The sequence below is a fragment of the Pseudomonas sp. H26/SER47-MNA-CIBAN-0231 genome (assembly GCF_040310465.1).
Classification (GTDB): domain Bacteria; phylum Pseudomonadota; class Gammaproteobacteria; order Pseudomonadales; family Pseudomonadaceae; genus Aquipseudomonas; species Aquipseudomonas atacamensis.
Window position 1 is genome coordinate 171422 of record NZ_JBEOPW010000006.1, and the last position, 57322, is coordinate 228743.

The window sequence follows — 57322 nt, forward strand, 5'->3', positions numbered from 1 at the left end:
GAGCGAGTCCTTGTCGGTTTTGAAGTCGACGTTTTTCGGCGCGATGAACTGCAATTTGTTCGAGTAGTACGGGTCGGTAAAGTCCACCGCGGCTTTGCGCTCTTCGGTGATCGACAGCGAGGAAATCAGGAAGTCGAACTTCTTCGCGTTCAGCGCCGGAATGATGCCGTCCCAGTCGGAAGTGACGACGGAACATTCGGCTTTCATCTTCGCGCACAGGGCGTCGCCGATTTCCTTGTCGAAGCCGACCACCTGGCCGCTCGCGTCTTTATTGTTGAACGGCGGGTAGGCCGCTTCGATGCCCATCTTCAGGGTTTCAGCCATGGCGCCGGCGCTGAACGCGAGGGTGACGGCGGCGGCCAGGAAGACCTTTTTGAAATTCTGCATGCATGTTGCTCCGTTAGCGGTTGCTGGACATGAATTGTTTGCAGCGCGCCGAAAGCGGGTTGTCGAACACCTGCTGTGGCGATCCTTGCTCTTCTATAAGGCCCTGATGAAGGAACACCACTTCGCTGGAGACCTGGCGGGCGAAGCCCATTTCGTGGGTCACGAGCAGCATGGTACGGCCTTCTTCGGCCAATGCGCGGATGACACTAAGTACTTCCTGAACCATTTCCGGGTCAAGCGCGGAGGTGGGTTCGTCGAACAGGATCACCTTCGGCTGCATTGCCAGCGTGCGGGCGATGGCGGCGCGTTGTTGCTGACCACCGGACAATTGCGCCGGGTAGGCGTGGCGCTTGTCAGCGATGCCGACCTTGGCGAGCAACGCTTCGGCGACTTCGATGGCCTCGGCCTTGCTCTGGCCGAGCACGCGGCGCGGGGCCTCGATGACGTTGTCGAGCACGCTCATGTGCGGCCACAGATTAAAGTTTTGAAATACAAAACCAATCTCCGAGCGCAGGCGATTGATCTGTTTGCCGTCGGCGGCGACCAGTTCGCCGTTCTTCGCGGCCTTGAGCTTGAGTTCTTCACCGGCCACCAGGATCTGGCCCTGATGCGGGTTTTCCAACAGGTTGATGCAACGCAGGAACGTGGACTTGCCGGAACCGGAAGAGCCGAGGATCGAGATCACGTCGCCGTCGCGGGCGGTCAGCGAGATGCCTTTGAGCACCTCCAGCTGTCCGTAGCGTTTGTGCAAGTTGCGGATTTCAAGCGCGGGCGTGGCCTCAGCCATGTGCGTTCCTCATATATGTTGCGCTCCTGCTGTTGGCGGGCCTTTCTGGCGAGGCGGCCAAGCTAGCATAGCGTTTCAATGGCAGCCAACAGCGCTACGAGCGGTAAACGGGTGGCATGTGGCGGGTTGTCGCATCGGCGCAGCAGACTGTCGCCCCATCAACAACCCAACGGGTGTCTGATCGTGCAAACCCGTGGGTGCCGCGTAAAAAAAGGCGCGATGTTGCCAGCTTTGGCGGGGTGTTGGAAGCGCTATCCGGCCGAACGTTCCTTATTCGCCCTTTTTCTGTGCGCCGCACACTTTTTCTGTGTGTTTCTGGTGCGCGGATTCGTCTTGAATGTGAGTCGCCGGGTAACGTTCTGGCGAATAGCCATTAAACTCAATGACTTGCATCGGATGCCGGAGCCCCCGGCACTCAAGGACTTGAAACATTTTGGCGCAAATATTGCGTGCAGAATAAGGAACAGGCCGTTGGATTCTTTTTACGAGAAAGAATTTTCAGACGCGCCGGACGCACTCGCTTTCCTTGCAAAGGTAGTCTCTATGAGCAGTACCCCAAGCTCCACAGGCCTCGAACAGGGGCTCAAACCGCGTCATGTGACCATGTTGTCGATCGCCGGTGTGATCGGCGCCGGTCTGTTCGTCGGCTCCGGCCACGCCATTGCTGCCGCCGGCCCGGCCGTGCTGCTGGCTTACGCCGCCGCCGGTACGTTAGTGGTGTTGGTGATGCGCATGCTCGGCGAAATGGCCGTGGCTTCGCCGGACACCGGTTCGTTCTCGACTTACGCTGACCGCGCGATCGGTCACTGGGCCGGTTTCACCATCGGCTGGTTGTACTGGTGGTTCTGGGTGCTGGTGATTCCGCTGGAAGCCAACGCCGCCGCAACCATCCTGCACGCGTGGTTTCCGGGCGTGGACATCTGGGCTTTCGCTCTGGTCATCACCATGCTGCTGACCGTGACCAACCTGTTCAGCGTGAAGAACTACGGCGAGTTCGAGTTCTGGTTCGCCCTGATCAAGGTGCTGGCGATCATCGGCTTCATCGGCCTCGGTCTGGCGGCGATTTTCGGTTTCCTGCCGACCAGTCAGGTCAGCGGTGTGTCGCATCTGTTCGACAGCGGCGGCTTCCTGCCCAACGGCATGGGCGCTGTGCTGGGCGCGATACTGACCACCATGTTCTCGTTCATGGGCACCGAGATCGTCACCATCGCGGCGGCGGAATCGAAGGACCCAGGCAAGCAGATCTCCAAGGCGACCAACTCGGTGATCTGGCGGATCGGCCTGTTCTATCTGGTTTCGATTTTCATCGTGGTGGCGCTGGTGCCGTGGAACGATCCTACCCTGGCCAACCTCGGTTCCTACCAGACCGTACTTGAGCGCATGGGCATTCCCAACGCCAAGATGATCGTCGACATCGTTGTGCTGGTGGCAGTGACCAGTTGCCTGAACTCGGCGCTGTACACCTCCTCGCGCATGCTGTTTTCCCTCGGCAAGCGCGGCGATGCCCCGGCCATGTCGACCCGCACCAACAAGAGCGGCACGCCTTACTGGGCGGTGATGTTGTCGACCGGCGCAGCGTTCCTCTGCACCTTCGCCAACTATGTGGCTCCGGCCGCGGTGTTCGAATTCCTCCTGGCCAGCTCCGGCGCCATCGCGCTGCTGGTGTATCTGGTGATCGCCTTCTCGCAACTGCGCATGCGTAAACAGCGCATGGCGCGCGGCGAGAAAATCGTCTTCAGCATGTGGCTGTTCCCCGGGCTGACCTGGGCGGTGATCATCTTCATCGTCGCCGCGCTGACCATCATGCTGTTCCAGGAAGCCCACCGCGTGGAAATCCTCGCCACCGGTCTGCTGAGCCTGATGGTGGTAGCCGCTGGTCTGCTGGTGTCGCGCCGTCGCAAGCTGGAGAAGCGTGGTGCGGTGGTGTTGAACTGAGTCGTAACGCGTGATGTAAAAACGGCCGCTGTCAGGGATGACTAGCGGCCGTTTTTGTTTCTGAGCTTTCCAGTCAGGTTAAACCCAGTCCTCGATTCGCAAACCGGAAACGCGTTGAAACTCCCGTACGTTGTTCGTCACTACAATGAGTCCAAGTGAGCGTGCGTGGCCAGCGATCATTTGGTCGTATGGTCCGATCGGCGTTCCAGCCTTCGCGAGTTCAGATCGAACCATCCCGGCCTGTGCGGCTGCGTCGTTATCGAAAGGCAAGACATCCAGTCGCGCGACAAATCCTTCAACAATTGCCAGATTTTTCTCCGGGGCCGCCGACTTTTCAGCACCGTAAATAAGCTCCATAAGCGTGATAGCGCTGATGCACAACTGCCCGGAATGTCGATTGAAGGCTTCCCGGACAATTTGTGGTTTGTTCTTGATGGTGAAGATGCAGATATTTGTATCCAGCATGTACTTGATCATCAGAACGACTCGCGCTCCTGTTCAGTGGGTTGCTCACGGTTAGCCATGAAATCAGGGCTGACGCTGTCGCCATCAAACCAGCTATCCCAGCTTTCTCCAGCAGGCGTAATGACGCGTGTTCTGCCAATCGCGATGACTTCCACTCGTTTAACGTCGCCGGGCATCGCAACTGCCTTTGGCAGTCGGACTGCCTGACTTCTGTTGCTCATGAAAATTGTGGTCTGCTCCATATTCGGGCTCCCGGGTCTGTTCCTGTGATTAGCTCAGGATAGATCGTGCTGGGGATATGTCAATGGGATATACATCGTCACCGGACAAAGAGTAGCTAGGCCATCCAAACAAAAACGGCCGCTGTCAGGGATGACAAGCGGCCGTTTTTTGTTTCTGAGAAGGGCTTATTCGCTCTTGTCTTCCTGGGTCTCTACCGACTTCCCATAAGCATCCAGCGCCACCCCGAAATCCGTAATGAACTGCGGCTCGCTAAGCCAGGCCTGGGCCTGTTCGATGGTCATGCCGTCGGCCCACATGCGGTAGTCGATGAGCATGTCGGCAGCCAGGTGGGTGGCGGCCATGCCTTCGTTGTCGGCGTTTTCCATGTCGAGCAGTTCAGGATGGTCGACGATGATGAAGGCCAGTTCGCGCAGCAGGGTCAGCAGCATTTCGTTGCGGCTGACGGCTTCGGCGTCGCGCATTTTGCTGAACATCGCCAGGGTGTATTCCGGGATCGGCTCGGCGAGGTGGCCGAGGTCTTCGTCCTGATCCAGCGGTTTGCGCCCGACCATGCGGATCTGCTTGGCTTTGGCCTTGGCGCGTTTGGCGCGTTTCTGTTGCTTGTTCAGGGATGCCATGGGAGCTCAGTTCTTCTGTTGGGTTTGTGCGGCGATCGTGTCGGATGCCGCTACATAGTCAGCCTGGAAGGCCGGAGATTCGATCCACGCCAGCGCGCCGGCCTCGTCGGTTTCCTGCGACCACTGGCGGTACTCGATCAGCGCGGCGAGGATGAAATCCATCGCACCTTCCTCACCTTCCTGCTCATAGACCAGTTCCAGCAGCGGATCTTCAAGGAACGCGGTGCACATGGCCTGTTGGCTGATCTTCTCGGCGTCGATCATTTTCTTGAACAGCTCGGTCAGGTCCACCGATTCGAAATCGATGCGGTCGTCGTTCGGGTCGAGCTCGACCGGCGCTTCGGCACGCTTGGTGCGGTTCTGCTTGGCCTTGGCTTTGGCCCGGGTGGCGCGTTTGTGCTGCTTGTTGGCGGAGGCCATGATGTGTTCCGTCGTGCGTTGAGAGGGGCTCAGCTGCGTGGCACTTGTCGGCCGGGTGTATCGGCGGCCAGTGCGCCGGTCTGCAGCCAGGTCAGAGCAATGGGCCATAGTGTGGCTTGGTATGCGCTGCGAAAAAAGCCGAAATGTCCGACTTGTCGTTCGCCGATGTCCTGCGGCGCAATGCGCAGATGGGTTTTTGCCGCGTTGCTGAAGTAGCCGAGCAGGCGTTCGATCGCCGGGATCGTGCCGTAAGGATCATCGCTGAGGCTGATGGCCAGAGTCTGCGCGCGGACCTTGGCGAACGGCGGGGCGCCCGCCTTTTTCATCAGTGCGCGACCGCTTGGGCGTTGCTCGTAACGCGCGGTGGGTGTGCTCCAGTCGCAAACTACGCCGGTTGGCGTGTCCTCCAGCCAACCCAGCCGTTTGCCGGGGAAATAGCCGCAGAGCAGCGTCATCAAAGGCATGACCACATGCCACTTGCCGAACATCCGCCAGCGATGTTGAGGCGCGTAATCGCGCCAGTAAGCGAACTGCGCACCGACACTTACCAATCGTCGGATCACGTTGCCCGACTCGGCCAGGCCCGCCGCGCATCCGCCGAAACTATGGGCGACCACATCGATTGGCTGACCGGGAAACTCCCGCTGCGCCCGTTTGAGCATCGCTTCGAAATCCAGCGCGCCCCAGTCAGTCCACGAAGCACGCAGCCCTTTGATCGATTCGCTGCGTGATTCGCCAATGCCCCGGTAGTCGTAGGTCATCACGTCGAAGCCGTGACTGAACAGATAGGCTGCGAACCTTGAGTAATGGCGACAGCGCACCGAGGTGGCGGCGTTGATGATGACCACCGGGCGCTGTGGATCGGGCGAACTGTGGCGCCAGGTGAAGCCGCCGAGTGCGTAGCCGTCGTCGGCAGTTTCCTTGAAGGACGTGCCTTCAGCTGCAGTCAAAACTGGTTGGCTCAACTCTGCGTCTTCCAACTCGAATGGGGGCTTGCTGCCTATGGCGCTTGACCTCGGCGGTTAGGTGCCAACCATAGTCGCCGCGCTGATCAAGAACAATCCGGCCGGTTCATTCACTGGATTGAATGAGCATGCGTTCTTCGATCAACGCCTGTTCGCGGTTGAGTTCAGCACGTAACTCTTCTTCGCTCGGCAGTATCGTCTTGTAGCTGCTGGCGAACAGTTGCTCATTGCCTTTGAGCATGGAATAGCGCGCCACCGAGTCATTGCTTTCCGCGCTCAGAATGATACCGACGGTTGGCTTGTCACCTTCGCTGCGCTTGAGCTCGTCGTACATGCGCACATACATGTCCATCTGCCCGACATCGCGGGCGCTGAGCTTGCCGCGTTTCAGGTCGATGATGACGAAGCACTTGAGCAGGTAGTTGTAGAACACCAGATCGATATAGAGGTCGACGCCGTCAGTGCTGATGCGTTGTTGGCGGGCGACAAAGGAAAAGCCTTTACCAAGTTCAAGCAGGAAGCTTTGCAAGTGGTCGATGAGGGCTTGTTCGAGTCCGCTTTCCCTGACTTTGCCTGCCGAGGGCAGACCGAGAAATTCGAGCATGACCGGATCGCGAATGAATTCCCGCGGATTGCATTTCATCGCGTCGATGTTGGTCGTGGCTTCCTCGACCACCTCGGCTTTGTCCTGACTCATCAGCAGGCGCTCGTAGTAGAGCGTCAGGATCTGACGATCAAGGGCGCGGCTTGACCAGTTGAGGTCGGCGCATTCGTTCATGTACCACAGGCGCGCTTTCTCGTTCTCGACGCGTAGCAGGCGGCGGTAATGGGTCCAGCTCAATTCGGGACGCAGTGCGTTCCAAATTGGAAAAGACTGATAAAAGCTACGCATATATCGCAGATTGCGCTCATCAAATCCCTTCCCGAATTGCCCCGTTAGATCCTTCGCCAGCAGCGCGAGCAACTGCTGGCCATAACCCGCTCGCTGAGCGCCTTTCTGTTCGAACTCGACGATATGCCGGCCGATTTGCCAACAAGTCTGCACCTGAATCGTATCGACCGCGCGTAGCACTTTTTGCCGCGCCTGGCGAATCAGTTCGCCCAGTTCGCCCAGCAGTGAATCGATTCTATGGTCTTGCGTATCAGCAGGTTTGAGCTGGCTCATCGGGTCTTCCGCATTCTGGAAACAGAGACGCAAGCATGCCGGGGAAGGCGGCGCAGGTATGTCGGGCGAACCTGCGAGTTCGGAAGGAAGGGCGGAACAGGCGTTGCAGGACTTTGCCACCGGAAGGCGCGGAACAGGGTAAATGTCCGTAGTCCATTTCGTACTTTTTGCCCAGTCAATCGCCGCAGAGTTGGCGGCGCTGCGGTGAGCGATCTGGTGTTGCGCTGGAATGAAAGGAACAGGCAGGTAAGAGGCTGCTTCAAAAAAGCGCCCCAGTTGCATCATCGCGAGCGCTTGCCCTTCGGCCTCTGCTCACGCATCCGCCCTTTGCGATAAATCCACAGCCCGAACACACCGATGGCCAACATGAACGCGGTCCAGAAGCTCTGCCACATGAACTCGAACCAGTATCGCCGAGGTTGCAGTGCCAAGGTGTAGGTGCTGCGCGGTCCACGATTGTTGGTGGTGATGGAACCGCTGATCCAGCTTTCGATAAGCATGTAGATCGAAAGACACACGGCTAAGGCAATCAGCACGCCAGCGAGCACGGTAAGCCAAAATGTCCAGCGGCTCGGGCGATACGGCGGGGGATGCGGCAAGCGAATACGGGTTCTTTTCTGATTCATAAGCAGGGCTCGCGCAAGCCGGTCAGGAAACTGCCAGCTCTTGCAGCTGTTCAGTCGGCATCTGCCGCGGGCTCGTCGGGCGTGCGGCAAGGTGGGCGCATTCGGCGATCACCTTGAGAATGCCGATCACCGCCGGCGTCAGCGCAGTGCCAAGGCAGATGCGCACGCCTGTGGAAGCCTGGCCGTCGGCGAAAAAGATGCCGCTGCCAGCCACGTGGCAACCGCGCTCCGTGGCCAGTTGCTGCAGCGCAGACATGTCGGTGTGTGTCGGCATTTCGATCCAGTGGATGAAGCCGCCGCGCGGTGCCACATAGACGGTCCCGAGCGGGAAATCCGTGCGCACCAGCGCTTCGACAAAACTCGCCAGCGAAGAGAGTTGCGACCTCAATCTGGCGCAGTGCTCGTCCATGTAGCCACGGCCGATGAATTCATTGAGGACGTTTTGCGCCAGGCTGGAAACGGCCAGGTTGCGCGAAAACATCTGCGCGAGGATGGCGTTGCGGTATTTGCCGGCCAGACACCAGCCGACGCGATAACCCGGCGCGATGGTTTTCGAAAAGGACGAGCAATAGATCGTCTGGCCGCTGCTGTCGTAGCTCTTGAGGGCGCGCGGTCGATCAGCTTCGGGCACCAGGTCGAAGAAGATGTCGTCTTCGATGATCGGCACATCCGCTTCCCGGGCGATCCTTGAAAGTCGCGCGCGCGCTTCGTCGGGCATGATGAAGCCACGCGGATTCTGCAGCGTCGGATTGAGAAAAATCACCGCGACCTTTTTTTGCTTCAGGGCTTCTTCCAGATGATCGACATCCAGGCCCGTACGCCCGTGGGTGCGGATCGGCAAGGCGCGCATGCCCAGGCGTTCGATGGTCTGCAGGATGCCGTAATAAGTCGGGGTTTCGATGGCGACTGTAGCGCCTTTCGACGCGACGGCTTCCAGGGCCAGTTCCAGAGCGATGGTGTCGCCCGACGTCACCAGAATGTCGTCCGGCCCGCAGACTACACCGCGGGTCAGCATCAGCCCGGCGATGCGCCGTCGCAGCGCTGGCAGGCCGGGTGGCGCGACCAGACCGCTCAGCGCGTTGTCAGTCCTGGCGGCCAGCACCGAGAGGCATTTGTTGAGCAACACGTTGGGCGTGAGATCGCTGTGCAGAACCGCCGAATTCAGCGATGCAGTGGTGCGCGACGCTGCTTCGGAGAGCATCGCGACCACCGCATGATTGACGTTGACGGTGACACTGGAGAAATCGAAAGCGCCGGATGGTTTTGCCCGCCCTGACGCCGAGACGAAGTAGCCGACGCGCGGCACCGTCGTGACGTAGGCGTCGGCCTCGAGGTCGGCCAGCGCCCGCTGCACCGTGGTGATGCTGGTCTCGAACATCCGCGCCAGAACGCGGATTGACGGCAGTTTCGCTTCGGCCGCCAGGTCACCGCTGTCGATCTGGCGAATAATCCAGTCCTTGACTATCCGCCAGCGCTTGTCCGGCAAATCAAACCTGTCCATAAGTTCTCTGTGATGATTCGAAACAATTCACAGAAAGTAGAGCAAAACGATCCCCGTTGCAGCAACTATGACGATGTTCAGCGCCACCAGACCGAAGGCGAAGCGGATCAGGCTGTTTTCTTCCTGGCGGTTGGCCCCGGCAAGTCCGGTGATCAATGACAGGATCGACAGCGAGCCAAGTGCGCCATGGCCGGCGGCGCTGTTGACCATTGCCGCCAGCCACGCCCCGTGTTCGCTGCTCAGCGCGGCAATGGACGGCATCACCAGCGTGTTGCCGCCGACGTTGGAGCCGGTGACATAACCGGCAATCCCTGCCAGCAGGGCGATCGTCGGCGCCAGCGAAATACCCGACATGGATTGCAACGCGCTTTGCGCCTCGACGAGGAATCCGGCGTTGACCATCACCTGGGACAGCAGCAGGAACAGGAAGATTGTCGTGACCGGAAACTTCGCCCGGTTGAACAGCGCTTGCCACGAGAAACCCGCGCCCGCGGTTTGCCTGAACGCCATCAGCACGGTCACGATCAGCAGCGCCAGCCCTGGAGACGCCAGCGGCTTCCATGAAACGTGTTCGCCCCTGACAACCCACAGGCCATCCCAGCCCGACAGCACGAACAGTCCGCGCGACGCCACAATCACTCCCAGCAAGGCCAGATAAGGCCATGCCGCGCTCGGCCAGCGCACCAGTTTTTTCCGTTGCGCCCAGGAGATGCCCAGGCCAACGCAAGCCACGGCCAGCCCGGCCAGCACACCGGAAACTTCCGGGCCGAGCCACAGGTTGACGCCAAACAGCACGGCAACGAACAGGGCAGTCACGACAAGCAGCCCCAGCCACGCTGTCATCTTGCGGATGCCGGCCTGCCACAAGGCCAGCGACGCCAGGCAAAGGAACACTGGCGCGCTGATCAGCGCCGAATGGCTGCCGAGGGTTTGCGCCGGCAAATGCGCCAGCAGGGCACCGATCACCGTTGCCAGACCCAGTGTGCCCCACGGCATGATGACCATGCCGGCGAGGGCAATTTTCATCCCCGATTGGCGAGTGAAAAGCCCCATCAGCAGCGGCACCGTGGCGATCAGCGAAACGCCGAAGCCGGTCATCGCTTCCAGCAGCGGCGCCAGGCCCAGCACGATGAAAATCACCTGCGCCGGGGGTGTCCAGCCGAGTTCCTTGACCCATGCGCCGATGGCCTGCGGTGCACCGCCGCGCTCGACCAGAATGACGAAGGCCAGCCCCGGGACGATTACGCACGCGGTGCTGAGAAACAGGATCGTGGTGTCCTGAAAAATCGCCGAGGAGATCGCCGCCGACACCGGCCCGGCAGCGCCCAGCGCCCACAGCACCAGCACCAGCACGACACCGGCCAGCGCCGCTTGTACCGGCGGACGCCGGAGGATCAGAATCAGCGCGATCACCAGCGCGATCGGTGACATTTGCAGCAAGAGAGAGCTCATAGCGGTTTCCTTGGCTTAATCGTGCGTCTGTCCGCTGTACTCGGTCGCCCGCATGGACGCGCGCTGGCAGAACGTCTGATACCACTCGCTCAGGCGTGCCTGCGCCGAGAAGTCCGAGAGTTGACGGAAAGCGATCCAGTCCAGCGCCGTCGCCAAGGCGATGTGGCCGACGGTGATCGGACCATTGAGGTCGACGTGCTCTTCGATGAAGCGATACGCCTCCTTGAGTTTGTAAGCCTGGCCGTCCGCGTACGCCGGATAGCGCAAAGCCTCGGGGCGCCGCTCGACTTCCCAGCGCAGCTTGATGCCGACGTCGCACATGCCCTGCGCCAATGCCTGCAGGCGCAGCGCCTTGTAGCGCTCGGGGCCGCTTGCCGGGATGAATTTTCCACCACCGCTCAGGTCATCGAGGTATTCGCAAATCACGATTGAATCAAACAGTGCGCTGTCGTCGGGCAGCATCAGCACCGGCACTTTACCCAAGGGGTTGGCCTGGTAAATGGTCGCGTTCGGTGAAGTCGGGCTGGTCTCGTGATGTATCACCTCAAGGCTCGATGCGATGCCAAGTTCGTGAGCCAGCACCAGTACCTTGCGGGCGTACGGCGAATGCGTCTGATAGTAGAGTTTCATGCGCGAGTTCCTGTCTCAAGGATGGCGGTGGCGACTCGATGGGCGTCCATGAACAGCCGCGAAGGTGCGCCCGCCGAGGTGACGTAGTGGTTGTAATAACAAGAGCCTTCGGCGAGCGGTCCCAGCACCCAGATGTCATGCACCGCTTCGCCGCTGTTCGACCTCGGGTTGCACGCCGCGTCGACATCGATGCCGTCGATGCCCGGCACATCGGTGCGTGGACGCACAAGGCCCAGGCGCGCGAGGTCGCGCACAGGTGCGCAGTCGCTGTGGGTGACGCCGCTGCTTTGGACGTAACCGGCGACTCGCTTGAAGTGTTCGATAGCCGGGCGTGAGCCCGGTTTGAGAAAGGTCAGCAAACCGGCATCACACAGCGCGAGCAGATCGGCGTGGCGCTCCTTCTGCGGGCCGGCGACCAGACGGTTGATCGCCTTGTGCCAGCGGCCATAGAACTGCCGATGCGAATCTTCGGTGAGCCCGTCGAAATCCACCGCCTCACGCAGCCGGTCACGCAAGTCGCGCCAGACTTCAATGGCGGCTTTGATCGGCGATGCGCCGCGTCCCAGGCGTGCTTCATGCAAGTCGGCTTCGAGGGTGTCGTAAATCCATGCGTGATAGTTGTAAGGCGTGACGCTGTCGGGCAGTGCGTGGCAGATCAGCTCCAGCGGATTGATTGCCCCGGCAATCGCTTCGAACTCGCGCAGCAAAGCTTCGCAGGCGACAACACCTGCTGGGCCGGCAACGCTGACGGTTCTGAGCTGCTCAAGCAGCTGTTGTGGCGCTGAGGGTTTATGCAGAACGGCGACCGCAGCGGCACGCATCTCCAGCAGCATCAGCGGCAGAATGTCCCGTTCGAAATCCAGTCGGCGGTTGTGCGCGTTGACCCGCAACGACTCGATGCGCTCGCTGGTCAGCAACACGGCGTTATGGCGTGGGCAGCCGAACAAACCGTTGGGACGCGTGCGAAACGGCAGCCCGTCCCGCGACTGAATGAAGATCACCGGCTCCTGACCCGACGGCTGGTAAGTGTGACTGCCATCGGCCATGGGTTTGTAGACCCCGCCTCTGCCAGCCGTCAGCGCCGCCAGGGTGTCCATGGCGCCCAGGCCCAGCCCTTCGATCAACACCGTTTCGCCGGGCTCGACGGTGGTGAGGCTGCCCGGCAGCGGGTAAACGTTGTCGACCCTGTTCTGCCCCGCCAGGCGCAGGCGCCCGGTGTGGCCGACGGTCAGCACCAGACGATCCACCGTCACCGCAGCGCCGTCGGCGGTTAGCAGAAGGTATTGCTGGTTCTCGTTGCGCTCGACCGCCGTGACCTGATGCCGATGCAGATTGACCGTTACCCAGGCGGGTGCGGTCGCGAGGATCCGCGTGAAGGCGTCGGCCAGATAAGCGCCGAGCAGGTGCCGTGGCAGAAAATCCTCCGGCTCGACGTCGCGACCGTCGGCGGCGAGCAGGCCGCTCTCGGGGTCAACCTTGACGCGCCGTGCTCGGCACCACGCGAGAAAGTCCGGCCCTGGCCGTTCCCGGGCGTCGGTCAGATCACCGAACGCTGCTGCGTCGGGAAATACCCCGAGCTGACCGGCGACGGTGTTGAGCAACAGGTAGTCCGGTTGATCGGGCCAGTGCGCGCCGCTGCCGAGCACGTTGGGCTCGAAGATGTCGATGAACACCGGTTGTTGCGGGCGTTCCTCGGCGCGGCTCAACAGGCGCTCGAATACCGACAATCCGCGCGAACCGCAGCCGATCAGGCCGATGTGCACAGGCGCCTTCACCATCTGCGCTCCTCGCCAAAAAATGACGGGATGGCAATTGCCGTACCGGCCGCCACCGCAATGTCGTGGATCATCCGGCCAATCGCGAGATCGAGAATGCCCATGCCGAATGGCGAATAGATCAGCGGTTTGTCCTGGGCGACATGCAGGTCACCGCGAATCAGCTGCGCCACTGTGCCTGTGACAAAGTCGCGATGGCCGTATTGCTGCTCGGCCAGATGCGGTGAGGTATTGGCCTTCAGGCAATGGGTGACGTCGTCGAAGTAGTTGTAACTTTCCTCGATGATTTCGGCGCCGATATCCCGCAGCGAGATGTTCAGAACAATCTGCCCCGGGCGGAACGTGCCCTGGCCTTTTACGTACGGCTCGCCCGCGCTGGTGGCGAACACCACGATGTCGGCAGTCAGCGCTTCTTCGAGCGACAGCAGGCGTACATCCGGCAGGCCCAGTTGTTCACCAAATTCCGTGAGGGCTTGCGCCGATTCCGCGTTGAGATCGTGAATGCCCACACTGTCGAAGGACCAGTCGTCCGCGACGAAAGTCTCGAGGATATTTCTTGAGATTACCCCGCCACCAATGATCGAAAGTGTCGCCGCGTGGCGGTTCTGGCCATTCAGCCACCAGGCACCCAAGACTGCCGACGCCGCCGTGCGCACGGCACTGATCAGCGCACCTTCGAGCAGCGCGTAGGGGTAACCGGTATCGGGATCGTTGAGAATCAGCACCGCAGATGCGCGCGGAATGCCTGACTTGATGTTGTCGGGATAACTGGCAATCCACTTGATCCCGGAGACGGATTGATCGCCCTCGCTGTCGACGATGGCCGCCGGCAGCGCAATGATCCGGTTCGCCGGTTGCGCAGGGAAACGCAGGAAATAACTGTCGGGGTTAACGGTTTCGCCACGCTCGTGGGTCAGGTAGGTCTGCGCCACCATGTCGATGGTTGCATGCCGCAGCCCGTTGAGGATGTCTTTGACGACAGCGCCGGGGATGACGTGGAACGGCTGGATCGGATTCTGTGTGGTCATGAGGATTACGCCGAGAGTGCCAGAGCGATTTCAGGGAAAAGGGGCTGCAGTGCGGTTGCGCCGATCCGCTGGGTGACCCAGTCGTCGGAATAGATGGTTTCGAGATAGCGCTCACCCATGTCGGGGGAGATCGCCACCACGACATCGTCGGGCCGGATATGCGGCGCCCACTGGCGGATGCCGGCGAGCACAGTGCCGGTGGAGCCGCCGAAGAGCAGGCCGTAGCGTTGCGCCAGCCAACGGCAGACCTTGATCGTCTGTTCCTCGGGAATCGACAGGAAGTCGTGAATGCCCGACGACTCGTATATCTCCGGCAGGCGGCTGGTGCCGAGCCCCGGAATATGGCGCGTGCCGCCCGGCAGGCCGAACGTCACCGAGCCGACGGTATCGACGGCAATGACTTTGGTCTGTGGATGATGTTCGGCGAAGTAGTTCTTGCAGCCCATCAGCGTGCCGGTGGTGCCCGCGCCGACGAACAGGTAATCCACCTGGGGAAACTTGCGCGCGATGGACCTGGCAGTCGCTTGATAGTGGGCGAGGGGGTTGGTCGGATTCTTGTACTGGTTGAGCCAGATGTAGTCGGCGTTGTCAGCGACCAGTTGTTCGATCAGGCGAATCCGCGAATTCAGGTAACCGCCGTTCTCGTCACGCTGATCGACCATGAGCATTTGCGCGCCAAGGGCTTGAATCAGCTTGCGGTTCGGCGCGGAAATATTCGGATCGATCACGCAAACGAACTGGTAACCCTTGGCAGCGCAGACCATGGCCAGCGCAACGCCGAGATTGCCCGATGAGGATTCGATAAGGCGGGTCTTGTGGTTGATCAGTCCGCGGACTTCAAGATCAGTGATCAGCGCGTGCGCGGTCTTCAGCTTGATGGAGCCGGCGGGATTCAGTCCTTCGATTTTCAGCTGGATCGTTGCGCTGCAAAGATCGCCGATCTGCACATAACTGTCTTCATTGATGAGTTGCTTGATCATACGTCGTCCGTTTCGCTCTTTTGCCGGGCGCACGGGGGCGCCAGCATTCATCCTGGAATGTTTGAAAAGCACTGACTGCAGTTCGCCTGTGGGTTGGGTTCAGATTTTTTTGCTGGACAGGAAATGACCTTGCGGGCGACGCCGATCGATTCAAAAAATCAGCGTTTTGCGCTCTGAGGGCTACAGGAGTCCAGAGTGTTGCGGGGCGCAAAGTAGAGCCAGTCATTGGCTCGCCAAGGCTTGCGTGAAGTATTGGCGAAACGCCATCTGCGCGGAGAGATACAGATTTCGGGTTTTTTCCAGTACAGCTGGAATCCGGGTGTATCGAAGGACGAAGAGAGGAGGGGGATCAAATCGCAGGCATAAAAAAACCCTGAATCTTGCGATTCAGGGTTTTCGGTATTTGGTGCCCAGAGACGGAATCGAACCGCCGACACGGGGATTTTCAATCCCCTGCTCTACCGACTGAGCTATCTGGGCAACGGGGCGCATTAAAAGGGTTTTTCGGATTTACGTCAACGACTTTTTGAAAATTTCTTAAATTAATTCCGTCGCTTACGAAATCTGCGGGTTATTCGGCTGGCGGCACGTAGCCTTCGGCCTTGGCGTATTCCTCGCCGGAGAAGTACTTGTCCATTTCGCCCTGCAGGTATTTGCGATCTTCGGCGTTCATCATGTTCAGGCGCTTTTCGTTGATCAGCAGGGTCTGGTGTTTCTGCCAGTCGGCCCAGGCCTTGGCCGAGACGTGGTCGAAAATGTCCTGGCCCTTGGCACCCGGGAAAGGGGCGCGTTCCAGCGCGGGCAGTTCTTCTTTGTACTTGCGGCACATTACGGTGCGGGTCATGGCGATTCTCCTGCATTCAAGACGGCGGCCGCGCGTTCGAGCAAGGTCTTGACCGGGGCAGCAAGGCCCAGGCGCGGCGGGGTGGCGAGGTTATACCAGAGCCAGTCGGCCTCGGCCACGTGATGGCTGGCTTCCTGCACCTGAACCAGCCACGGTTCGATGGACAACTGGAAATGGCTGAAGGTGTGAACCAGGCTCGGCAGTGCTTGCTGCTGGCCCATGGTCAGCGAGTGCTGATCGGCCAGATGTTGCAGATCTTCCAGATCATCCAGCTCCGGCAGGCTCCACAAACCGCCCCACAGTCCCGTCGACGGGCGGCGGTAAAGCAGAATCGCGCCTTCGCCGTTGGCGAGCATCGGCATCAGCGTGCGTTTCTGCGGGATGGCCTTGCGTGGCTTGGGAATCGGATAACGTGTTTCCAGGCCAAGCATGTGCGCTTCACAGCCACGCTTGAGCGGGCACAGCAGACAGCTCGGCTTGCTGCGCGTGCAGAGTGTCGCGCCAAGATCCATCATCGCCTGGGTGTAGGCGTTGACCCGATCGTGCGGGGTGAAGCGCTCGGCGTTGGCCCAGAGTTGTTTGGCCACCTTCGGTTCGCCGGGGTAGCCCTCTTGCGCAGTGAAGCGCGCCAGCACGCGTTTGACGTTGCCGTCGAGGATTGGCGCACGCAGGCCCATGCTGATGCTGGCGATCGCCCCGGCGGTGGACAGGCCGATGCCTGGCAGCTCGGTGAGTTTTTCCACGTCGCGCGGGAATTCGCCAGCGTACTGGCTGACGACGATCTTCGCGGTCTTCTGCAGATTGCGTGCGCGAGTGTAGTAACCCAGCCCGGTCCACAGGTGCAGCACCTCGTCTTCCGGCGCTGCGGCCAGCGCTTGGACTGTTGGCAGCGCCGCCATGAAACGCTCGAAATAGTTGAGCACGGTGCTCACCTGAGTCTGCTGCAACATGATCTCGGACACCCAGACCCGATATGGATTGATGTCCTGCTGCCACGGTAAATCGTGGCGGCCATGGCGATCGAACCACTCCAGCACCGCCGTGGAAAATTGCTCCGCTGTCATCGCTTGAACAGCCCCTTCAACGCGTCTTTCAATTCCGGGCTGACTTTGTCGCCCAGTTTTTCGTCGATTTTCTCGCTGAGCTTGTTGCCAGCCATCTTACTGGCGACCTGACCGAGACGGTCGTTGTCGATGCGGCAGGCCTTGGCGCCCAGTTCCAGCGGGCCACGGCAGCGCAGTGGCCACTCGATGCCGACGAATTTCTCGCCGACCTGACAGGCCGGGTCGGGCATGGCGCTGGTGTCGCCCTCGACGATGATGCCGACGCGGTAGTCCATGCCGAGCACGCGCAGGTCGATGTCGCCGTCACCGTTGACGGTCATGCCGGGGATGCGCACTTTCAGGTCGGGGTTGCTGGCGACGCCATTGCGCACGGTCAGGTTGCCCTTGAGCTCCTCGAACGGCGTGTCCTTGCCCCGAGGCTCGCCGCTAAGGGTCTTGCGGTTGAGGGTGGCGATGCCTTTGCACAATTGCTGTTCAAGGTTGGCGTTGAGCAGCACGCCGTTGTTGATGACGAAACTGGCGTTGCCGTTCAGCGTATCGATCAGCGCCTGTTGGCTGTTGCCGCTGCCGGTGAGGCTGCTGGTCAGCGTTACCAGACCTTTGACCGGCGGATTCTTGCCTTGGCTTTCAATGATTTTTTCCGCCGGCACGCGGTTGAGCCGGGTCTGCAGGTTGAGCACCGGTGCGCTTGGGCGCACGTCGAGTGTGCCGTTGGCGACGAAGCCGCCGTTGTACAGATCACCGCTCAGGTTAGTCAGCGTCAGCAAGCCGCCCTGGCCGGTGGCTTTGAGCGCGGCGTTCTGGATCGGCAGTTTGTCGAGGGTCAGTTGGCCGAAGGTCAGGTCGGCATCGACGTCGAGTTTGGCCAGGCGTTCGACCGGCAGCAGACGCTCGGTGCTCCAGGCGGTTTTGCTCGGTTTGTCCGGCAGCGGCGTGGTGCCTGCGACGGCGCCGGCCTCGGTGCTGGCGACTTCGGCCTGACGGGTTTGCGTGGCGCTGTTGGCCTGGGCCGATTTCGGTGGCAGGTAACGGTCGACGTTGAACGTGTCGGCCTTGAGAATCGCGCGCAGCGATTGTTTGGCGAAGTCCTCGATGGCGATGCGGCCGCTGAAGCTGCTGTCATCGAGTTTCAGGTTGATGTTGTCGAACGACAGACTGGTCGGGGTAGCCGCAACGCGGCTGACCAGTTCGACCTTGCTCAGGCTGCCTTCGCCCATCGCCGGCAATGTCTGGCCGATGCTGTCGACGAATTTCGCCAGATCGAACTGAGCAATGGAGATGCCGCCGCTGATCTGTGGCGTCTTGTCGAGGTCGTTGGCTTTCAGCTCGCCCAATGCGCGCAACTGGTTGGCGGAAATCTTGATGCCGGTCCATTCGGCGACGTTCGCTGCCTTGTCCAGCAGCAACTGACCTTGAGCGGAGAAGGTCATGGTCTTGCCTTGCAGCGGATCGCCAGCGAGTTCGCCGGTCAGCTTCAGGTCTTCGAACTTGTAACGCTGCAAGGCGCGCTCGAAGCGCAGCTCGCCGTTGAGCTCGGTGCGCACGCGCAGTACCGGTTGGTTTGTGCCAAGGAACGCAGTGGCTTTTACCGGGATATTGGTCGAGTCGTGCACCGGGCCGGTGCTCAGTTGAATGCTTTCGGCGCTGAACTGCTTGCCGGTCAGCTCATCGGTGTATTCAACGCGGGCGTTGTTGACGGTCAGGCTGTCGATGTCGAGGCGGATCGGTTGCGCCGGTTTTTCCACGGCGACGGTCGGTTCGCTGGCGGTCGCGCCCGGTGTGGCGGGTGGCGTCGAGCCTGGAGCCACAGGCACTTTGCCGATGTCTTCCCAATTGCCGTGGCCGTTCTTGTCGCGGTTCAGGCGCAGGTTGAGGCCTTCGACGCGCACGTCACTCATTTGCACTTCGCGGCGCAACAACGGCAGCACGCGTACGGACAGGCCGAGCATCTGCAAGTCGGCAAACGGTTCGGCAGGTTTGGCCAGGGTGGCGACGCTGGCTTCGTGCAATTCCAGGCCGAGCCACGGGAACAGGCTCCAGCCGATATCGCCATTGAGCGTCAGCTCGATGTGGGCCTTGTCGCGGGCTATCTGGCGGATCTCGTCTTTGTAGTCGTTGGGATCGAAGAGGTGGGTCAGGGCAAAACCTGCCGCCACAATGATCAGCAACAGCCCGAGAAGTACCAGACCCAGGATTTTGCCGAACGCTTTCATGGGCGAGTCCTTGTAGTTAGTCGAATTGGTCATATGGCCGGGGAGTATAGCGCTGCCGGCACCCGGTTCGGTGTGGCGTCATCTGCCGAGGGTCGGCGGCGGCACCTGCAACTTCGCCACCAGGCCTGCGCTTGAGGATGCCCGGCGGGCGCCAGTGGGTGCAATCCGGCCCCCGCTTGCGACGCCAACTTTTGCGCTTGGTTCACCCGTCGTTCAGTCACGCCCAGGCGACGGGTAACTTTTCACACGCATAAATGGGACAAGTAGCAAACGGCGTGGTGCCTTTGCAGACGCGGGGTTGGCAGCTTCCCGAGTCGTACGAGAACAGATGACTTGAAAAAAGGTGATATCAGTTTGGTTTTTCTGTCACCTGAGAATGGTAACCTTCGCCAGTTCGTCCGCCCGTCTGCGACTTAACGTCGCGCCTTCAAGGAGCTTCACCTAAAAAAACGGTCATGCCTGCGTGCATAAGGCCGAGGGTGAGCAGTGGCTGGCGAACCATACTAACAATTGGGGGATACACAATGAGCACGAGCATCACGGCGGACGGCCTCAAAGCCGACCAGCCTGCGTTCCTGTCCAAGGAACGCATCATCGCCAAGCCCGGTTTCAACCGCTGGCTGGTTCCACCGGCCGCTTTGGCCATTCACCTGTGCATCGGCATGGCCTACGGTTTCTCGGTGTTCTGGTTGCCGCTGTCCAAGGCACTTGGCGTTACCGCGCCGGTGGCTTGCGCGCCGGACATGAGCTTCATCGCACAGGTATTTTCGTCGAACTGCGACTGGCCGATCTCCATGCTCGGCTGGATCTACACGCTGTTCTTCATCTTCCTCGGCTGCTCGGCAGCGATCTGGGGTGGCTGGCTGGAGCACGCCGGTCCTCGTAAAGCGGGCGTGGTCTCGGCCTTGTGCTGGTGCGGCGGTCTGCTGATTTCCGCGCTGGGTATCTATACCCACCAGATCTGGCTGATGTGGATCGGCTCCGGCGTGATCGGCGGTATCGGTCTGGGCCTGGGCTATATCTCGCCGGTGTCGACCCTGATCAAGTGGTTCCCGGACAAGCGCGGCATGGCGACCGGCATGGCGATCATGGGCTTCGGTGGCGGCGCGATGGTCGGTGCACCACTGGCGACTGCACTGATGAGCCACTTCGCATCGCCAGAAGGCGTGGGCGTATGGCAGAGCTTCGTGGCCATGGCGGCCATTTACTTCGTGTTCATGATCGGTGGCGCATTGTCCTACCGCGTGCCGCCAACCGGCTGGAAACCTGAAGGCTGGACCGCTCCGGCGAAGAAAGCTTCCAACGCGATGATCACCAACCGTCACGTTCACGTGAATGTAGCGTGGAAAACTCCGCAATTCCGTCTGGTCTGGCTGGTGCTGTGCCTGAACGTGTCGGCGGGTATCGGCATCCTCGGCATGGCTTCGCCACTGTTGCAGGAAGTGTTCGGCGGCAAACTGCTGGGCGTCGATGTACCGTTCGGTCAACTCGACGCTGGCCAACTGGCCTCGATCGCGGCGATCGCAGCGGGCTTCACTGGTCTGCTGAGCCTGTTCAACATCGGAGGCCGGTTCTTCTGGGCCTCGTTCTCGGACTACCTGGGTCGCAAGAACACCTACTTCGTGTTCTTCGCGCTGGGTTTTGCCCTGTACGCGCTGATTCCGAACATGGGCCATCTGGGCAACGTTGCGCTGTTCGTGGCGGCGTTCTGCATCATCCTGTCGATGTACGGCGGTGGTTTTGCCACCGTTCCGGCGTATCTGGCCGACCTGTTCGGTACGCAGATGGTCGGTGCGATCCACGGTCGTCTGCTGACTGCCTGGGCCGCTGCCGGCGTGCTCGGTCCGGTGCTGGTCAACTACCTGCGTGAGTATCAGTTGAGCATCGGCGTGGAACGCGCTGCCGCTTACGACATCACCCTGTACATCCTCGCCGGCCTGCTGGTGCTGGGCTTCCTGTGCAATCTGATGGTCCGTCCGGTGGCCGACAAGTACTTCATGACCGACGCCGAACTGGCTGCCGAACAGGCACTGGGCCACGACAAGGGTGCTGATGCCAGCACCGTTCTGGAGTGGAAAGCGGCGCCGGGCACCAAGCCTCTGGCGATCGCTGCCTGGCTGGTGGTGGGTATTCCGCTGGCGTGGGGTGTGTGGGTGACCCTGCAGAAGACGGCGGTACTGTTTCACTAAGGTGTTAGCTGAATAAACACCGAACCTGTGGGAGCGAGCCTGCTCGCGAAGACGGAGCACCAGTCAACATCAATGTTGGCTGGCGTGCCGCATTCGCGAGCAGGCTCGCTCCCACATTTGTTTATGGCATGCCTGTACTGGCTTGTATGGACATGTCTACCCGCGACAGCCGGGCGTTCTATCCGTCAGGCATCTCACCTCTCGTGTTTCTGTTTGCCTCCTGCGTGCCTATAATGGCTGCCTTTTTCGCCCAATGATTTTGCGGAGCTGGTGATGGCCGAACGTAAGGCGTCTGTCGAGCGCGACACTCTGGAAACCCAGATCAAAGCCTCGATCAACCTTGATGGCACCGGAAAGGCCCGATTCGATATCGGTGTACCTTTTCTTGAGCACATGCTGGACCAGATCGCCCGTCACGGGTTGATCGATCTGGATATCGAATGCAAGGGCGATCTGCATATCGACGACCACCATACGGTGGAAGACGTCGGTATCACCCTCGGCCAGGCGTTCGCCAAAGCCATCGGCGACAAGAAAGGCATCCGTCGCTACGGCCATGCCTACGTGCCGCTCGATGAAGCGCTGTCGCGCGTGGTGATCGATTTCTCCGGTCGCCCGGGCTTGCAGATGCACGTGCCGTACACCCGCGCTACCGTCGGCGGTTTCGACGTTGACCTGTTCCAGGAGTTTTTCCAGGGCTTCGTCAACCACGCGCTGGTCAGCGTGCACATCGACAATCTGCGCGGCACCAACACCCACCACCAGATCGAAACCGTGTTCAAGGCTTTCGGCCGCGCACTGCGCATGGCCGTCGAGCTGGACGAGCGCATGGCCGGGCAAATGCCGTCGACCAAAGGCGTTCTGTAATGCAGACGGTTGCAGTTATCGACTACGGCATGGGCAATCTGCACTCGGTGGCCAAGGCTCTTGAGCACGTCGGCGCCGGCAAGGTGCTGATCACCAGCGATGCGAACGTAATTCGTGAAGCCGACCGCGTGGTATTCCCGGGCGTTGGCGCGATTCGCGATTGCATGGCGGAGATCCGTCGCCTCGGCTTCGATTCGCTGGTCCGTGAGGTCAGCCAGGATCGGCCGTTCCTCGGCATCTGTGTCGGCATGCAAGCCCTGCTCGATACCAGCGAAGAGAACGCCGGCGTCGACTGCATCGGCCTGTTTCCGGGCGCGGTGAAATTCTTCGGCAAGGATCTGCACGAAGACGGCGAGCACCTGAAGGTCCCGCACATGGGCTGGAACGAGGTGAAGCAGAACATCAGTCACCCGCTGTGGCATGACATCCCGGATCTGGCACGTTTCTACTTCGTGCACAGCTACTATATCGCCGCCGCCAATGCGCGGCAGGTGGTGGGCAGCGGTCATTACGGTGTCGATTTCGCCGCAGCGCTGGCCGACGGTTCGCGTTTCGCCGTGCAGTTCCACCCGGAGAAAAGCCATACCCACGGCCTGCAACTGCTGCAGAACTTCGCTGCGTGGGACGGTCGCTGGTAAATGGCTGTCAAGAAATCCAGACCGCCGATTCTGACCCTCACTCCCGAGCAGGAGAGCGAGGCCAGTCGCAAGATTCAGCGGTTCATGGAAGACCGTTTCGAACTGGATCTGGGTTCGTTCGAGGCGGCGGAAATTCTTGAGCTGTTTACCCGCGAGATTGCTCCGCACTATTACAACAGGGCGATTTTCGATGTGCAGACCCACCTCAAGGAACGGTTTGAAAGCATCGAAAGCGACCTGTGGGCGCTCGAGAAAAACTGATTCCCGAGCCAAGCTGAACATTCCAATTTTAAGGTTTGCCAGATGCTGATTATTCCCGCTATCGATCTCAAAGACGGTGCCTGCGTACGTCTGCGCCAGGGCCGCATGGAAGATTCCACGGTGTTCTCCGATGACCCGGTGAGCATGGCTGCCAAGTGGGTAGAGGGCGGTTGCCGCCGTCTGCATCTGGTCGACCTCAACGGCGCGTTCGAAGGCCAGCCGGTCAACGGCGAAGTGGTCACCGCGATCGCCAAGCGCTACCCGACCCTGCCGATCCAGATCGGTGGCGGCATCCGTTCCCTGGAAACCATTGAGCATTACGTCAAGGCCGGCGTCAGCTACGTGATCATCGGCACCAAAGCCGTAAAAGATCCGGCGTTCGTTGCTGAAGCCTGCCGTGCGTTTCCGGGCAAGATCATTGTCGGTCTGGATGCCAAAGACGGTTTCGTCGCCACCGACGGCTGGGCTGAGATCAGCACCGTGCAGGTCATTGACCTGGCCAAGCAGTTCGAAGCCGACGGCGTGTCCTCGATCGTTTATACCGACATCGCCAAAGACGGCATGATGCAGGGCTGCAACGTACCGTTCACCGCTGCGCTGGCCGCTGCCACCAGGATTCCGGTGATCGCTTCCGGCGGCATCCATAACCTGGGTGACATCAAGTCGCTGCTCGACGCCAAGGCACCGGGCATCATCGGCGCGATTACCGGCCGGGCGATCTACGAAGGCACTCTCGACGTCGCCGAAGCGCAAGCTTTCTGCGATTCGTACCAAGGCTGAGGACTGACCATGGCGCTGGCCAAACGCATCATCCCTTGCCTGGACGTGGACAACGGCCGGGTCGTCAAAGGTGTGAAGTTCGAGAACATCCGCGACGCCGGTGACCCGGTGGAAATCGCCCGTCGCTACGACGAGCAGGGCGCCGACGAGATTACCTTTCTCGACATCACCGCCAGCGTCGATGGTCGTGACACTACGCTGCATACCGTCGAGCGCATGGCCAGCCAGGTGTTCATTCCGCTGACCGTCGGCGGTGGTGTGCGTACCGTGCAGGACATCCGCAACCTGCTCAATGCAGGCGCGGACAAAGTGTCGATCAACACCGCCGCCGTGTTCAATCCGGAGTTCGTTGGCGAAGCCGCGCAGCATTTCGGCTCGCAGTGCATCGTCGTTGCCATCGACGCCAAGAAAGTCTCCGGTCCCGGCGAAACCCCGCGCTGGGAAATCTTCACCCACGGCGGGCGCAAGCCGACCGGCCTCGACGCGGTCGAGTGGGCGAAGAAAATGGAAGGCCTCGGTGCTGGCGAAATCCTCCTGACCAGCATGGATCAGGACGGCATGAAAAACGGCTTCGACCTCGGCGTGACCCGCGCCATCAGCGACGCGCTGGGCATTCCGGTGATCGCTTCCGGTGGCGTCGGCAATTTGCAGCATCTGGCCGACGGCATTCTCGAAGGCCATGCCAGTGCGGTGCTGGCGGCAAGTATTTTCCACTTCGGCGAATACACCGTGCAGGAAGCCAAGGCCTACATGTCGCATCGCGGCATCGTCATGCGCTAAAGCGTACAGGCCAGTGGACAGCATGGCGCGCCCAAGGCACTCTTGGGCACGCCATGGATTCCGGTAGCCCGACATGATCAAACGCCTGCTTGTTGTTCTCGCCAGCGCCTCGTTGTTGTTCATCAGCAATGCCCGGGCCGAAACCAGTCCCGACACCGACCTGGTGCTGCTCACCGAGAACTTCCCGCCGTACAACATGGCGAAGAACGGCAAGAATTTCGCCCAGGGCGACAACATCAACGGCATTGCCACGGACATCGTTCGCGAGATGTTCCAGCGCGCCGGCCTCACTTACAGCCTGACCCTGCGTTTCCCCTGGGAACGTGTCTACAAGCTCGCCCTGGAAAATCCCGGTTATGGGGCCTTCGTCATGGCGCGCCTGCCCGATCGCGAAAGACTGTTCAAATGGGTCGGCCCGATCGGCCCGGACGACTGGATCCTGCTGGCCAAGGCTGACAGCAAGATCACCCTCGAGACCCTCAACGACGCGCGCAAATACAAGATCGGCGCCTACAAGGGTGACGCGATTGCCGAGACACTCACCAAGCAAGGCCTCAAACCAGTGGTGGTGCTGCGCGATCAGGACAACGCTAAAAAGCTGCTCAATGGCCAGATCGATCTGTGGGCCACGGGTGATCCTGCCGGCCGTTATCTGGCACGGCAGGATGGCGTGACCGGTCTGAAGACCGTGCTGCGCTTCAACAGCGCCGAGTTGTACCTGGCGCTGAACAAGGATGTTTCCGATGAGGTGGTCAACAGGCTACAGACCGCGCTGGATCAGTTGCGCAAGGAAGGCGTGGTCGATGAAATCATGGCGCGCTATCTGTGACCACATCCAGATCAGGCGATGGCAGCGCTTCTACGCTGGTGCTGTCGATGCCTGGCTCAGCGGGGATATCCGACGTCAGCGATGGGCACGAACTGACTGACTCGATGGATTGCGGCGGGTATTGCGTCAGCAGAACGCTGGAGTCGTCGGTATAGCCGAAATCGACCGCCACTTGAGTACCGTCTTCCCTCACCAGTTCGTAATGGCTTTGCATCTGATAGACCGCTACGGCTGATTGTTTTGGCACCATGGCAATCACGATCTGCGGTCGCAGCTCGTTCCAGCCGTTGGAAGACGCTTCAGTATGGGTCAGGGCCTTCGGCAGGCACGCCGAGAATCTGGTCATGCGGATGTCGCTCAGAGGCGCGGATGGCCAGGCTTTTACAATTTCCATCGCGGTGAAGCTATGGAACATCCGCATCGTCACGGCGCTCTGCGCGCGCGGCGCAGTCCATTTTGTCGCGCGGTATGTGTCTGCCTCATTGCGCTCATGACCGATGAGCACGTATTGGTCGGTCCTTTTGAGTGCGTAGTAAGGTGAGTTGCGAAACTGCTCACCGGGATGCGCATGGTCTCGCACCGCGAACCAGGGCAGGCGGGCAACATGTGTGACTGTGGCGGGTTCGCTTTCGGCTGGCTTGGCATAGCCACCGAGAACCGGAACCTGCGGTGGTTCGCTCAGTTGCACAGGGATCTGCATGCGCAACGCGTACGCCGATGAAGGTGCCGCAGGCTTGCTGTAGCCCTGAATGCCGGCGAATGTGCCCGCTGCAAACAGGATTTCGCCTGCTGCCGCAGTCGGCGGTTCGATGGCGTAGGCACTGAAACTCATTTTGGCGCCGCTACCTTTGTCATTCCAGATCAACTCGCCGAGGTTCGCCGCGACGACGAGGTCGACCCTGACGCAGCGCACTGAGTTGAGCGAAGGTTTGCAATGATCGGTGGTGCAGACTTGCCCCAAGGCGACGTAACCGACAGGTGCCAAAGGGCGCCAGATCGACAGGCGCGCAACATTGGGCGCCCCGGTTTCTTTCCAGACCAGTTCAAAATCGACAGGGCGCGCCAGTGCCTTGCCTCTGGCGTTTTCGACTCCTTTCAAATCCCTCTCGCAGACCACGGCCGCGACTACTTCGCCGTTGATATTGGCATCGCCGGGGATCAGCACATCGCCCAGCGGGAAATAGCCCGGCAGTGCATCCGGAGCGGGGGCAGGGCGCCAGAAGGTGGCGGGTTTCGCTTTCGAGCCGTTGCTGCTCCAGACCCGATTGAACTCCGTGGTGAAGTTGATCAGCAGGTTGTCCTGGATGATCGGTTCCATTTGCCGTGGCAGCGCTGCGATATTGTCTTCGATATTCATGATGATTCCTGATAGTTGAAAGCGACGCGAGGGCGTCGCGACCTGTTGCAGGTCGCACTATCGGAAACGGGGACGGTTATCGGGTGGTAACTATGTATGTGCCAGCGTCACAGGGTTTCACCGGTAAACGCCATCCTTGCCATGCCCGGCCATGGCGCGGTTGCTGCGCACGCTGATCATCTGCCGGATATCGATCCAGTCGATGCCTTGCGCTTTGAGCTTGGGTAATTCGCGCTCCAGCACCGCCAGGGTCTGCGGATACGGATGGCCGATCATCACCGCTGAGCCCTGTTTGTGCGCCAGGGTGATCGCGGTCTGCAACTGATTGGCAATGGCCGCTTCGGTGCGCTCATCATCGAGAAACACGTCTCTGGAAACGCTGGCCAGATCGATTTTCTGCGCCTGCTGCGCAGCGACCGTTTGAGCGCTGGTGCGGCTGTCGACGAAGAACTTGTGCCGACGCTGCAATTCGCCCATCAACCACGCCATGGCCGCAGGCTGCGCGGTCATGCGGCTGCCCATGTGATTGTTGATGCCGGCGGTGAACGGGACTTTTTCAAACGCGGCATTCAGGCGTTTCTGCAGCTCTTCGATGGGCAGCTCGGGGTGCCAGGCGTACGGCCCGGTGGCCGGATCCATGGGCATGTGCAGGATGACGATCTTGCCGGCGCGATGGGCTTCGCGGGCAAATTCGGTGGCGTGGGGGGTGTCGGGCATGATCGCCGCCGTGACCGGGCCGGGCAGGGCGAGCACGCGACGATCCCGGGGCAGGTTCTGCCCCAGGTCATCGATGATCAATGTCAGGTAGGCTTTGTGCGGCGAGGAGCTGGCGGGCTCTGCTTCGGCAAAACCCGCCAGACAGCACAACAGGACGCAGAGTGCGCGGAGCAACATCCTCAGCGGCCGGAGGTGATGCTCAGGCCTTTGAGCAGGCTCAGGGCCTGGGCCAGCTGGTAATCGTCATCCTGCGGCATCGCTTTGGCCTTGCCGCCGGAACCGCTCGGTTTGTCGGCGCCGCCGTTGCCGTTGCCCAAATGACCTTGCAGATCGGCTTCCTTGAAGTATTCGCTGTCGGCTTCGTTGGTGATCTTCGCGCGGCGCACTTCGATGTCCGGCACGATGCCCTGAGCCTGGATCGAGCGGCCGTTCGGCGTGAAATACAGCGCGGTGGTGATCTTCAGCGCGCGGTCGTTGTTCAGCGGCAGCACGGTCTGCACCGAGCCCTTGCCGAAACTGGTGGTGCCCATGACCACGGCACGTTTCTGGTCCTGCAGGGCGCCGGCGACGATTTCCGAAGCCGAGGCACTGCCACCGTTAATCAGCACGACCATCGGCACCGCTTCGCTTTCGTCCTTGCCGGTGGCGGAGAAGCGCAATTCGGAGTTGGCGATGCGGCCCTTGGTGTAGACGATCAGGCCTTTGGTGATGAAGTGGTCGACCACTTCCACTGCCGATTGCAGTACGCCGCCCGGATTGTTGCGCAGGTCGAGAATGATGCCGTTGAGCTTCTTGCCGTTGTCCTTGCGCAGTTTGGCCAGAGCCTTGGAGACTTCTTCGCCGGTCTTGACCTGGAACTGGGTGATGCGGATGTAGCCGTAGCCCGATTCCAGCAGTTGCGCCTTGACGCTTTTCACCTGAATCACTGCACGGGCCAGGGTCACGTCGAACGGTGTGCCGCCATCGCGAACCAGGGTCAGGGTGATTTTCTGGCCGATCTTGCCGCGCATCTTGTCGACGGCTTCGGTCATGGTCTGGCCGCGGGTTGGCTGGCCGTTGATCTTGACGATGAAGTCGCCAGCCTGAATGCCGGCCTTCGACGCCGGGGTGTCGTCGATCGGCGAGACAACCTTGATGAAGCCGTCCTCGGCGCCGACTTCGATGCCCAGGCCGCCGAATTCACCGCTGGTGCTTTCCTGCAGCTCGGTGAAATCTTCCGGGCCAAGGTAGGCCGAATGCGGATCGAGGTTGCTGAGCATGCCCTTGATCGCGTTTTCCAGCAGGGTCTTGTCGTCCACAGGTTCGACGTACGCGGCTTTGATCCGGTCCATGACCTCGGCGAAGGTGCGTAGCTCTTCCAGTGGCAACGGCGCCTTGGCGGTCGCGGCAGTGCCTGCCGGAGCGACGGTCGGGGCCGGTTGCGCGGCGAACGCCAGAGGCGCGCCGATCACCAGGGCGATCGTCAGAGCCAGCGAGGTAAGGCGGGACAAATGCAGCATGTCGAACGAACTCCTGAATTAGATGGTGCGCTTATCCTTGCGCACGACACCATTGCGCCGGATCACTCGGGTGACCCTGCTGACGAATTGCGAAATACAGCGCTGGCGTGTCCTGACCGCCACTGTTACCGACAGTGGAAATCGACTCGCCAGCCTTGACCACATCACCCGCCGACTTGAGCAGCGTCTGGTTGTGGCCGTATAGACTCAGAAAACCGTTGCCATGATCGAGGATCACCAGCAAACCGGCACCGCGCAGCCAATCGGCGAACACCACGCGCCCGCCGTGTACGGCGTGCACCTGGCTGCCGGCGGAGGCGCTGATCATCACGCCATCCCACTTGGTGCGGGCGTCGTCGCCACGGCTTTCACCGAAGCGCGCGAGTAATCGACCATCAACCGGCCACGGAAGTTTTCCCCGGGTTGCAGCAAAAGGCCCGCCAAAGGTTTCGCCGCTGCTCGATACCAGCGCGCCGGGGCTTGATCTGGCGGGTTTTCGTGGGGCGTCGCTGTTATCAGCCTGCGCCTCACGCAAACGCTTTTTTTCCGCTTCCTGCTGGGCGATCAGCGCTTTCTGCCGCGCTTCCTCTGCCTCACGAGCCTGGCGGGCCAGGGTTTCTTCAATGGTTTTAAGGACTTTAGACAGGTCTGCCTGATCCTGCTCGCGGGCGGCGAGTTTCTGGTCGCGGGCCTTGACGTCGTCATTGAGTCTGGCGAGAACCTGCTGGCGCTCCTTGCGGACTTTCTCGAGTGCCTCGCGCTGAGTGTCGAGGTCGCTTTTCTGCACCAGCAGCTGCGCTTGCTGCAGGCCGATGTCTTTTTCGACATTGGCCAGCTGGCGCAGGGTTTCGTTGAAGTTCTTCAACTGCTCCAGGCGTGCCTGGCTCAGGTAGTCGTAATAGGTGAGGGTGCGGGCGAACTTCTCGGGGTTCTGCTGATTGAGCAGCAGCTTGAGGTATTCCTGGCGGCCGTTCTGGTACGCCGCTCGGGCCTGAATGGCGATCAGTCGCTGCTGTTCAGTGCGCGCGCTCTGGAGTTTTTTTTTCTCTGCATCGAGCCGCTGCAGCTCGGATTCGCTCTTCTGCAGTTCTTTCTGCAGCGCGTCGACCTGCTTCTGCAGCTTGCCCATCTCGGTTTCAGTGCCCTTGAGCTCTTTCTGCACGCCGGACTTTTCTTCCTGCAGCTTGCCCAAGAGTTTTTTCAGCTCGGCGATATCCTGACGCGTGGCCTCCAACTGCTGTTGGGTTTGCGCGCGCTCGTCGGCGAAGGCCGGCTGGAGCAGACAGGTCAGAGCAAGGGCGATCAGGACGCGAAGCATAGGGGCGGGCGGCACCAGGGTAGAGGACGGCCTAGTATGCCCGCCCGAGGCTGCAAAAAAAACGCCCAATTGGGGCTGTGTGATAACTGGCTGGAGATACAGCTGAAAATAATCTTCGAACCCAGCACAAACCACTGTGGGAGCTGGCTTGCCAGCGATGGCGGCTGCACATTCAACATAAATGCTGGCTGTCAGATTGCTATCGCTGGCAAGCCAGCTCCCACAGGGTTTTTGCGGTGTTTTCCGGATTCGGCTCAGACCAGGATCGAAGTCCCGGTCATCTCCGCCGGTTTTTCCAGACCCAGCAGCATCAGCATGGTCGGCGCTACGTCCGCCAGCACGCCGCCTTCGCGCACTTTCAGGTCGCGTTTGCCGACGTAGATGAACGGCACCGGCTCGGTGGTGTGCGCGGTGTGCGCCTGACCGGTGGTTTCATCGGCCATTTGCTCGACGTTGCCGTGGTCAGCCGTGATCAGTGCTTCGCCGCCGACCTTTTCCAGCGCTTCAACGATGCGACCGACGCAGGTGTCGAGGCACTCGACCGCTTTCACCGCCGCGTCGAACACGCCGCTGTGGCCAACCATGTCGCCGTTGGCGTAGTTGACCACGATCACGTCGTAGCGCTGGTTTTCGATGGCGTCGACGATACGGTCAGTGACTTCCGGGGCGCTCATTTCCGGCTGCAAGTCATAAGTCGCGACTTTCGGCGACGGGATCAGGATGCGCTCTTCGCCCGGGAACGGTTCTTCACGACCGCCGGAGAAGAAGAACGTCACGTGGGCGTATTTTTCGGTTTCAGCGATGCGCAGCTGGGTCTTGCCGTTTTTCGCCAGATAATCACCAAGAACGTTTTCCAGGCTGCCGGCAGCGAAGGCCGACGGTGCCGGAATGCTTGCGGCGTACTGGGTCAGCATGACGAAACCGGCCAGTTTTGGCTGGCGGGCGCGCGCAAATTCCTTGAAATCGTCTTCGACGAACACGCGGGTCAGCTCGCGGGCGCGGTCGGCACGGAAGTTCATGAACACCACGGCGTCGCCGTCTTCAACTTTTACCGGATCACCGATGGAAGTGGCTTTGACGAATTCGTCGCTCTCGCCACGGGCGTAAGCGGCTTCCAGACCTTCCTGCGCGGTGGCGGCGTTGAATTCGCCGTTGCCGTCGACGATCAGGTTGTAGGCCTGGGCGACGCGATCCCAACGGTTGTCACGGTCCATGGCGAAATAGCGGCCGATGATGCTGGCGATCCGGCCTTTGCCGAGGGCCTGGAAAGTCGCGTCGAGCAGTTCGATCGACGAAGCGGCGCTTTTCGGCGGCGTGTCGCGGCCATCGAGGAAGGCGTGCAGGTAGATTTTTTCAGCGCCGCGCTTGAAGGCCAGTTCGGCCATGGCGATCAGGTGATCCTGGTGGCTGTGCACGCCGCCATCGGACAGCAGGCCCATGAAATGCACGGCTTTGCCGGCGGCCACGGCTTTATCCACAGCGGCGCAGATGGTCGGGTTTTCGAAGAATTCGCCGTCGCGGATCGCTTTGGTCACACGGGTGAAGTCCTGATACACCACGCGCCCGGCGCCGAGGTTCATGTGGCCGACTTCGGAGTTGCCCATCTGGCCGTCCGGCAGGCCGACGTCCATGCCGCTGCCCGAAATCAAGCCGTTCGGCACCGTGGCCCACAGACGATCCAGCACAGGTTTCTTCGCCGCGAACACGGCATTGGATTCGGGGCTGTCGCTGTGACCGAAGCCGTCGAGAATCATCAGGACCAAAGGTTTGGGCGTAGTCGTCATGGAATCCACTCGTGGCTGATAAAGAAGAGGGCGATGGAAAACGGAGTTGGAGTTTAAAGCGAAGTTCCGACCGCGTCACCGCCGGACGGGGTTTGGCCGACCATAGTGGCTGTGTATACTGGCCGACATTTTAACGCCCTGGAACCTCCTTCGATGGTTGCTCACCTGATTGAATTTGCCACTAACCACTACATTCTTGTCGGTATCTTCGTCGTACTTCTGGCTCTGTTGCTGGCGCACACGATGCAGGGCGGCGGCAAGAGCCTGAGCACCGGCGAGCTGACCGCACTGGTCAATAAAGACGCAGGCGTGGTGGTGGACATCCGTCCGGCCAAGGATTATGCCGCTGGCCACATCGTCGGCGCGGTGAACATCCCGCAAGACAAACTGGCCGCCCGCGTCGGCGAGCTGGAAAAACACAAGGCCAAGACCATCATTCTGGTCGACGCCCTCGGTCAGACCGCCGGCACCCACGCCCGCGAGCTGATGAAGTCCGGCTTCACCGCCGCCAAGCTGTCCGGCGGGATTTCCAGCTGGAAAGGCGACAACCTGCCGCTGGTGAAATGACATGAGCGAAGTCATCGTCTACTCCAGCGATTACTGCCCTTACTGCTCGCGCGCCAAGCATCTGCTCGCCAGCAAAGGCGTGGCCTTCGAAGAGATCAAGGTCGATGGCAAGCCGCAGCTGCGTGCCGAAATGACCAAAAAGGCCGGGCGCACGTCCGTGCCGCAGATCTGGATCGGCGCAAAGCACATCGGCGGTTGCGATGATTTATACGCCCTGGAACGCGCCGGCAAACTCGACGCGCTGCTCAAGGGCTGAACGGCTGCACCCACGTACAGCACTCCCTAAAAGACCCAAGATCGATAAGGATCTGAGATGACTGACCAACAGAACACTGCAGCCAGCGAAGAAGAAACCGCACCGCAATTTTCCTTGCAGCGCATCTACGTACGCGACCTGTCCTTCGAAGCCCCGAAAAGCCCGGCGATCTTCCGCCAGCAGTGGGATCCGGCGGTCGGTCTGGATCTGAACACCCGACAGAAAGCGCTGGAAGGCGACTTCTACGAGGTGGTGCTGACCCTTTCCGTTACCGTGAAAAACGGTGAAGAAGTGGCTTTCATCGCTGAAGTGCAACAGGCCGGTATCTTCCTGATCAAGAATCTGGACGCGGCTTCGATGAGCCACACCTTAGGTGCATTCTGCCCGAACATCCTGTTCCCGTACGCCCGCGAAACCCTGGACAGCCTGGTCACCCGCGGTTCGTTCCCGGCGCTGATGCTGGCCCCGGTGAACTTCGACGCCCTGTACGCGCAAGAGCTGCAGCGCATGCAGGAAAGCGGCGAGACCCCGACCGTTCAGTAAGACGGTTCAGCAATACCCCATGTGGGAGCGAGCCTGCTCGCGAAAGCGGTCTGTCAGACACATCAATGTTGACTGACACTCCGTAATCGCGAGCAGGCTCGCTCCCACATTTGTTTTGCGGCGTTATTTGAAGTCGTTCTGCCGCCACGCTTCGTACACGGCGACCGCCACGGTGTTGGACAGGTTCAGGCTGCGGCAGCCTTCGCGCATCGGCAGGCGCAGGCGCTGTTCGGCGGGCAGGGCGTCGAGCACGTCCGCTGGCAGGCCACGGCTTTCCGGGCCGAACAGAAACGCATCGCCGGGCACGAACGCGGCATCATGGAACGGCCGCGAACCCTTGGTGGTGAAGGCGAACACGCGGGGGTTGCCCAGACTTTCCAGACAACTGGCCAGGTCAGCGTGACGCTGCAACGTGGCATATTCGTGGTAGTCGAGACCGGCACGGCGCAGGCGCTTGTCGTCCATCTCGAAACCCAGTGGTTCGATCAAATGCAGGTGGCAGCCGCTGTTGGCGCACAGCCTGATAACGTTGCCGGTGTTCGGCGGAATTTCTGGTTGAAAAAGGATGACGTGAAACATGCACGGCTCCGAAGGTAAAGATGAGCGGCATTCTACGCCGCCTGTGGACAACCGTTCGAAACTATTCCCGCGAGTCATCGGCTCGCTGGCGATTGTCGGCTTGATGATCGGCTTGATGATCGGCCGGCTGACCACGCCGGATCCGAGCGTGCTGGAGCAGGTCGAGGTGACCGATGGCGGCCTGGTGGTGTGGTTCAACAATGAGCCGAAGCTGCACGGCGAGATTATCGACGGCACCGTCGCGCTGCTGTTTCAGGCCGAAGGTCGACCGCAGAAAGGCCAGCTCAGGCTCAACGGCAAGGACGTCAACTGGCGCACGCGCAAAAGCGATGGAGGGTTATTGCTGACGGTGCTGGCAGCGCGCCCGTTGCAGGGCGACTGGGTCGGCAGCGAGGTCGATGATCGCTGGCGACTGGAGATCCGTTTGAGCGAGCCCTAGCGGCACTTCTTCATCACTGGGGCGCGCTCCCACACTATTTGAGGTCGTTTCCTACTGCGACCGTCTTCCTTTCCCATCTCCAGCTCGTGCTCGTGCACGCTATCGTTCGCCCCTTCAAACGGCAGGATGCCGAAACCCGTCGTCCCCTTGCAGGAATGCAGGGGGCGTCTTTTTCAAGGATGAAAATATGCCAGTCAAACCCCCTCGCGGTGGCGGTACCCACGTGGACGCCTCGGGCAGCCCGCATCGGTCTGCGGACGTGGACACTTCGCTTCCCGGCCACTTGGGTCGCACAGGCGTCGATGTGGATATTGCTCAGCACCATTTGCTGCCGCGCGCCGGATCATCCACCGACGCCACCCTGGATGCCGCGCCCCCCGCCGCGGCCGTTGTAGTTCGCGCAATCGCGGAGGGTATTGGCCCTACCGCCACCCAGCCTTCGCTGGACAATTACGTCACCAACGCCCGAGCGATACTTCCACAGGTCAACAGCGAAGGTTTGCGGGTGATCAGTCGGCGAACCTACGCAGACCTGGCCAACGGTGACCTGGTGCCTGTCGCCGTGGATCCTGCGACGGGTTTGTATCGAGCCCGGCGGCCAAGCGAGTTGCTCCCATCCGGCCCGGTGATGCTGCGCGATGTGGACAGCGGACTTTGGTATGCGCGTGAAGTCGCGGAGCCAACTACCCGGGAACAGATCCGCACCTACCTTCCCGACGCGACCGACGAGGACGCGGATGCCTTCATCGCCCGGTTTGATGACAAGGACGTGGCAGAGCTTGAGCTCAAGCATATCCAGCTTGGGCTTGCGCTATTGGACTCGACGGATTTTGACCTGCCGATCAGTCGAGGTTCCATTTCATCGGACAACGAGTTTCATGAGGCGCGAAATATGTGGGCGACGTTTCGCCAGTTGTACCGATGGCAAGGCCAGCCCGAGCAGCGCGTCTACCGTGATGGGCGGCTCGTGGGCTTCAAGCTGGAAATCGATCTGACGATTTGGCCAGTTGCAAAGCCGCTTTCCTTGAAGTTCGGCTCAGTGGTTTCTCTGACTTTAAGAGGCCGTGGCCGGCTGGATCCAGACGTGTTTTGCGCACAATTTCCCAACCTTGAAAGTCTGACGATCACCAGTCAGGAAATCGGAGTGCAAGGCCGGTTTCAAGGATGGGACGTGATTAATTGGGTACATTCAAAATTCAGTCTGGATTCGCGCTTTGCCGAGCAATTGAAAAGATTCCCGCGTTTGCAAAGGCTGCACCTGCAGGACTGTGAATTAACGTCTGACTTTTCGGTACGAGGCCTTGCCAGGCTAAACGAGCTATGGCTTTGCAACACATTCGAGGCCCCGGTGAACAGCCTGGACATGCAGATGCGGCATCAGGAGCAAGTCACCTTTTTGCAAGTGGCAGCTGACCTCAGAGGGATGACTGAACTGCGAGTGCTGGATCTGAGCCGCACCGGAATACACCTGCTGCCTTCCGGTCTTGAAGCCATCGACGTGGCGTCGAAGCTTGAAGTGTTGAGGCTGGGGGGCAATCCGCTTGCGAACAGCCTTTCACTCGAAAACATGACCGCACTGCAGGAGCTGGATCTTTCCAACACACGATTGCAAAGATTTCCCGAGGGCATTACCGACAGGATTCCCGCAAAAGAATTGAATCTTGCGGACAATCACATCAGGTCGATTCCCGAATCCGTGGAGCTCAGAGCGGGCTTCAATCTCATCGGCAATCCGATCACGGACCCGGCCTCGCTACGGCGGTTGATACGAGCACGTGCCGAGACAGGCACCGATATCTGGCTTGGGCAGGAAAGCAGCGATGGGTCTGCCGATCTCTGGCTACGCAACGTGCCACAGGACCAGATAGCGGAAAAACAAGCGCTGTGGGACAGGCATAACGCCGCAATGCCACTGGCAGTGACCGGCATTCTTCGTCGGCTGAGTCGAACGCCCGAATTTCACGTCGAACGCCCGCTGCTGCAGCGGCGCGTGTGGTGGTTTCTGGAAATGTATGACAGGGCCGACGTCACCGAGCGGGCCAGGCTCGACGCCATTCTTCATACGGAAACGAGTCCCGGGAGGATGCTGGACCGGCTGGAGAGTGAAATCCGCAGCTATGACGCAGGGCGACAGAATCAACCGCTGCACCCTCTGCCCAAGCGTCCCAAGTTCGAATAGGCGCAGAACGCATTGCGGTGTAAAAGCGGGAATCCCTGACCTGCCTGTATCAGGGTTCCCAAAAGCATGGGCGTCGCGTTCAGCGTCGGCCCGGTGTAAAGAGGGAACCCCCGGCCTGCCTGTACCAAGGATCCCAAAAGGGTAGGCTCGCCGCTTTGTGCTGTGAGCCCGGTGTAAAGAGGGGAATCCCCGGCCTGCCTGTACCAAGGTCCCCGAAACGGGTGGTGAAACGAATCACCTGAGATAGGTATTGCAGGGTGCGTGCCAGGTTTAAATTTGCTGAAACAAAAAACGCTTTGGGAACGCGAAAGCCCCGGGACTCGGGGCTTTCGCGTTTTTGAATAAAGGGTTTTTCAGTTTTTTCAGGAGTGATTGTGGCGATACGGCTGTGCGCGATCGCGGGTCATTGTGCATTGATGCGGTGCACGGTGGCCCTCACCCTGACCCTCTCCCAGAGGGAGAGGGGACTGACCGAGGTGCCCGGTCAAGTTACGCCGACCTGAGATACCGAGCCGAACTCAGGCCTCGAAACCACCCGAGATTGCTCCCTTCCCCCTCTCCCCCTTGGGGGAGAGGGCTGGGGTGAGGGGGATCGATCCTGAGTACACGACAACCCTTAAGCGTTAACCCTCTTCCCCCTCATCATCATCCCCACCATCAACCTTCATCCCCAGTTCCTTGATCTTGCGCGTCAGGGTATTGCGCCCCCAACCCAGCAGCACCGCCGCATCACGCCGACGTCCTGCGGTGTGCTTCAAAGCAGTCTCGATCATGATCCGCTCGAACGCCGGCACTGCGCTGTCGAGCAGGCTCGACTGGCCACGGGCCAGGGCCTGATCGGCCCACTGGCGCAGGGCCTGTTCCCAGTTGGTCACTGGCGCCGAATCCTGCGGCAGGTTGAGCAGTTCCGGTGGCAAGTCACTGATGTGCACTTCACGGCCGGAGGCCATGACGGTGATCCAGCGGCAGGTGTTCTCCAGCTGGCGCACGTTGCCCGGCCACGGCAGGTTTTTCAGGTATTCCTCGGTTTCGCTTTTCAGCAGCTTCGGCTCGACCGCCAGTTCTTGCGCGGCGCGGCTGAGGAAGTGCCGGGCCAGGGTCGGGATGTCTTCGCGACGATCCGACAGGCGCGGGATGTGGATGCGGATCACGTTGAGGCGGTGGAACAAGTCCTCGCGGAACTTGCCGGCGTGGACGAGGGTTTCCAGGTTCTGGTGGGTCGCAGCGATGATGCGCACATCGACCTTGACCGGCACATGACCGCCGACGCGATAGAACTCGCCATCGGCCAGCACGCGCAACAGACGCGTCTGAGTGTCCGCCGGCATGTCGCCGATTTCATCGAGGAACAGCGTGCCGCCGTCCGCTTGTTCAAAGCGACCGCGACGCAGGTTTGCCGCGCCGGTGAACGCGCCTTTCTCGTGGCCGAACAGTTCCGATTCCATCAGATCCTTGGGAATCGCCGCCATGTTCAGGGCAATGAACGGCGAAGCCGCGCGTGGGCTGTGGCGGTGCAGGGCGTGGGCGACCAGTTCTTTACCGGTACCGGATTCGCCGTTGATCAGCACGGTGATGTTGGAGTGGCTCAGGCGCCCGATGGCACGAAACACTTCCTGCATCGCCGGCGCTTCGCCGATGATTTCCGGGGTGCGGGTCAGGGCTGGCACAACCTCCAGGCCTTGCTGTTCCTGGGCATGCTGGTTGGCGCGTTTGACCAGCGATACCGCCTCATCGACGTCGAAAGGCTTGGGCAGGTACTCGAAAGCACCGCCCTGATAGGAGGCGACAGCGCTGTCCAGATCGGAGTGAGCGGTCATGATGATGACCGGCAGCCGTGGGTGCTGTTCGCGAATCCGCGCCAGCAGATCCAGGCCACTGGCGCCCGGCATGCGGATATCGGAGATGATCACGTCCGGCTGCTGCCGGGCCAGACGACTCATCACGCCATCGGCGCTGTCGAAGCTCTGGGTGGTCATGCCTTCCTGCTGCAAGGCCTTTTCCAGGACCCAACGGATAGAACGGTCGTCATCGACGATCCACACGGTTTCACTACGGCTCATGTCGATGTGGCTCCTTGTTCCAGTGGCAGGAAGATCGAGAAGGTGGTGTGGCCTGGATGGCTCTCACACTCGATCAGGCCCTGGTGCTGACTGATGATGTTCTGGGTAATGGCCAGGCCCAGCCCGGTACCGTCCGGGCGGCCGCTGACCATGGGAAAGAAAATGGTTTCCTGCAGTTCCGCCGGGATGCCCGGGCCGTTGTCGATGATCTCGATCTTGGTCACCAGACGATGGCGGATGTGGCCGATGGTGAACTGGCGCATGGCGCGGGTGCGCAGGCTGATGCGGCCCAGGCGCAGCTCGTTCTGGCTGCTGATCGCCTGCATCGCGTTGCGCACGATGTTCAACACCGCCTGAATCATTTGCTCGCGGTCGATCAGGACGTCGGGAATGCTCGGGTCGTAATCACGCACCAGGGTGATGCAGCCCTGGCTTTCGGCCTCGACCAGATGGCAGACGCGTTCGAGCACTTCGTGGACGTTGCACATGGCCAGCGACGGCAGTTTGTTCGAGCCGAGCATGCGATCGACCAGGTTGCGCAGGCGGTCGGCCTCTTCGATGATCACATTGGTGTAATCGCGCAGGCTGTCTTCCGGTAGCTCGCGGGCGAGCAATTGCGCCGCGCCACGGATGCCGCCGAGGGGGTTCTTGATCTCGTGGGCGAGGCCGCGCACCAGCATCTTGCTGGTTTCCTGCTTGGACAGCTGGGCCTCTTCCTTGGTGATCCGCAACAGGCGATCACGCGGGTGCACTTCAAGCAAAAGCAAAGTCTCGCCGTTGCTGAGGATTGGCGTGACCGCATAATCCACGGTCAGCGTCTGGCCGGTGAGGGCGGTGAGCATCGCTTCACGCTTGGTGAAAGGGTGCGCCTGCTCCACCGCCTGACGCAGGGAATTGAGCGCCTCGGGGGATTCGGTGAACAGCTCGCTGATGAACTGGCCGTGACTGCGCTGACCGCTGACCGCCAACAGCATTTCCGCCGCCGGGTTCATGTACTCCAAGCGCAGCTCGGCGTCGAGCAGGATGGTCGCCGTGGTCAGGTTGTCGAGCAGCAAACGGTGAATAGCGTCGCTTATGGTCATCTGGACCCCTTTTGGAGCAAGGCGTGCGCGAGAACAAAGCGCTGATGTCGGGAAAATGCAAAAACCAAACCAAGGCTCCGAAAAGAAGCGTTTGAGCCCTGAAACAGGCGTTTGACGCGCGTTTGTATGGCACGAAGCCAGCTCAAACGGGAAGTTTCGAACCAAAATGGGTTGGGTTGTGGGCGAGATGCAGTTTAGTGCACCAATAGAGTGCGCGCGGCTGGTGGGGTTAAAAGAAGCGCAGGAATGGATTTTTCGGCTCTTCAGGTTTGTCCTTGAGCGGACATTCCGGGCGCACGCCGTAATCGTCGGCGACACAGGGTTTGACCTGACGTTTCTGCGCCAGGGAAATGCGCAGCATGTGGAACGGCTGATTGGCGGTGCGTTCCACGGTACGCCCGGCGGCGTCGAGGATTTCGATCGAAAGGCTGTGGCTGCCGCGATCGATATTGCTCAGCGCAAATACCGGGCTGACGCCGGGCTCGCCAGTGGCCTTGCCATCCAGCAGCAAGCGATAACGATGGCCGCTTTGCAGGCCGGGCTCGCTGGTGACGCTGACGATCAGCTCGCCGGCGCTGTTGCGCAAAGTAGCATCGGGCTCCGGGATCAGAATGCGCAGCATGTCGTAGCGAAAGGGCGTTGGTTCGGCGGATTTTTTCGCTGTGGTGATCGGCGCTGCGGTGTTGGCAGGGACCGCCATGCGATTGCTCGTCGCGATCGGCACTCGCTTGGCGTTGGCGCGTGGCTGGTCGGTATAGACGCGGTTGCCCTGTGCGTCGATGTAGGTAAAGACCTCCGCCGAGGCGGACGTCGACATCAACACCAGGATGAGTGCCAGCCCCGCGCGAATCACGGCGTATGCACCCGTTGCACGGTGAAGACCGCTGCCGGGCTCTGTTGAACGACGGTCTGGCCGTCGATCACTTGCACGGCCAGGCGATGCTCGCCGCGATCGATGTTGATCAATTGCAGAACCGGCACGTTGCTCGGCTGGCCATAGGGCCGGTCGTCGAGTAGCAGCCTTAATTGATGCGGCGGTTGCAGACGCGGCTTGATCAGAACATTGACCGTAAAGGTGCCGTTATTGGCGCGCAGGGCCTCGTCAGTGGGCAGACCGGCGAGTTCGAGGATTTCATAGGCGTTGCGCGGTGGTTGCGGTTGTTCTGCGGTGGGTGCCTGCGGCGCACTCGGTGCTTGCGGCTCGACCCGATTGAGCGGTGGCAGCTCGACCGGTTGCGCCTGCACGCCGTCCGGCGGCTGATTGCTGTACGCCGTGTTGCCGTTGGCGTCGGTGTACTTGTAGATCTGCGCGGCGGCGGGCAGGGCGATCAGCAGCAGAATGTAGAGAAACGTGCGACCCATGAAATCGACCGGGGTTGGAAGCGATGGGTAGCAGCATAGGACAGGTGGAGCGGTTGGCCAAAACCGTTAATAACTGGAATTGAAAAGACTGGTAGCCAAAACACGGATCGTTCCCACGCGGAGCGTGGGAACGATCAATGACCCACCGCTTTCGCGAGCAGGCTCGCTCCCACAGGGTAAATGAACTGCGCCGGGCAATAAAAAAGGCCTCCCGAAGGAGGCCTCTTGTGTCACGCCACTTTACGCAGCGCTACCGGATCAGCAGCTGTAGTACAGCTCATATTCCAGTGGGTGCACGAAGGTGCGAACCTTGATTTCTTCTTCCGATTTCAGCGCGATGTAAGCGTCGATGAAGTCGTCGGAGAACACGCCGCCCTTGGTCAGGAACGCGCGGCCCTTGTCCAGCTCTTCCAGGGCTTCTTTCAGGCTGCCGCAAACCTGTGGAATCTCTTTCGCCTCTTCAGGCGGCAGGTCGTACAGGTTCTTGTCGGCGGCATCGCCTGGGTGGATCTTGTTCTGGATACCGTCCAGACCGGCCATCAGCAGCGCTGCGAAAGCCAGGTACGGGTTGGCAGCCGGATCCGGGAAGCGTGCTTCGATACGGCGGGCTTTCGGGCTCGACACGTAAGGAATACGGATCGAAGCGGAACGGTTGCGCGCCGAGTAGGCAAGCATTACCGGAGCTTCGAAGCCTGGCACCAGACGCTTGTAGGAGTTGGTCGCCGGGTTGGTGAAGCCGTTCAGGGCCTTACCGTGCTTGATGATGCCGCCGATGAAGTACAGAGCGGTATCGGACAGGCCGGCATAGCCTTCACCTGCGAAGGTGTTCTTGCCGTCTTTCCAGATCGACATGTGTACGTGCATGCCCGAACCGTTGTCGCCGTACAGTGGCTTCGGCATGAAGGTCGCGGTGCGGCCGTAAGCGTCAGCAACGTTGTGCACAACGTATTTCAGGGTCTGAACTTCGTCAGCTTTCTTCACCAGGGTGTTGAACTTGACGCCGATTTCGTTCTGGCCGGCAGTCGCCACTTCGTGGTGGTGAACTTCAACCGACTGACCCATTTCTTCCAGTGCGTTGCACATGGCAGTACGGATTTCGTGGTCGTGGTCGAACGGTGGAACCGGGAAGTAGCCGCCTTTCACGCCTGGACGGTGACCCTTGTTGCCGCCTTCGATGTCCTGGTCGGACATCCACGAACCTTGTTCGGAGTAGATCTTGAACATCGAGCCGGAGATGTCCGACTTGAATTTCACCGAGTCAAAGATGAAGAACTCAGGCTCTGGACCGGCGAATACGGTGTCACCGATACCGGTAGCTTTCAGGTGCTCTTCGGCGCGCTTGGCGATCGCACGTGGGTCGCGATCGTAGCCCTGCATGCTCGAAGGCTCGATGATGTCGCACACCAGAATCAGGGTTGGGTCTTCGGTGAACGGATCGAGTACGGCAGTTTCGTCGACCGGCATCAGGATCATGTCGGAGGCTTCGATGCCTTTCCAGCCGGAGATGGAGGAGCCGTCGAACATCTTGCCGACTTCGAAGAAGTCGTCATCCAGCGCATCGCGAGCCGGCATGGTCACGTGGTGCTGAGTGCCTTTGGTGTCCGTGAAGCGCAGATCAATCCACTTGACGTCATGATCTTTGATGAGTTGAACCGACTTCGACATAGTGTCCTCCGGGTGAATTAGGGCGGGTAGTGGATGCCCTTAATAATGGTGATGCCGGCGCGAATACTCTGCCAAGGCAACCTGCCTCACAAGGGAGCAAATTGCATGCCAGTGCCCCAGCATGGGTTTTTTGCCCCAAATTCACGCTTATTAAGGCGTGCGAGGTTCTGAATCGACAAATCCCGCCCCGTAATGTTGCGTTTAATTCCATAAATGACCTGTTTTGGTGCGCGCAAAACCTTCTGCACATTAACTGGTTAAACCTTGAGCAATTTCCGCTATAATCCGCGCCCCCCTTTTTCGGCTGGCCGTTCGCGCGCTGTTTTCATGAAACTTATCGTAAAAGTCTTCCCCGAGATCACCATCAAAAGCCGACCTGTCCGGACGAAATTCATCCGCCAGTTGGCCAAGAACATCCGCACCGTGCTCCGTGACCTGGACCCGGCCGTGGTGGTGAACGGCGTGTGGGACAACCTCGAGCTGGAAACCCGCGTTACCGACCCCAAAGCCTTGAAAGAGATGGGCGAGCGCCTGACCTGCATGCCGGGTATCGCGCACTTTCTGCAGATCGACGAGTACCCGCTGGGCGACTTCGACGACATCACCGAGAAGTGCAAACAGCACTATGGCGATGCGCTGGCCGGGAAGATTTTCTCGGTACGCTGCAAGCGCGCAGGCAAGCATGCCTTCAGCTCGATGGACGTGGAAAAATACGTCGGCAGCAAGCTGCGTCGTGAGTGCGGTGCGGCCGGAATCGACCTTAAAGCACCGCAAATCGAAGTCCGTATCGAAGTTCGCGACAAACGGTTGTTCGTGATTCACAGCCAGCACAACGGCATCGGCGGCTACCCGCTCGGCGCGTTGGAGCAGACGCTGGTATTGATGTCCGGCGGCTTTGATTCGACCGTGGCGGCTTACCAGATCATGCGTCGCGGCCTGATGGCGCACTTCTGCTTCTTCAATCTCGGCGGGCGTGCCCACGAATTGGGCGTGATGGAAGTCGCGCACTTCATCTGGAAGAAGTACGGCAGCTCGCAACGCGTGCTATTTGTCAGTGTGCCGTTCGAGGAAGTGCTGGGCGAAATTCTCGGCAAAGTCGATAACAGTCATATGGGCGTGGTTTTGAAGCGTATGATGTTGCGCGCCTCGTCCGAGATCGCCGAACGCCTGCACATCGATGCACTGGTGACCGGTGAAGCGATCTCCCAGGTGTCGAGCCAGACGCTGCCGAACCTGTCGGTGATCGACTGCGTGACCGACAAGCTGGTGCTGCGGCCGCTGATCGTCGCGCACAAGCAGGACATCATCGACACCGCCAACGAGATCGGCACCGCCGATTTCGCCCGGCACATGCCGGAATATTGCGGCGTGATTTCGGTCAACCCCAAGACTGCCGCCAAGCGTGGCCGGGTTGAGCACGAAGAGAAAGAATTCGACATGGCGGTACTCGAGCGTGCGCTCGCCAACGCCAAACTGGTGCCGATCGATCGTGTAATCGACGAGTTGGGCCAGGATTTGCAAATTGAAGAAGTCAGCGAAGCGCTGGCCGGTCAGATCGTCATCGACATCCGCCACCCGGATGCCGCCGAGGATGACCCGCTGGAACTCGCCGGCATAGAGGTACAGACGATGCCGTTCTATGCAGTGAACGCACGTTTCAAGGAACTGGACCCTACTCGCCAGTACCTGCTGTATTGCGACAAAGGCGTGATGAGTCGCCTGCATGCCCACCATTTGCTCAGTGAGGGGCATGCCAATGTGCGCGTTTATCGACCGAGCTAAGTGCCCGGGGCTGTTTGCCTGTGGCCTGCGTCACCGGCCCCCCGACACCGCCGTCAAGCTGTAACGGCCATGCCGGACACTACTGCTAATCGCTGCCATGACTTGTCAGCAAACCGAATCCTCTGATCGAGATACACAAGTGATCGAAAATCTACGCAACATCGCCATCATTGCCCACGTTGACCACGGTAAAACCACCCTGGTAGACAAACTCCTGCGTCAATCCGGCACCCTGGAGCGCAACGAGCTCAACGACGAGCGCGTGATGGACTCCAACGACCAGGAAAAAGAGCGCGGTATTACCATTCTGGCGAAGAACACCGCCATCAACTGGAACGGCTACCACATCAACATCGTGGACACCCCGGGCCACGCCGACTTCGGCGGCGAAGTTGAACGCGTAATGTCGATGGTCGACTCCGTTCTGCTGCTGGTTGACGCTCAAGACGGCCCTATGCCGCAAACCCGTTTCGTGACCAAGAAGGCTTTCGAAGCCGGCCTGCGTCCAATCGTGGTGATCAACAAGGTTGACCGTCCAGGCGCGCGTCCGGACTGGGTTCTGGACCAGATCTTCGACCTGTTCGACAACCTCGGTGCGACCGAAGAACAACTGGACTTCCAGGTTGTTTACGCTTCGGCCCTGAACGGTATTGCCGGTCTGGACCACACCGCCATGGCGGAAGACATGACTCCGCTGTACCAGGCGGTAGTCGACCACGTTCCGCCTCCGGCCGTTGACCGTGACGGTCCGTTCCAGATGCAGATCTCCGCGCTGGACTACAACAGCTTCCTGGGTGTTATCGGTGTTGGCCGTATCGCTCGTGGTCGCGTCAAGCCGAACACCCCGGTTGTCGCTATCAGCGCCGACGGCAAGCGTCGCAACGGTCGTATCCTGAAGCTGATGGGTCACCACGGTCTGCACCGCATCGACGTTGACGAAGCAGCAGCCGGCGACATCGTCTGCATCAGCGGCTTCGACGAGCTGTTCATCTCCGACACTCTGTGCGACATCAACACCGTCGAGGCGATGAAGCCGCTGACCGTTGACGAGCCAACCGTTTCCATGACCTTCCAGGTAAACGACTCGCCATTCTGCGGTAAAGAAGGCAAGTTCGTGACCTCCCGTAACATCAAGGATCGTCTGGACAAAGAGCTGCTGTACAACGTTGCACTGCGCGTTGAAGAAGGCGACTCCGCTGACAAGTTCAAGGTTTCCGGCCGTGGTGAGCTGCACCTCTCGGTACTGATCGAAACCATGCGTCGCGAAGGCTTCGAGCTGGCCCTGGGCCGTCCTGAAGTGATCATCCGTGAAGTTGACGGCGTGAAGCAGGAACCGTTCGAAAACGTCACCATCGACATCCCTGAAGAATCCCAGGGCAAGGTCATGGAAGAGATGGGGCTGCGTAAGGGCGACCTGAGCAACATGGTGCCGGATGGCAAGGGCCGTGTTCGTCTGGAATACAACATCCCTGCTCGCGGTCTGATCGGTTTCCGTAACCAGTTCCTGACCCTGACCAACGGTGCTGGCATCCTGACCTCGATCTTCGACCGTTACGCTCCAGTGAAGTCGGGCCACATGTCCGGCCGTCAGAACGGCGTTCTGGTTTCGGTTGAAACCGGCAAGGCTCTGACCTACTCACTGGAAACCCTGCAGGCTCGTGGCAAGCTGTTCGTAGAACACGGCCAGGAGATCTACAACGGTCAGATCGTTGGTCAGAACAGCCGCGACAACGACCTGGGTGTCAATCCAACCAAAGGCAAGAAGCTCGACAACATGCGTGCTTCGGGTAAAGACGAAACCATCGCTCTGGTCCCACCTGTTCGCTTCACCCTGGAACAGGCTCTGGAATACATCCAGGAAGACGAGCTGTGCGAAGTTACGCCTAAGTCGATCCGTCTTCGCAAGAAGATCCTCGACGAAAGCGAGCGTACCCGCGCTGCGAAGAAAGCCAAGGCGTAATTCAGCCCTGGAATAGAAAACGCCCCCGGTCGCGAGACCGGGGGCGTTTTTGTTTGTCTGGGGTTTAGGCGATCTTTGTGCTGGCCTCATCGCTGGCCAGCTCCCACAGGGTTTTGTGGGCGTATTGATCGTTCCTACGCTCTGCGTGGGAATGCCTCAACGGACGCTCCGCGTTCGGCTTCAGGAGTGACGCGGAGCGTCCCGGGCTGCATTCCCACGCAGAGCATGGGAACGATCAGGCGCGATCAAAATTTGTCGATGGCCCGGAAATTCTGCACCCGCTCGACTTCTTTCGGCTTATAAGCGCAATACCCCGGCCGCGGGCCGATCTTCGGGTGGTTGCGGCAGGTGTCCGGGCGCTTGTCATAAATGGTGCACAGGCGGGTTTTACGATCCAGGTAATAGCAGTCATTGTTGCTCATGCGCTGGAGGGTGAAGATTCCCGACTTCTGATTGAAGCGCTCGACCAGACCTTCCTTTTGCAGGCGCTTGGCGATGTTCTTTGGCGGATCGCCCAGTTCGAACTCGTCGACCACACCGATGCGCACCAGATCCTTGATCTTCACTTCGACGGGCAGCGTGCAGCAGCTGGACATGCACGAGCCGCACATCGGTGCCGAATATTTGGCCCACGTATCGAGACGATCAATCTCGGCGGCGGCGATCAGGTTGGGCTTCATCATCGGGAGTTACCAGGCGTGTATGCATCAGGGCGCGCGATCATACCGGGAGCGGTGGAATTTTGAACAACCTTTCGCCGGATATTTTCGCAGCGGCCGCATTTTGCCCGACAGGACGGCACGGCCCCTGCATTCATTGGCTCATCCGCCAGGGTTATGTCGCACTGGCGCACAGTCCGCGCAAATACTGCCGAACCAGAGCCGTTAGCGCCGGTCAGACCGTCTAGGCTCAGAAAATTCCCGCTCGCTCGAGGTCCTGTTGATGACTCAAGAACCACTAGTTCGCGAAGCAGAGGTGGCCGCATTCCGCGACGCCGTCCTGACCAAACTCACCTACGCCGTGGGCAAAGACCCCGATCACGCCTTCGACCATGACTGGTTCGAAGCCATCGCCCTGGCTGCGCGTGATCACATGGTCGAACATTGGATGGACCACACCCGACAGATCTATCGCAAAGGCCAGAAGCGGGTTTATTACCTCTCGCTGGAATTTCTCATCGGCCGTTTGCTCTACGACAGCCTGAGCAACCTCGGCCTGCTCGACGTCGCCCGTGAAGCGTTGACCGAACTGGGCGTCGATCTGGAGCGCATTCGTCTGCTGGAGCCCGACGCGGCGCTCGGTAACGGCGGCCTCGGTCGTCTCGCGGCGTGCTTCATGGAGAGCATGTCGACCCTCGGCATCGCCGGCCATGGCTATGGCATTCGTTATGAACACGGCTTGTTCCGTCAGGCGATTGTCGATGGCTGGCAACAGGAGCAGACCGAACACTGGCTGGATTTCGGCAACCCTTGGGAATTCGAACGGCCGGAAGTGGCGTACCCGATCGGCTTCGGCGGCAGCGTCGAAACCGTCACCGATGCCTCCGGCAAGACTCGTCAGGTCTGGTCGCCGGCGGAAACCGTGCGCGCAATTGCTTATGACACGCCGGTGGTCGGCTGGCGCGGGGCGAGTGTCAACACTCTGCGTCTGTGGCGTGCCCGCGCCATGGAAGACCTGCACCTGGAACGCTTCAACGCCGGTGACCACCTGGGCGCCGTGGCGGAAGTGGCTCGCGCCGAAAGTATCTCCCGCGTCCTTTATCCGGCCGACAGCACCGAAGCCGGGCAAGAACTGCGTCTGCGTCAGGAATACTTCTTCGTCGCCGCCTCGCTGCAGGATCTGCTGCGCCGTCACCGCAACATGCACACCTCGGTGCTGACCCTCGGTGATCACGCGGCGATCCAGCTCAACGACACTCACCCCTCGATTGCAGTGGCCGAGCTGATGCGCCAACTGGTCGACGTCTACGACGTCGCGTGGGACGCAGCATGGCAAGTCACTGTCGACACGCTGTCATACACCAACCACACGCTGCTGCCGGAAGCGCTGGAAACCTGGCCGGTCGGGCTGATGGAACGCATGCTGCCACGGCACATGCAGATCATTTACCTGATCAACGCGCAGCACATCGATTCGCTGCGGGCCAAGGGCATTCATGACTTCGACGTGTTGCGCGCGGTGTCGCTGATCGAAGAAGACAACGGCCGCCGGGTGCGCATGGGCAACCTCGCGTTCCTCGGTTCGCACAGCGTCAACGGCGTGTCCGGTCTGCATACGCAACTGATGCGCAAAACCGTATTCGCCGAACTGCACAAGCTCTACCCTGAGCGGATCAACAACAAAACCAACGGCATCACCTTCCGCCGCTGGCTGTATCAGGCCAACCCGGAACTGACTTCGATGCTGGTCGATGCCCTCGGCCCGGACCTGCTCGATCACCCTGAAGAGCGCCTGCTCGAACTCGAGCCGTTCGCCGAGAAAACCGCGTTCCGCAAAGCCTTCGCCGAGCAGCGTTTGCACAGCAAGAAGGCGCTGGCCTATCTGATTCACGAGCGCCTCGGGATCGCGGTCAACCCGGCGGCGATGTTCGACGTGCAGGTCAAACGTATCCACGAATACAAGCGTCAGTTGCTCAACCTGATGCACACCGTGGCGTTGTACCAGGCGATTCGTGCCGAGCCGGAAGTCGACTGGGTGCCACGCGTGAAGATCTTCGCCGGTAAAGCGGCGGCGAGTTATCACCAGGCCAAGCTGATCATCAAACTGACCAATGACATTGCTCGGGTGGTGAACAACGACCCGACCGTGCGTGGCCTGCTGAAAGTGGTGTTCCTGCCCAACTACAACGTCAGCCTGGCCGAAAGCATCATCCCGGCGGCGGACTTGTCCGAGCAGATTTCCACCGCCGGTTTCGAGGCGTCGGGCACCAGTAACATGAAGTTCGGCCTCAACGGCGCGCTGACCATCGGCACCCTCGACGGTGCCAACGTGGAAATGTGCGAGCGCATCGGTGCCGAGCACATGTTCATCTTCGGCCTCAGTGCGCAACAGGTTGAAGCGCGCAAGCAGAACCACGAGTTCAGCGCCGTACCCGACATCGCCGCCTCCCATCGTTTGAACGATGTGCTGCAAGCGATTCGCAGCGGTGTGTTCTCGCCGGACGATACCTCGCGTTATACCGGGCTGATCGACTCGTTGATCGACTATGACCGCTTCCTGGTCTGCGCCGATTTCGACTCCTATTGGGAAGCGCAGAAGCGTGTCGATGCGCACTGGCATGACTCGCAGAACTGGTGGCGTTCGGCGGTGCTCAACACCTCGCGGATGGGCTGGTTCTCTTCCGACCGGACGATTCGCGAGTACGCCACGGATATCTGGAAAGCGCTGGAGTAACTTTCCCCGACAAATCTGCGCAAGGCCCAACGTTTGTTGGGCCGGATCGATATACTGAGCGCCGGTTAATAGGCATCAATCACCGCCGTACCCTGTGGGAGCGAGCCTGCTCGCGAAGCGATCGTCGACTTAAACAGAAATGTTGGCTGACAATCCGCCTTCGCGAGCAGGCTGGCTCCCACACGGTTTGTGCCTAGACTGAAGCCATCGCCGGACTCGCCCCGCCCCGGGGCTGCTTAGGGATATCGACCATGCAATGGATGTTCATGTTGATCGGGCTGGTGCTCGGTGGACTGCTCGACGAGTCGTTCAGTGGCGCGCTGTTGGGTGCGCTGCTGGGGCTGGTCATCGGCCAGGCGCTGCGCATTGCGCGCCTTGGCTCGCAGGCGGCGGAGCAACAGCGTCAACTCGAGCAGGTGCGCGAAGCCTTGCAAGGCGTGGCTCAGCGGCTGTTTGTGCTGGAGGGTTCGCCCTCGCATGCGCCCGCGCCGTCACCTGAAGCCGAGCCAGTCGCCGCACCCGTCGACGTGGCTGAGCAGGCTGCCCCGACCCCTGAACTGATCTGGGAACTGCCCCCCGAAGTCGAACCGATCTCCACCGTCGCCCGCGAAACCAGCCAGCCGTTGCCGGCGGATGTCTGGCGCGCCGAACCGGCTCCTGCGGCACCGCCACAAAAAACCGCCGAACCCCGTGGCCCGAACCTGATCGAACGCGGCATCAGCGCTGCGCGCAACTGGCTGTTTGGCGGCAATACAGTGCTGCGCGTCGGTGTGGTGCTGCTGTTTTTCGGTCTGGCATTTTTACTGCGTTACGCCACCGAAGGCATGGTGGTGCCGATCGAGTTGCGTTACGCCGGCGTCGCGGCAGCGGCGTTGGCTCTGCTTGCGCTGGGCTGGTGGTTGCGCCGACGCAACAGCAACTATGCATTGATGCTGCAAGGCACCGGGATCGCGGTGTTGTACCTGACGGTGTTTGCGGCGATGCGTCTGCATCCGTTGCTTGATCCGTCCGCTGCACTCGGTTTGCTGGTCGCGGTGACGGTGTTCTCGGCCATTCTGGCGATTACGCAGGACGCGCTGGGGTTGGCCGCAGCGGCGGCACTCGGTGGTTTCGCCGCGCCTATTCTGACTTCTACCGGCGAAGGCAATCACGTCGCACTGTTCAGCTATTTCGCTCTCCTCAACGCGGGCATTCTTGCTATCGCCTGGTTCAAGGCCTGGCGGCTGCTCAACCTGATCGGTTTCGTCGGCACCTTCGGTATCGGATTCGCCTGGGGCCTGCGTTCCTACACGCCGGAAGTGCTGTGGAGCACCGAGCCGTTCCTGATTTTGTTTTTCCTCATGTACCTCGCCATCGGCCTGCTGTTCGCCCGGCGCAAATTGCGCGACCTGCAGGATGCTCCGGCGGAGGCTGATCGCGAGGCGCTGCTGCAATGGTCTGCACGCAAGGGTGATTATGTCGACGGCACCCTGCTGTTCGGCCCGCCGATCATTGGCTTCGGTTTGCAGTTTGCGTTGGTCCAGCACCTCGAATTCGCGGCGGCGTTCAGTGCGTTGGCGCTGGGCATGATCTATATGGCGCTGGCCAAAGTTTTGATGGGCGGGCGCGCGATGCTCCTGGGCGAAACCTGCCTGGCGCTGGGAGTGATTTTCGCCAGCCTGGCGATTCCGCTGGGGCTCGATGCGCGCTGGACTTCTGCGGCGTGGGCCGTGGAAGGCGCGGGAATTTTCTGGCTTGGCTTGCGTCAGCATCGACCGTTTGCCCGGGCCTTTGCCTTACTGCTGCAACTGGGTTCGGCACTGGCGTTTCTCAGCCAGTTGCAGCCCGGCGAGAGCAGCCTGCTCGACGGCGCACCGCTGGGCGCGCTGATGCTTGGCGCCGCGCTGCTGTTCAGTTTCTTCCAACTGCGCAAGGCTACGCCCGAGCAAACATTGCCGTGGGAAAGGCAAGGCCTGCCAGTGCTGGCGTGTCTGGGCCTGACGTTCCTGTATCTGCTGGCGCCGTTGTTCCTGTTCATCCAGGGCACGGCGATCAGTTGGGCCTTGGCCGGGTTGGCGACCTTGTTTGTTGGCTTGCGAATTCAATCGCGCACATTTCTGTTTACCGCGTTCGCCGTGCAGTTGCTGGGCGGCGCGTTATTTCTGTTGCGCCTGCAAACGGCCGGCGAAGATTCGACGGCGGTGTTCAGCGCTGGCTGGAGCGGTTTGCTCAGTGCATCGCTGATCGGTCTGGCCTTGATTGGCGGCATGCTGCTGGCGGCGCGGGACGAGATGGTGCGCGGCGATGTGCGCCTGCTGCGCGGCTTGTCGGTGGTGCTGCTGGCCGGCTTGGTGCTGATCAATCTGGCGGTGCTGTTCGTGCTGCCGTGGCAAACCGCGAGTGCAGTGTGGGCGGCCAGCGGTTTGCTGATCATCTGGCTGAGCCTGTACCTGCAACAGCGTCTGAGTTTCGTTTTCGGGCTGCTGTTGCAGGTGGTCGGCGGCGCGGCGTTTCTGCTCGCCGGCCCCGAATGGCTCGGGCCGTTGTCTAGCGAAGGATTGCAACCATTGGCCCATGGCGGCTTCTGGACACCGCTGGTGCTGGGGCTGGCCGCGCTGATCGGTGCGTGGCGCTTGCAATTGGGCAACCATGCCACGGCTTTTGATGCCTTGAGTTTGCAGCGCTTGTCGCAAGTGCTGCTGGTCTGGGGCGCCGGTTGGTGGACGCTGGCGTGGGTCAGCGAAATCCTGCGTTTCGCCTCGCCGAACCTGCAAGGCACATTGTTGCTGCTGGTCGCTGCGATCAGTGTGGCGCTGTGGACGCTGTTGTCACTGCGCTTGAAATGGCCGGCGCTGGGGTTGCTCTGCACCTTACTGATTCCGGCGGCGGCGCTGGTTTTGCTCGGCGCTTGGCATTCGCGCTACCACCCGGCCGCCGACTTCGGCTGGCTGGCGTGGCCGGCGCTGTTCGCGGTGCACTTCTTCAGCCTGCGCCGCTTGGCGTCGATGTTGTCGGCGCGCGCATTGAGCGTGGCCCATGTGCTTGGTTGCTGGCTGCTGATTGGCGTGCTGGCGCTGGAGTTGCGTTACGGCCTGCTGCTGTTGTCCGAGCAATACAATGCCTGGCGCTGGTTGGGTTGGGCGATTCTGCCGAGCCTCTATCTGTTGCTGATGGCTGCTCCCCGTACGTGGCCTTGGCCGGTGGCCGCGTTTGCCCGCGAGTACCGCTTATATGCAGCGGCACCGCTGGCGGTGTTGATGCTGGCGTGGTTCTGGCTGGCCAATGGTGTCAGCGATGGCAATGCCGAGCCGTTGCCTTACGTGCCGCTACTTAACCCATTGGAGTTGGGTCTGCTGTTTGCGCTGTTCGGCGTTTATGTCTGGTCACGCAGCGCCGTTGCGCAGTTGTCGATCCGTCAGGATCATGCCGACAAGGCCACGCAATTGATCGCCGGGGTTTCGCTGTTCGCCTTCTGCACCGCACTGGTCACCCGCGCGGCGCATCACTGGGCCGGCATCCCGTTCGAGCTTGATCAACTGCTCGCGTCGATGCTGGTGCAGGCCGGCCTGTCGATCGTCTGGACGTTGATGGCGCTGGGGCTGATGATCGGCGGCCATCTGCGCCATCGCCGCGAAGTGTGGCTGATCGGCGCGGCGCTGATTGCGCTGGTGGTGGCCAAACTGATTTTTGTCGAACTGAGCAACCGTGGCGGTCTCGCCCGGATCGTCTCGTTTATCGGTGTCGGCGTATTGCTGCTGGTGGTCGGCTACTTCGCGCCGCTGCCACCCAAACGCGTCGAGGCTGAACCGGCGGCGGACAAACCCGCGCCGGATACCGAAGGAGTTGCATCTTGAGTCGCATGCTGAATCTGGGGTGGTTGGCGCTGGGCGTGGTGATGGTCGCTGGCGCTCAGGAAAAACCGGCGGACTTCGCCACGCAAGTGCCGTTGACGGTGAGCGGCAATGGCCCGTGGTATCGCCTCGACCTGCCGCTGAGCGCGCAATTGCAGGCGCGCCAGACCGATCTCAGCGACCTGCGTGTGTTCAACGCCGCCGGCGAAGCGCAGGCCTACGCCTTGGCTCGCGAATCGGCGCAGACCCGCGACGACGGCAAGCTGCACGAGGTCAAATGGTTCCCGCTGTACAACGCCGCCGACGCCAGCGAGCGCGCGCCGAATGTGCGCGTCCAGTCGACCACCAACGGCACCCTGGTCGAAGTGCAACCATCCTCGCAACTGGAGGCGGGCGAAGAAGTGCTGCGCGGCTGGTTGCTCGATGCCAGCGCGATCAAGGCGCCGCTGCAGCAGTTGATCCTCGACTGGACCAGCGAGCGCGACGGTTTTCAGCGTTTCAGCATCGAGGCCAGCGACGATCTGCAGCACTGGCAATCCTGGGGCGAGGGCCAGGTGGCGCGGCTGACCTTTTCCGATGAGCGCATCGAACAGCACGAAGTGACCCTGCCGGGGCAGACCGCGCGCTATGTGCGCCTGCTGTGGGAGTCGCCGGGCTCGGCGCCCGTCCTGACGTCGGCGCAATTGAAAAGCAGCGACCCGCGCAACCTGCCGCTGCCCCTGGTGTGGTCGCCCAGCGTAGCCGGCAGCAGCACCAAATCCGGGGAATACACTTGGCAGTTGCCGATGGGGCTGAATGTCGAGCGGGTGCAGATCGAGCTGAAACAGCCGAACAGTCTGGCGCCAGTCACGTTGGCCGGCCGGCGTGAGAGCAACTTGCCGTGGCAGACGCTGAGCAGCGGTTTGCTGTATCGCCTGAGCCAGAACAATCAGGACGTGGTGCAGAACGAAATCCCGCTGTCCGGGCAGACCGTGCAGCAACTCAAGCTGACCGTGGATGAGCGCGGCGGCGGGTTGGGTGAGCAGGCGCCGGACCTGAAATATGCGGTGCGCGCCACGCAAGTGATCTTCCTCGCCCGGGGCGAAGGGCCGTACAGTCTGGCCTTGGGCAATGCCACCGTGAAAACGGCGAACCTGCCACTGGCAACGTTGATTCCGGACTTCAAGCCAGAAAAGCTGGCGAGCCTGGGCAAGGCGACGGTGCAGGACGAAGCAGTGGCCACGCAAACCTCAACGGCGACGACGGCTGCGGTGGCCGGGACTAACTGGAAGAAGTTCGGCTTGTGGGCGGTGTTGCTGCTCAGTGTGGTGTTTCTCGGGGCGATGGCGTTCAGCCTGTTGCGCAAGCCGCCTGCCAATACCTGAGCATGGCGGCGCTGCGCGCCAATCGCTGGCAAGCCAGCTCCCACAGTGATCTCGGTCGTTCACATATTTTGTGTACACCACACATCCTGTGGGAGCTGGCTTGCCAGCGATGGCGGCCGGTCAAACAACAAAAATTCATCAGACTGCCGCTATCACTCAACCACCACCCGCCCCATTTCCAACTACGCTCAACCCGACACCTGAACTCTCCACCGACAATCACGTCTCATACAGGCAAATACACCCAGGCGCACGTTAGCCGGCGTCTTCGCTCGCTAGGTTTTCAGACTCCCTGTAAACTGCGCGGGTTTTCCGCCCCCCATTCCACCGGAGCCGTCCATGTCCCGCGTTACCTTGAGTCGCTATTTGATTGAGCAGACCCGCAGCAACAACACTCCTGCCGATCTGCGCTTTTTGATCGAAGTGGTAGCGCGTGCCTGCAAGGAGATCAGCCACGCCGTGTCCAAAGGCGCCCTGGGTGGTGTTCTGGGCAGCATGGGCACCGAGAACGTGCAAGGCGAAGTGCAGAAGAAGCTCGACGTGATCTCTAACGAGATCCTGCTCGAAGCCAACGAATGGGGCGGTCACCTGGCCGGCATGGCGTCCGAAGAAATGGACAACGCCTACCAGATCCCGGGCAAATACCCGAAAGGCGCGTACCTGCTGGTGTTCGATCCACTGGACGGCTCGTCGAACATCGACATCAATGCCCCGGTCGGCACGATCTTCTCGGTACTGCGTTGCCCGAACGAGTACCTGAGCCAGAACGAGCCGCTGAACGAAAAAGCCTTCCTGCAGCCAGGCACCCAGCAAGTGGCCGCCGGTTACGCCATCTACGGCCCGCAGACCATGCTGGTGCTGACCTTGGGCGACGGCGTCAAAGGCTTCACCCTGGACCGCGAAATGGGCAGCTTCGTCCTGACTCACGAAGACATCACCATCCCGGAAACCACCCAGGAATTCGCCATCAACATGTCCAACCAGCGCCACTGGGAAGCCCCGGTACAGCGCTATGTCGGCGAGCTGCTGGCCGGTGAAGAAGGCCCGTTGAAGAAGAACTACAACATGCGTTGGGTCGCGGCGATGGTTGCCGACGTCCACCGCATCCTGACCCGTGGCGGTCTGTTCATGTACCCGCGCGACAGCCGCGAGCCGTCGAAACCGGGCAAGCTGCGCCTGATGTATGAAGCCAACCCGATGTCGTTCCTCGTCGAACAAGCCGGCGGCGCGTCCACCGACGGTCACCAGCGCATTCTCGACATTCAGCCGGAAGGCCTGCACCAGCGCGTTGCAGTGTTCCTCGGTTCGAAAGAAGAAGTCGCCCGCGCTACGGCCTACCACAAGGAATAAACCATGCACGCGCCCTGGCAGCCGTTGCTCGACTGGTGGTTCGGACACGCCGAATCAGCCAGCGAAGTAGCGGCTGAAAAGGGCAAGTTGTGGTTCGGCAAGCGAAACAGCCAAGACCTCGAAGCGCAGACGCGTTTCGGGGTCTTTGTCGATCAGGCCCTGGCCGGCGAATTGACCGAGTGGACGCAATGTCCCGAAGGTTGGCTGGCGGTGGTGCTGTTGCTTGATCAACTGCCACGCATGATCTATCGCGACACCCCCAAAGCATTTTCCGGTGATCTGCTTGCGCAGAAGCTTGTCGCGCAAGGCGTTGCGGCGGATTTTGATCGGCAGTTGAAACCGATTCAGCGGGTATTCATTTATCTGGTATTCGAACACTGCGAAAACCTCGCAGTGCAGAATGAGGCTGTTTCCAGATTTATCGAGCTGGTGGCTGAACAGCCGGAAACGGAGCGGGCCGTGTTTGCCGATAACCTGGACTATGCCGAGCGGCATCAGAAGGTGATTGCCCGATTTGGCAGGTTTCCGCATCGCAATGCGGTGTTGGGGCGGGAGTCTACGGCTGAGGAATTGGAGTTTCTGTCCAGGCCCGGCTCAAGATTCTGAATCTTCAGTGCGGCTTATGCCGCTTTCGCGAGCAGGCTCGCTCCCACAATTGAAATGCATTCCACTGTGGGAGCGAGCCTGCTCGCGAAGAGGCCTGAGGCTGCAGCTTAGATCCTGAAGCTGCCGACCAGATGCTTCAACCGTGCCGCCTGCTGCTCAAGATCCGAACACGCGCGCAACGTCGCCTGC

General features: G+C 60.6%; 51 protein-coding genes and 1 tRNA gene (2 of these 52 cut by a window edge). 20 read left to right on the forward strand and 32 right to left on the reverse strand.

Going from position 1 to position 57322, the window contains the following annotated elements; translation table 11 throughout:
- Together AAEZ10_RS12045 and AAEZ10_RS12050 are read right to left on the reverse strand one after the other, a co-directional pair.
- Positions 1-387, reverse strand: the 5' portion of a protein-coding gene (locus AAEZ10_RS12045; protein ID WP_348970457.1) for an ABC transporter substrate-binding protein. It extends 366 nt beyond the left edge of the window; only the first 387 of its 753 coding nucleotides appear in the window; its start codon is at positions 385-387; its stop codon lies beyond the left edge, outside the window.
- A gap of 13 nt (positions 388-400) precedes the next feature.
- Positions 401-1174, reverse strand: a complete 774-nt coding sequence (locus tag AAEZ10_RS12050; RefSeq protein ID WP_024011209.1) for an ABC transporter ATP-binding protein — start codon at positions 1172-1174, stop codon at positions 401-403.
- Between the two features lie 543 nt (positions 1175-1717).
- On the opposite strand from AAEZ10_RS12050, the gene gabP reads away from it, so the two are divergent.
- Positions 1718-3109, forward strand: coding sequence for a GABA permease (gene gabP / locus AAEZ10_RS12055; RefSeq protein ID WP_016772141.1), 1392 nt, complete (start codon positions 1718-1720; stop codon positions 3107-3109).
- Between the two features lie 78 nt (positions 3110-3187).
- Here gabP and vapC read toward each other — a convergent pair whose 3' ends face one another.
- The 17 genes from vapC to AAEZ10_RS12140 form a co-directional block, all read right to left on the reverse strand.
- On the reverse strand, positions 3188-3586 hold the full coding sequence (gene vapC, locus AAEZ10_RS12060) for a type II toxin-antitoxin system tRNA(fMet)-specific endonuclease VapC (RefSeq protein WP_016772140.1): 399 nt from the start codon (positions 3584-3586) through the stop codon (positions 3188-3190).
- Entirely contained in the window at positions 3586-3816 is a 231-nt protein-coding gene (gene vapB / locus AAEZ10_RS12065; protein ID WP_024011210.1) for a type II toxin-antitoxin system VapB family antitoxin, read from the reverse strand. The genes vapC and vapB overlap by 1 nt, the downstream gene beginning before the upstream one ends.
- 165 nt (positions 3817-3981) lie before the next feature.
- Positions 3982-4434, reverse strand: a complete 453-nt coding sequence (locus AAEZ10_RS12070; RefSeq protein WP_041477513.1) for a hypothetical protein — start codon at positions 4432-4434, stop codon at positions 3982-3984.
- A gap of 6 nt (positions 4435-4440) precedes the next feature.
- Positions 4441-4854: a hypothetical protein gene (locus AAEZ10_RS12075; protein WP_122747942.1), complete on the reverse strand. Its 414-nt coding sequence runs from the start codon at positions 4852-4854 to the stop codon at positions 4441-4443.
- A 29-nt stretch (positions 4855-4883) separates the two neighbouring features.
- Positions 4884-5819 carry an alpha/beta hydrolase family protein gene (locus AAEZ10_RS12080; RefSeq protein ID WP_241664661.1) on the reverse strand — a complete coding sequence of 312 codons (936 nt, stop codon included), beginning with the start codon at positions 5817-5819 and terminating at the stop codon, positions 4884-4886.
- 106 nt (positions 5820-5925) lie between these two features.
- Entirely contained in the window at positions 5926-6984 is a 1059-nt protein-coding gene (locus AAEZ10_RS12085) for a PDDEXK nuclease domain-containing protein (protein WP_350569460.1), read from the reverse strand.
- Between the two features lie 281 nt (positions 6985-7265).
- Positions 7266-7610, reverse strand: coding sequence for a hypothetical protein (locus AAEZ10_RS12090; RefSeq protein ID WP_110644802.1), 345 nt, complete (start codon positions 7608-7610; stop codon positions 7266-7268).
- 22 nt (positions 7611-7632) lie between these two features.
- On the reverse strand, positions 7633-9111 hold the full coding sequence (locus AAEZ10_RS12095; RefSeq protein WP_350569350.1) for an aminotransferase-like domain-containing protein: 1479 nt from the start codon (positions 9109-9111) through the stop codon (positions 7633-7635).
- 27 nt (positions 9112-9138) lie between these two features.
- The gene (locus AAEZ10_RS12100) at positions 9139-10563 is read right to left on the reverse strand and encodes an L-lactate permease (RefSeq protein WP_073471558.1); all 1425 of its coding nucleotides are present in this window, start codon (positions 10561-10563) and stop codon (positions 9139-9141) included.
- A 15-nt stretch (positions 10564-10578) separates the two neighbouring features.
- Positions 10579-11193 (reverse strand): glutathione S-transferase family protein, encoded by a 615-nt coding sequence (locus AAEZ10_RS12105; RefSeq protein WP_071174102.1) that lies wholly within the window; start codon positions 11191-11193, stop codon positions 10579-10581.
- On the reverse strand, positions 11190-12971 hold the full coding sequence (locus tag AAEZ10_RS12110) for an FAD/NAD(P)-binding protein (protein WP_350569353.1): 1782 nt from the start codon (positions 12969-12971) through the stop codon (positions 11190-11192). Before AAEZ10_RS12110 ends, AAEZ10_RS12105 begins: the two co-directional genes overlap by 4 nt.
- A complete protein-coding gene (sbnB, locus tag AAEZ10_RS12115; protein ID WP_071174104.1) occupies positions 12965-13996 on the reverse strand; it encodes a 2,3-diaminopropionate biosynthesis protein SbnB in 1032 nt (343 codons plus the stop codon). Before sbnB ends, AAEZ10_RS12110 begins: the two co-directional genes overlap by 7 nt.
- Before the next feature lie 5 nt (positions 13997-14001).
- The gene (gene sbnA / locus AAEZ10_RS12120; RefSeq protein ID WP_122508462.1) at positions 14002-14976 is read right to left on the reverse strand and encodes a 2,3-diaminopropionate biosynthesis protein SbnA; all 975 of its coding nucleotides are present in this window, start codon (positions 14974-14976) and stop codon (positions 14002-14004) included.
- A gap of 404 nt (positions 14977-15380) precedes the next feature.
- Positions 15381-15456 (reverse strand) — tRNA-Phe (locus AAEZ10_RS12125).
- A gap of 91 nt (positions 15457-15547) precedes the next feature.
- The gene (locus AAEZ10_RS12130) at positions 15548-15820 is read right to left on the reverse strand and encodes an oxidative damage protection protein (RefSeq protein ID WP_016772129.1); all 273 of its coding nucleotides are present in this window, start codon (positions 15818-15820) and stop codon (positions 15548-15550) included.
- Positions 15817-16884, reverse strand: coding sequence for an A/G-specific adenine glycosylase (gene mutY / locus AAEZ10_RS12135; RefSeq protein WP_258604505.1), 1068 nt, complete (start codon positions 16882-16884; stop codon positions 15817-15819). Before mutY ends, AAEZ10_RS12130 begins: the two co-directional genes overlap by 4 nt.
- Complete coding sequence (locus tag AAEZ10_RS12140; RefSeq protein WP_073471563.1) at positions 16881-19097, reverse strand: AsmA family protein; 2217 nt, start codon at positions 19095-19097, stop codon at positions 16881-16883. The genes mutY and AAEZ10_RS12140 overlap by 4 nt, the downstream gene beginning before the upstream one ends.
- A 524-nt stretch (positions 19098-19621) precedes the next feature.
- Here AAEZ10_RS12140 and AAEZ10_RS12150 point away from each other — a divergent pair.
- The 7 genes from AAEZ10_RS12150 to AAEZ10_RS12180 all read left to right on the forward strand — a co-directional run bounded on the left by AAEZ10_RS12150 (position 19622) and on the right by AAEZ10_RS12180 (position 25441).
- Positions 19622-21286 (forward strand): OFA family MFS transporter, encoded by a 1665-nt coding sequence (locus AAEZ10_RS12150; protein ID WP_016772126.1) that lies wholly within the window; start codon positions 19622-19624, stop codon positions 21284-21286.
- Positions 21287-21559: 273 nt separating this feature from the next.
- The gene (gene hisB / locus AAEZ10_RS12155) at positions 21560-22153 is read left to right on the forward strand and encodes an imidazoleglycerol-phosphate dehydratase HisB (RefSeq protein WP_016772125.1); all 594 of its coding nucleotides are present in this window, start codon (positions 21560-21562) and stop codon (positions 22151-22153) included.
- Positions 22153-22791 carry an imidazole glycerol phosphate synthase subunit HisH gene (gene hisH, locus AAEZ10_RS12160; RefSeq protein WP_016772124.1) on the forward strand — a complete coding sequence of 213 codons (639 nt, stop codon included), beginning with the start codon at positions 22153-22155 and terminating at the stop codon, positions 22789-22791. The genes hisB and hisH overlap by 1 nt, the downstream gene beginning before the upstream one ends.
- Positions 22792-23052 carry a DUF2164 domain-containing protein gene (locus AAEZ10_RS12165; RefSeq protein ID WP_122705184.1) on the forward strand — a complete coding sequence of 87 codons (261 nt, stop codon included), beginning with the start codon at positions 22792-22794 and terminating at the stop codon, positions 23050-23052. It abuts the gene before it with no gap.
- 42 nt (positions 23053-23094) lie between these two features.
- Positions 23095-23832, forward strand: a complete 738-nt coding sequence (gene hisA, locus AAEZ10_RS12170; RefSeq protein WP_056787231.1) for a 1-(5-phosphoribosyl)-5-[(5-phosphoribosylamino)methylideneamino]imidazole-4-carboxamide isomerase — start codon at positions 23095-23097, stop codon at positions 23830-23832.
- A 9-nt stretch (positions 23833-23841) separates the two neighbouring features.
- Positions 23842-24612, forward strand: a complete 771-nt coding sequence (gene hisF, locus AAEZ10_RS12175) for an imidazole glycerol phosphate synthase subunit HisF (RefSeq protein WP_016772122.1) — start codon at positions 23842-23844, stop codon at positions 24610-24612.
- A 73-nt stretch (positions 24613-24685) separates the two neighbouring features.
- Entirely contained in the window at positions 24686-25441 is a 756-nt protein-coding gene (locus tag AAEZ10_RS12180; RefSeq protein WP_130929050.1) for a substrate-binding periplasmic protein, read from the forward strand.
- On the opposite strand, the gene AAEZ10_RS12185 is transcribed toward AAEZ10_RS12180, so the two are convergent.
- The 5 genes from AAEZ10_RS12185 to gpmI form a co-directional block, all read right to left on the reverse strand.
- Positions 25422-26798, reverse strand: a complete 1377-nt coding sequence (locus AAEZ10_RS12185) for a Vps62-related protein (protein ID WP_323167777.1) — start codon at positions 26796-26798, stop codon at positions 25422-25424. The genes AAEZ10_RS12180 and AAEZ10_RS12185 overlap by 20 nt on opposite strands.
- A gap of 117 nt (positions 26799-26915) precedes the next feature.
- Positions 26916-27692, reverse strand: a complete 777-nt coding sequence (locus AAEZ10_RS12190; RefSeq protein ID WP_350569359.1) for a divergent polysaccharide deacetylase family protein — start codon at positions 27690-27692, stop codon at positions 26916-26918.
- A 2-nt stretch (positions 27693-27694) separates the two neighbouring features.
- The gene (locus AAEZ10_RS12195; RefSeq protein ID WP_039756590.1) at positions 27695-29014 is read right to left on the reverse strand and encodes a S41 family peptidase; all 1320 of its coding nucleotides are present in this window, start codon (positions 29012-29014) and stop codon (positions 27695-27697) included.
- Between the two features lie 31 nt (positions 29015-29045).
- Positions 29046-30332, reverse strand: coding sequence for a murein hydrolase activator EnvC family protein (locus AAEZ10_RS12200; RefSeq protein ID WP_122508467.1), 1287 nt, complete (start codon positions 30330-30332; stop codon positions 29046-29048).
- A 254-nt stretch (positions 30333-30586) separates the two neighbouring features.
- Complete coding sequence (gpmI, locus tag AAEZ10_RS12205) at positions 30587-32116, reverse strand: 2,3-bisphosphoglycerate-independent phosphoglycerate mutase (protein ID WP_350569362.1); 1530 nt, start codon at positions 32114-32116, stop codon at positions 30587-30589.
- A gap of 153 nt (positions 32117-32269) precedes the next feature.
- Here gpmI and AAEZ10_RS12210 point away from each other — a divergent pair, with 153 nt between their 5' ends.
- The 3 genes from AAEZ10_RS12210 to secB are packed head-to-tail and all read left to right on the forward strand — an operon-like array spanning position 32270 to position 33482.
- Positions 32270-32683 carry a rhodanese-like domain-containing protein gene (locus AAEZ10_RS12210; RefSeq protein WP_016772116.1) on the forward strand — a complete coding sequence of 138 codons (414 nt, stop codon included), beginning with the start codon at positions 32270-32272 and terminating at the stop codon, positions 32681-32683.
- 1 nt (position 32684) lies between these two features.
- Entirely contained in the window at positions 32685-32939 is a 255-nt protein-coding gene (grxC, locus tag AAEZ10_RS12215) for a glutaredoxin 3 (RefSeq protein WP_016772115.1), read from the forward strand.
- A 57-nt stretch (positions 32940-32996) separates the two neighbouring features.
- Positions 32997-33482 carry a protein-export chaperone SecB gene (gene secB, locus AAEZ10_RS12220; RefSeq protein ID WP_016772114.1) on the forward strand — a complete coding sequence of 162 codons (486 nt, stop codon included), beginning with the start codon at positions 32997-32999 and terminating at the stop codon, positions 33480-33482.
- A 123-nt stretch (positions 33483-33605) separates the two neighbouring features.
- Here the strand turns inward: secB and AAEZ10_RS12225 are convergent, their stop codons facing one another.
- Positions 33606-34061, reverse strand: coding sequence for a tRNA (cytidine(34)-2'-O)-methyltransferase (locus tag AAEZ10_RS12225; RefSeq protein WP_016772113.1), 456 nt, complete (start codon positions 34059-34061; stop codon positions 33606-33608).
- Here AAEZ10_RS12225 and AAEZ10_RS12230 point away from each other — a divergent pair.
- Together AAEZ10_RS12230 and AAEZ10_RS12235 are read left to right on the forward strand one after the other, a co-directional pair.
- Positions 34060-34500, forward strand: a complete 441-nt coding sequence (locus AAEZ10_RS12230) for a hypothetical protein (protein WP_071174114.1) — start codon at positions 34060-34062, stop codon at positions 34498-34500. The two genes, AAEZ10_RS12225 and AAEZ10_RS12230, sit on opposite strands and share 2 nt — an antisense overlap.
- Positions 34501-34687: 187 nt before the next feature.
- A complete protein-coding gene (locus tag AAEZ10_RS12235) occupies positions 34688-36679 on the forward strand; it encodes a leucine-rich repeat domain-containing protein (RefSeq protein WP_350569365.1) in 1992 nt (663 codons plus the stop codon).
- A 623-nt stretch (positions 36680-37302) separates the two neighbouring features.
- On the opposite strand, the gene ntrC is transcribed toward AAEZ10_RS12235, so the two are convergent.
- The 5 genes from ntrC to glnA all read right to left on the reverse strand — a co-directional run bounded on the left by ntrC (position 37303) and on the right by glnA (position 42848).
- Positions 37303-38739, reverse strand: a complete 1437-nt coding sequence (gene ntrC / locus AAEZ10_RS12240) for a nitrogen regulation protein NR(I) (RefSeq protein ID WP_016772108.1) — start codon at positions 38737-38739, stop codon at positions 37303-37305.
- Positions 38736-39821, reverse strand: coding sequence for a nitrogen regulation protein NR(II) (gene glnL / locus AAEZ10_RS12245; RefSeq protein ID WP_016772107.1), 1086 nt, complete (start codon positions 39819-39821; stop codon positions 38736-38738). The genes ntrC and glnL overlap by 4 nt, the downstream gene beginning before the upstream one ends.
- A gap of 229 nt (positions 39822-40050) precedes the next feature.
- A complete protein-coding gene (locus AAEZ10_RS12250; RefSeq protein ID WP_178117011.1) occupies positions 40051-40638 on the reverse strand; it encodes a DUF4124 domain-containing protein in 588 nt (195 codons plus the stop codon).
- A 32-nt stretch (positions 40639-40670) separates the two neighbouring features.
- A complete protein-coding gene (locus tag AAEZ10_RS12255) occupies positions 40671-41183 on the reverse strand; it encodes a DUF4124 domain-containing protein (protein ID WP_350569368.1) in 513 nt (170 codons plus the stop codon).
- Positions 41184-41441: 258 nt separating this feature from the next.
- On the reverse strand, positions 41442-42848 hold the full coding sequence (gene glnA, locus AAEZ10_RS12260) for a type I glutamate--ammonia ligase (protein WP_016772104.1): 1407 nt from the start codon (positions 42846-42848) through the stop codon (positions 41442-41444).
- A 327-nt stretch (positions 42849-43175) separates the two neighbouring features.
- Between glnA and thiI the strand changes: the two genes are divergently transcribed.
- Both thiI and typA read left to right on the forward strand, forming a co-directional pair.
- Complete coding sequence (thiI, locus tag AAEZ10_RS12265; RefSeq protein ID WP_024011233.1) at positions 43176-44630, forward strand: tRNA uracil 4-sulfurtransferase ThiI; 1455 nt, start codon at positions 43176-43178, stop codon at positions 44628-44630.
- Between the two features lie 139 nt (positions 44631-44769).
- The gene (gene typA / locus AAEZ10_RS12270) at positions 44770-46590 is read left to right on the forward strand and encodes a translational GTPase TypA (RefSeq protein WP_016772102.1); all 1821 of its coding nucleotides are present in this window, start codon (positions 44770-44772) and stop codon (positions 46588-46590) included.
- Between the two features lie 245 nt (positions 46591-46835).
- Here typA and AAEZ10_RS12275 read toward each other — a convergent pair whose 3' ends face one another.
- On the reverse strand, positions 46836-47273 hold the full coding sequence (locus AAEZ10_RS12275) for a YkgJ family cysteine cluster protein (protein WP_016772101.1): 438 nt from the start codon (positions 47271-47273) through the stop codon (positions 46836-46838).
- Positions 47274-47532: 259 nt separating this feature from the next.
- Here AAEZ10_RS12275 and AAEZ10_RS12280 point away from each other — a divergent pair, with 259 nt between their 5' ends.
- The 5 genes from AAEZ10_RS12280 (at position 47533) to AAEZ10_RS12300 (ending at position 57133) form a co-directional block, all read left to right on the forward strand.
- Positions 47533-49983, forward strand: a complete 2451-nt coding sequence (locus tag AAEZ10_RS12280; protein WP_016772100.1) for a glycogen/starch/alpha-glucan phosphorylase — start codon at positions 47533-47535, stop codon at positions 49981-49983.
- Between the two features lie 251 nt (positions 49984-50234).
- The gene (locus tag AAEZ10_RS12285; RefSeq protein WP_350569372.1) at positions 50235-53816 is read left to right on the forward strand and encodes a DUF2339 domain-containing protein; all 3582 of its coding nucleotides are present in this window, start codon (positions 50235-50237) and stop codon (positions 53814-53816) included.
- Positions 53813-55177, forward strand: coding sequence for a DUF3999 domain-containing protein (locus tag AAEZ10_RS12290; RefSeq protein WP_122747963.1), 1365 nt, complete (start codon positions 53813-53815; stop codon positions 55175-55177). Before AAEZ10_RS12285 ends, AAEZ10_RS12290 begins: the two co-directional genes overlap by 4 nt.
- A 339-nt stretch (positions 55178-55516) precedes the next feature.
- Entirely contained in the window at positions 55517-56527 is a 1011-nt protein-coding gene (locus AAEZ10_RS12295) for a class 1 fructose-bisphosphatase (RefSeq protein WP_016772098.1), read from the forward strand.
- A gap of 3 nt (positions 56528-56530) precedes the next feature.
- Positions 56531-57133 carry a DUF924 family protein gene (locus AAEZ10_RS12300; protein WP_122705165.1) on the forward strand — a complete coding sequence of 201 codons (603 nt, stop codon included), beginning with the start codon at positions 56531-56533 and terminating at the stop codon, positions 57131-57133.
- Between the two features lie 107 nt (positions 57134-57240).
- Here the strand turns inward: AAEZ10_RS12300 and AAEZ10_RS27930 are convergent, their stop codons facing one another.
- Positions 57241-57322, reverse strand: the final stretch of a protein-coding gene (locus tag AAEZ10_RS27930) for a methyl-accepting chemotaxis protein (protein ID WP_371915145.1). It continues 683 nt past the right edge of the window; the window shows 82 of its 765 coding nt (coding positions 684-765); its start codon lies beyond the right edge, outside the window; the stop codon is at positions 57241-57243.

Bases quoted from the DNA above. Each gene is read 5' to 3' on its own strand.
- AAEZ10_RS12050 (WP_024011209.1), bottom strand. From the start codon at position 1,174: ATGGCTGAGGCCACGCCCGCGCTTGAAATCCGCAACTTGCACAAACGC.
- gabP (WP_016772141.1), top strand. From the start codon at position 1,718: ATGAGCAGTACCCCAAGCTCCACAGGCCTCGAACAGGGGCTCAAACCG.
- vapC (WP_016772140.1), bottom strand. From the start codon at position 3,586: ATGATCAAGTACATGCTGGATACAAATATCTGCATCTTCACCATCAAG.
- vapB (WP_024011210.1), bottom strand. From the start codon at position 3,816: ATGGAGCAGACCACAATTTTCATGAGCAACAGAAGTCAGGCAGTCCGA.
- AAEZ10_RS12070 (WP_041477513.1), bottom strand. From the start codon at position 4,434: ATGGCATCCCTGAACAAGCAACAGAAACGCGCCAAACGCGCCAAGGCC.
- AAEZ10_RS12075 (WP_122747942.1), bottom strand. From the start codon at position 4,854: ATGGCCTCCGCCAACAAGCAGCACAAACGCGCCACCCGGGCCAAAGCC.
- AAEZ10_RS12085 (WP_350569460.1), bottom strand. From the start codon at position 6,984: ATGAGCCAGCTCAAACCTGCTGATACGCAAGACCATAGAATCGATTCA.
- AAEZ10_RS12090 (WP_110644802.1), bottom strand. From the start codon at position 7,610: ATGAATCAGAAAAGAACCCGTATTCGCTTGCCGCATCCCCCGCCGTAT.
- AAEZ10_RS12095 (WP_350569350.1), bottom strand. From the start codon at position 9,111: ATGGACAGGTTTGATTTGCCGGACAAGCGCTGGCGGATAGTCAAGGAC.
- AAEZ10_RS12100 (WP_073471558.1), bottom strand. From the start codon at position 10,563: ATGAGCTCTCTCTTGCTGCAAATGTCACCGATCGCGCTGGTGATCGCG.
- AAEZ10_RS12105 (WP_071174102.1), bottom strand. From the start codon at position 11,193: ATGAAACTCTACTATCAGACGCATTCGCCGTACGCCCGCAAGGTACTG.
- AAEZ10_RS12110 (WP_350569353.1), bottom strand. From the start codon at position 12,971: ATGGTGAAGGCGCCTGTGCACATCGGCCTGATCGGCTGCGGTTCGCGC.
- sbnB (WP_071174104.1), bottom strand. From the start codon at position 13,996: ATGACCACACAGAATCCGATCCAGCCGTTCCACGTCATCCCCGGCGCT.
- sbnA (WP_122508462.1), bottom strand. From the start codon at position 14,976: ATGATCAAGCAACTCATCAATGAAGACAGTTATGTGCAGATCGGCGAT.
- AAEZ10_RS12130 (WP_016772129.1), bottom strand. From the start codon at position 15,820: ATGACCCGCACCGTAATGTGCCGCAAGTACAAAGAAGAACTGCCCGCG.
- mutY (WP_258604505.1), bottom strand. From the start codon at position 16,884: ATGACAGCGGAGCAATTTTCCACGGCGGTGCTGGAGTGGTTCGATCGC.
- AAEZ10_RS12140 (WP_073471563.1), bottom strand. From the start codon at position 19,097: ATGAAAGCGTTCGGCAAAATCCTGGGTCTGGTACTTCTCGGGCTGTTG.
- AAEZ10_RS12150 (WP_016772126.1), top strand. From the start codon at position 19,622: ATGAGCACGAGCATCACGGCGGACGGCCTCAAAGCCGACCAGCCTGCG.
- hisB (WP_016772125.1), top strand. From the start codon at position 21,560: ATGGCCGAACGTAAGGCGTCTGTCGAGCGCGACACTCTGGAAACCCAG.
- hisH (WP_016772124.1), top strand. From the start codon at position 22,153: ATGCAGACGGTTGCAGTTATCGACTACGGCATGGGCAATCTGCACTCG.
- AAEZ10_RS12165 (WP_122705184.1), top strand. From the start codon at position 22,792: ATGGCTGTCAAGAAATCCAGACCGCCGATTCTGACCCTCACTCCCGAG.
- hisA (WP_056787231.1), top strand. From the start codon at position 23,095: ATGCTGATTATTCCCGCTATCGATCTCAAAGACGGTGCCTGCGTACGT.
- hisF (WP_016772122.1), top strand. From the start codon at position 23,842: ATGGCGCTGGCCAAACGCATCATCCCTTGCCTGGACGTGGACAACGGC.
- AAEZ10_RS12180 (WP_130929050.1), top strand. From the start codon at position 24,686: ATGATCAAACGCCTGCTTGTTGTTCTCGCCAGCGCCTCGTTGTTGTTC.
- AAEZ10_RS12185 (WP_323167777.1), bottom strand. From the start codon at position 26,798: ATGAATATCGAAGACAATATCGCAGCGCTGCCACGGCAAATGGAACCG.
- AAEZ10_RS12190 (WP_350569359.1), bottom strand. From the start codon at position 27,692: ATGTTGCTCCGCGCACTCTGCGTCCTGTTGTGCTGTCTGGCGGGTTTT.
- AAEZ10_RS12195 (WP_039756590.1), bottom strand. From the start codon at position 29,014: ATGCTGCATTTGTCCCGCCTTACCTCGCTGGCTCTGACGATCGCCCTG.
- AAEZ10_RS12200 (WP_122508467.1), bottom strand. From the start codon at position 30,332: ATGCTTCGCGTCCTGATCGCCCTTGCTCTGACCTGTCTGCTCCAGCCG.
- gpmI (WP_350569362.1), bottom strand. From the start codon at position 32,116: ATGACGACTACGCCCAAACCTTTGGTCCTGATGATTCTCGACGGCTTC.
- AAEZ10_RS12210 (WP_016772116.1), top strand. From the start codon at position 32,270: ATGGTTGCTCACCTGATTGAATTTGCCACTAACCACTACATTCTTGTC.
- grxC (WP_016772115.1), top strand. From the start codon at position 32,685: ATGAGCGAAGTCATCGTCTACTCCAGCGATTACTGCCCTTACTGCTCG.
- secB (WP_016772114.1), top strand. From the start codon at position 32,997: ATGACTGACCAACAGAACACTGCAGCCAGCGAAGAAGAAACCGCACCG.
- AAEZ10_RS12230 (WP_071174114.1), top strand. From the start codon at position 34,060: ATGCACGGCTCCGAAGGTAAAGATGAGCGGCATTCTACGCCGCCTGTG.
- AAEZ10_RS12225 (WP_016772113.1), bottom strand. From the start codon at position 34,061: ATGTTTCACGTCATCCTTTTTCAACCAGAAATTCCGCCGAACACCGGC.
- AAEZ10_RS12235 (WP_350569365.1), top strand. From the start codon at position 34,688: ATGCCAGTCAAACCCCCTCGCGGTGGCGGTACCCACGTGGACGCCTCG.
- ntrC (WP_016772108.1), bottom strand. From the start codon at position 38,739: ATGAGCCGTAGTGAAACCGTGTGGATCGTCGATGACGACCGTTCTATC.
- glnL (WP_016772107.1), bottom strand. From the start codon at position 39,821: ATGACCATAAGCGACGCTATTCACCGTTTGCTGCTCGACAACCTGACC.
- AAEZ10_RS12250 (WP_178117011.1), bottom strand. From the start codon at position 40,638: ATGTCGACGTCCGCCTCGGCGGAGGTCTTTACCTACATCGACGCACAG.
- AAEZ10_RS12255 (WP_350569368.1), bottom strand. From the start codon at position 41,183: ATGGGTCGCACGTTTCTCTACATTCTGCTGCTGATCGCCCTGCCCGCC.
- glnA (WP_016772104.1), bottom strand. From the start codon at position 42,848: ATGTCGAAGTCGGTTCAACTCATCAAAGATCATGACGTCAAGTGGATT.
- thiI (WP_024011233.1), top strand. From the start codon at position 43,176: ATGAAACTTATCGTAAAAGTCTTCCCCGAGATCACCATCAAAAGCCGA.
- AAEZ10_RS12275 (WP_016772101.1), bottom strand. From the start codon at position 47,273: ATGATGAAGCCCAACCTGATCGCCGCCGCCGAGATTGATCGTCTCGAT.
- AAEZ10_RS12280 (WP_016772100.1), top strand. From the start codon at position 47,533: ATGACTCAAGAACCACTAGTTCGCGAAGCAGAGGTGGCCGCATTCCGC.
- AAEZ10_RS12285 (WP_350569372.1), top strand. From the start codon at position 50,235: ATGCAATGGATGTTCATGTTGATCGGGCTGGTGCTCGGTGGACTGCTC.
- AAEZ10_RS12295 (WP_016772098.1), top strand. From the start codon at position 55,517: ATGTCCCGCGTTACCTTGAGTCGCTATTTGATTGAGCAGACCCGCAGC.
- AAEZ10_RS12300 (WP_122705165.1), top strand. From the start codon at position 56,531: ATGCACGCGCCCTGGCAGCCGTTGCTCGACTGGTGGTTCGGACACGCC.